At 52.3% G+C, this 57671-nt stretch carries 41 protein-coding genes and 1 riboswitch (1 of these 42 running past the window's edge); of the genes, 12 read left to right on the top strand and 29 right to left on the bottom strand.

Features of this window, described 5'->3' with window-relative positions:
- Window positions 1-475, bottom strand: the 5' portion of a protein-coding gene (locus tag F456_RS0116475) for a DUF47 domain-containing protein (protein ID WP_018978152.1). 140 nt of this gene lie to the left of the window's left edge; only the first 475 of its 615 coding nucleotides appear in the window; it begins with the start codon at window positions 473-475; its stop codon lies beyond the left edge, outside the window.
- Between the two features lie 581 nt (window positions 476-1056).
- Window positions 1057-1872, bottom strand: coding sequence for an alpha/beta hydrolase (locus F456_RS0116470; protein WP_018978151.1), 816 nt, complete (start codon window positions 1870-1872; stop codon window positions 1057-1059).
- A gap of 196 nt (window positions 1873-2068) precedes the next feature.
- Here F456_RS0116470 and F456_RS0116465 point away from each other — a divergent pair, with 196 nt between their 5' ends.
- Both F456_RS0116465 and F456_RS0116460 read left to right on the top strand, forming a co-directional pair.
- Complete coding sequence (locus tag F456_RS0116465) at window positions 2069-2716, top strand: YukJ family protein (RefSeq protein WP_018978150.1); 648 nt, start codon at window positions 2069-2071, stop codon at window positions 2714-2716.
- Window positions 2717-2766: 50 nt separating this feature from the next.
- Window positions 2767-3408, top strand: coding sequence for a DUF1129 family protein (locus F456_RS0116460; RefSeq protein ID WP_018978149.1), 642 nt, complete (start codon window positions 2767-2769; stop codon window positions 3406-3408).
- A gap of 416 nt (window positions 3409-3824) precedes the next feature.
- On the opposite strand, the gene F456_RS22860 is transcribed toward F456_RS0116460, so the two are convergent.
- The 3 genes from F456_RS22860 to F456_RS0116445 all read right to left on the bottom strand — a co-directional run bounded on the left by F456_RS22860 (window position 3825) and on the right by F456_RS0116445 (window position 9620).
- Window positions 3825-7292, bottom strand: coding sequence for a DUF5704 domain-containing protein (locus tag F456_RS22860; protein WP_018978148.1), 3468 nt, complete (start codon window positions 7290-7292; stop codon window positions 3825-3827).
- Window positions 7292-8506 (bottom strand): S-layer homology domain-containing protein, encoded by a 1215-nt coding sequence (locus tag F456_RS22855; protein WP_018978147.1) that lies wholly within the window; start codon window positions 8504-8506, stop codon window positions 7292-7294. Before F456_RS22855 ends, F456_RS22860 begins: the two co-directional genes overlap by 1 nt.
- Window positions 8507-8852: 346 nt before the next feature.
- Window positions 8853-9620 (bottom strand): DeoR/GlpR family DNA-binding transcription regulator, encoded by a 768-nt coding sequence (locus F456_RS0116445; protein ID WP_018978146.1) that lies wholly within the window; start codon window positions 9618-9620, stop codon window positions 8853-8855.
- A gap of 441 nt (window positions 9621-10061) precedes the next feature.
- Here F456_RS0116445 and F456_RS0116440 point away from each other — a divergent pair, with 441 nt between their 5' ends.
- The 4 genes from F456_RS0116440 (at window position 10062) to fucU (ending at window position 15610) form a co-directional block, all read left to right on the top strand.
- Window positions 10062-11840, top strand: a complete 1779-nt coding sequence (locus F456_RS0116440; protein WP_018978145.1) for an L-fucose isomerase — start codon at window positions 10062-10064, stop codon at window positions 11838-11840.
- A gap of 65 nt (window positions 11841-11905) precedes the next feature.
- Entirely contained in the window at window positions 11906-13894 is a 1989-nt protein-coding gene (locus tag F456_RS24890; protein ID WP_018978144.1) for a rhamnulokinase, read from the top strand.
- Between the two features lie 597 nt (window positions 13895-14491).
- A complete protein-coding gene (locus tag F456_RS0116430) occupies window positions 14492-15169 on the top strand; it encodes a class II aldolase/adducin family protein (RefSeq protein ID WP_018978143.1) in 678 nt (225 codons plus the stop codon).
- Window positions 15170-15187: 18 nt separating this feature from the next.
- Window positions 15188-15610, top strand: coding sequence for an L-fucose mutarotase (fucU, locus tag F456_RS0116425; RefSeq protein ID WP_018978142.1), 423 nt, complete (start codon window positions 15188-15190; stop codon window positions 15608-15610).
- Window positions 15611-15831: 221 nt separating this feature from the next.
- On the opposite strand, the gene F456_RS0116420 is transcribed toward fucU, so the two are convergent.
- Window positions 15832-16485: a histidine phosphatase family protein gene (locus F456_RS0116420; RefSeq protein WP_018978141.1), complete on the bottom strand. Its 654-nt coding sequence runs from the start codon at window positions 16483-16485 to the stop codon at window positions 15832-15834.
- Window positions 16486-16667: 182 nt separating this feature from the next.
- Window positions 16668-18734 (bottom strand): beta-galactosidase, encoded by a 2067-nt coding sequence (locus F456_RS0116410; protein ID WP_018978139.1) that lies wholly within the window; start codon window positions 18732-18734, stop codon window positions 16668-16670.
- A 587-nt stretch (window positions 18735-19321) separates the two neighbouring features.
- Between F456_RS0116410 and ppk1 the strand changes: the two genes are divergently transcribed.
- Window positions 19322-21424, top strand: coding sequence for a polyphosphate kinase 1 (gene ppk1, locus F456_RS0116405; protein ID WP_018978138.1), 2103 nt, complete (start codon window positions 19322-19324; stop codon window positions 21422-21424).
- 166 nt (window positions 21425-21590) lie between these two features.
- Here ppk1 and F456_RS0116400 read toward each other — a convergent pair whose 3' ends face one another.
- On the bottom strand, window positions 21591-23159 hold the full coding sequence (locus F456_RS0116400) for a Ppx/GppA phosphatase family protein (protein ID WP_018978137.1): 1569 nt from the start codon (window positions 23157-23159) through the stop codon (window positions 21591-21593).
- A 174-nt stretch (window positions 23160-23333) separates the two neighbouring features.
- Window positions 23334-24152 (bottom strand): glycerophosphodiester phosphodiesterase, encoded by an 819-nt coding sequence (locus F456_RS0116395; protein ID WP_018978136.1) that lies wholly within the window; start codon window positions 24150-24152, stop codon window positions 23334-23336.
- Between the two features lie 238 nt (window positions 24153-24390).
- On the opposite strand from F456_RS0116395, the gene F456_RS0116390 reads away from it, so the two are divergent.
- The 3 genes from F456_RS0116390 (at window position 24391) to F456_RS0116380 (ending at window position 27981) form a co-directional block, all read left to right on the top strand.
- Window positions 24391-25386: a carbohydrate ABC transporter permease gene (locus F456_RS0116390; protein WP_018978135.1), complete on the top strand. Its 996-nt coding sequence runs from the start codon at window positions 24391-24393 to the stop codon at window positions 25384-25386.
- A complete protein-coding gene (locus F456_RS0116385; RefSeq protein WP_018978134.1) occupies window positions 25383-26207 on the top strand; it encodes a carbohydrate ABC transporter permease in 825 nt (274 codons plus the stop codon). The genes F456_RS0116390 and F456_RS0116385 overlap by 4 nt, the downstream gene beginning before the upstream one ends.
- 358 nt (window positions 26208-26565) lie before the next feature.
- Window positions 26566-27981, top strand: a complete 1416-nt coding sequence (locus F456_RS0116380) for an ABC transporter substrate-binding protein (protein WP_018978133.1) — start codon at window positions 26566-26568, stop codon at window positions 27979-27981.
- Between the two features lie 571 nt (window positions 27982-28552).
- Here F456_RS0116380 and F456_RS0116375 read toward each other — a convergent pair.
- Entirely contained in the window at window positions 28553-29593 is a 1041-nt protein-coding gene (locus F456_RS0116375; RefSeq protein WP_026293934.1) for a S66 family peptidase, read from the bottom strand.
- Between the two features lie 357 nt (window positions 29594-29950).
- Here F456_RS0116375 and F456_RS0116370 point away from each other — a divergent pair, with 357 nt between their 5' ends.
- Window positions 29951-31159, top strand: coding sequence for a mechanosensitive ion channel family protein (locus F456_RS0116370; RefSeq protein ID WP_018978131.1), 1209 nt, complete (start codon window positions 29951-29953; stop codon window positions 31157-31159).
- Window positions 31160-31252: 93 nt separating this feature from the next.
- Here the strand turns inward: F456_RS0116370 and ilvA are convergent, their stop codons facing one another.
- Window positions 31253-32542 (bottom strand): threonine ammonia-lyase IlvA, encoded by a 1290-nt coding sequence (gene ilvA, locus F456_RS0116365; RefSeq protein WP_018978130.1) that lies wholly within the window; start codon window positions 32540-32542, stop codon window positions 31253-31255.
- Between the two features lie 306 nt (window positions 32543-32848).
- On the opposite strand from ilvA, the gene F456_RS0116360 reads away from it, so the two are divergent.
- Window positions 32849-33748 (top strand): AraC family transcriptional regulator, encoded by a 900-nt coding sequence (locus F456_RS0116360; RefSeq protein WP_018978129.1) that lies wholly within the window; start codon window positions 32849-32851, stop codon window positions 33746-33748.
- Between the two features lie 846 nt (window positions 33749-34594).
- Here the strand turns inward: F456_RS0116360 and purD are convergent.
- From purD to F456_RS24885, 18 genes are all read right to left on the bottom strand, one after another.
- The gene (gene purD / locus F456_RS0116355; protein WP_026293932.1) at window positions 34595-35866 is read right to left on the bottom strand and encodes a phosphoribosylamine--glycine ligase; all 1272 of its coding nucleotides are present in this window, start codon (window positions 35864-35866) and stop codon (window positions 34595-34597) included.
- Between the two features lie 362 nt (window positions 35867-36228).
- The gene (gene purH, locus F456_RS0116350) at window positions 36229-37776 is read right to left on the bottom strand and encodes a bifunctional phosphoribosylaminoimidazolecarboxamide formyltransferase/IMP cyclohydrolase (protein ID WP_018978127.1); all 1548 of its coding nucleotides are present in this window, start codon (window positions 37774-37776) and stop codon (window positions 36229-36231) included.
- A 198-nt stretch (window positions 37777-37974) separates the two neighbouring features.
- Complete coding sequence (gene purN / locus F456_RS0116345) at window positions 37975-38625, bottom strand: phosphoribosylglycinamide formyltransferase (protein ID WP_373290955.1); 651 nt, start codon at window positions 38623-38625, stop codon at window positions 37975-37977.
- Window positions 38626-39053: 428 nt separating this feature from the next.
- On the bottom strand, window positions 39054-40094 hold the full coding sequence (purM, locus tag F456_RS0116340; protein ID WP_018978125.1) for a phosphoribosylformylglycinamidine cyclo-ligase: 1041 nt from the start codon (window positions 40092-40094) through the stop codon (window positions 39054-39056).
- Between the two features lie 855 nt (window positions 40095-40949).
- Window positions 40950-42425 carry an amidophosphoribosyltransferase gene (gene purF / locus F456_RS0116330; protein ID WP_018978123.1) on the bottom strand — a complete coding sequence of 492 codons (1476 nt, stop codon included), beginning with the start codon at window positions 42423-42425 and terminating at the stop codon, window positions 40950-40952.
- A complete protein-coding gene (purL, locus tag F456_RS0116325; protein WP_018978122.1) occupies window positions 42410-44671 on the bottom strand; it encodes a phosphoribosylformylglycinamidine synthase subunit PurL in 2262 nt (753 codons plus the stop codon). The genes purF and purL overlap by 16 nt, the downstream gene beginning before the upstream one ends.
- Window positions 44649-45338, bottom strand: a complete 690-nt coding sequence (gene purQ / locus F456_RS0116320; RefSeq protein WP_018978121.1) for a phosphoribosylformylglycinamidine synthase subunit PurQ — start codon at window positions 45336-45338, stop codon at window positions 44649-44651. Before purQ ends, purL begins: the two co-directional genes overlap by 23 nt.
- A 4-nt stretch (window positions 45339-45342) precedes the next feature.
- Window positions 45343-45585: a phosphoribosylformylglycinamidine synthase subunit PurS gene (gene purS, locus F456_RS0116315; protein WP_018978120.1), complete on the bottom strand. Its 243-nt coding sequence runs from the start codon at window positions 45583-45585 to the stop codon at window positions 45343-45345.
- 226 nt (window positions 45586-45811) lie between these two features.
- The gene (locus F456_RS0116310) at window positions 45812-46717 is read right to left on the bottom strand and encodes a phosphoribosylaminoimidazolesuccinocarboxamide synthase (RefSeq protein WP_018978119.1); all 906 of its coding nucleotides are present in this window, start codon (window positions 46715-46717) and stop codon (window positions 45812-45814) included.
- A 145-nt stretch (window positions 46718-46862) separates the two neighbouring features.
- Window positions 46863-48161 (bottom strand): adenylosuccinate lyase, encoded by a 1299-nt coding sequence (gene purB, locus F456_RS0116305; protein ID WP_018978118.1) that lies wholly within the window; start codon window positions 48159-48161, stop codon window positions 46863-46865.
- A gap of 902 nt (window positions 48162-49063) precedes the next feature.
- Window positions 49064-50347 carry a 5-(carboxyamino)imidazole ribonucleotide synthase gene (gene purK / locus F456_RS0116300; protein WP_018978117.1) on the bottom strand — a complete coding sequence of 428 codons (1284 nt, stop codon included), beginning with the start codon at window positions 50345-50347 and terminating at the stop codon, window positions 49064-49066.
- Complete coding sequence (gene purE / locus F456_RS0116295; RefSeq protein WP_018978116.1) at window positions 50344-50826, bottom strand: 5-(carboxyamino)imidazole ribonucleotide mutase; 483 nt, start codon at window positions 50824-50826, stop codon at window positions 50344-50346. Before purE ends, purK begins: the two co-directional genes overlap by 4 nt.
- A gap of 270 nt (window positions 50827-51096) precedes the next feature.
- Window positions 51097-51198, bottom strand: a riboswitch (purine riboswitch).
- A gap of 359 nt (window positions 51199-51557) precedes the next feature.
- On the bottom strand, window positions 51558-51992 hold the full coding sequence (locus tag F456_RS0116290) for a universal stress protein (protein ID WP_026293929.1): 435 nt from the start codon (window positions 51990-51992) through the stop codon (window positions 51558-51560).
- A 154-nt stretch (window positions 51993-52146) separates the two neighbouring features.
- Window positions 52147-52443 carry a DUF1294 domain-containing protein gene (locus F456_RS0116285; protein WP_018978114.1) on the bottom strand — a complete coding sequence of 99 codons (297 nt, stop codon included), beginning with the start codon at window positions 52441-52443 and terminating at the stop codon, window positions 52147-52149.
- Window positions 52444-52929: 486 nt separating this feature from the next.
- Complete coding sequence (locus tag F456_RS0116280; RefSeq protein WP_018978113.1) at window positions 52930-54129, bottom strand: GNAT family N-acetyltransferase; 1200 nt, start codon at window positions 54127-54129, stop codon at window positions 52930-52932.
- A gap of 299 nt (window positions 54130-54428) precedes the next feature.
- The gene (gene clpP, locus F456_RS0116270) at window positions 54429-55022 is read right to left on the bottom strand and encodes an ATP-dependent Clp endopeptidase proteolytic subunit ClpP (RefSeq protein WP_018978112.1); all 594 of its coding nucleotides are present in this window, start codon (window positions 55020-55022) and stop codon (window positions 54429-54431) included.
- A gap of 48 nt (window positions 55023-55070) precedes the next feature.
- Window positions 55071-55898, bottom strand: coding sequence for an RNA polymerase sigma factor (locus F456_RS23730; protein ID WP_018978111.1), 828 nt, complete (start codon window positions 55896-55898; stop codon window positions 55071-55073).
- 343 nt (window positions 55899-56241) lie between these two features.
- A partial coding sequence (locus F456_RS24885) for a right-handed parallel beta-helix repeat-containing protein (RefSeq protein ID WP_244878760.1) occupies window positions 56242-57671 on the bottom strand: 1430 nt, incomplete at its 5' end.

Raw genomic sequence — 57671 nt, 5'->3', positions numbered from 1 at the left:
TGCAGATGCGCAGCAATTCGTCGCCCTGGTTCTCCAGATCGTTCAAACGGATCGTGTATTCGCGAATCGCCAGCAGTTTTTTCTGCGACAGCAGGTGGATTGCTTTCTGGATCTCGTAAGCCGATTCACGCAAGATTTCTCCGAACTGAATCATATATTCGTCCGGCTGACCCAAATTGTACATGTAGAAACGCGAAGCGGTGGCTTCAAGTCCGTCCAGTACGTCGTCCAGGGTGGTAGCCAGCTTCAGGATGTCGTCTCTTTCAAGCGGGGTGATGAACGTCTTATTAAGCTCGGTAATGATCGTATGCGTAAATTCATCACATTTGGATTCATAAACTTTCATTTCTTTGGCGAACTGTTCGACATCCTTCAGGTCAGCGACATGGATGGAGAAGTAGTCGGCAGCCTGTACAATGATGTCGGCCATATTTTCCAAGGTCTGAAAGAAAATGTCTTTCTTTTTTGCACGCATTTTAAAACCCCTTTTCAAATTTTCAAAACCGTGCACGCGAAATCCGCGCAAAGTTTTAAATCCGCTTCTGCGGCCTCAATCATTCTAGCACAATCATGTCAGGGATTAAAAGAAAAGTTCGCTCGTTTTTCACATTGTTTTTACAGAAAAATAGACTGTAATTAACAAAAGCAGGAAAATGACTGCTTTTTGATCTTTATTCGCGTTTATCGATTTCTTTCTCCCGCTTCCCACTTTACACAGCGTTTATTAAACGAACCTTAATCTGAGAGTTCTGAACAAAAGAAAACATAAAAAACCGAAAGCCCTCAGGCTTCCGGTTTAATGAAAAATGAAAGTTTCTTTCAATATTAATCGTCCAGTGCTGCCAGTGGGCTGCGCAATGTTGGACAACGTCAGATTGTCCAATGTTGCCAGTAAGCTGCGCAATGTTGGACAACATTAGATTGTCCAATGTTGCCAGTAGGCTGCGCAATGTTGGACAACATTAGATTGTCCAATGTTGCCAGTAGGCTGCGCAATGTTGGACGAACATTAAATCGTCCAGTGCTGCCAGTAGGCTGCGCAGCACTGGACGAACATTAAATCGTCCAGTGCTGCCAGTCGACCTCGCTCTTATGCCGATCCTGCAGCCAGCGCTTCGTAATGTCGAGCAGCTGTCGGCGATGCGGACCGGACGAGTACGTATGGTCCGCCTGGAAGATGATTTCTTTGTCACAGCGGGAATCTTCGCGCGTCCAGAACAATTTCTGGTACAGGAAAGCATAATCAACAGGAATCACATCATCCGACGTTCCGTGTACGACCAGTACGTCGCCGTAGAACTTGCTCGCTTCCTGAAAAGGCTGGAACGATCCGAGCGATTCGAAGAACACTGGCGTAAACGAATAGCCCAGATAATCGGTGCTGCCTGTGCGAACCGACTCGTCATATCTTTCGCGTCCGGTAATCTTGACGATGTCGTTGAAGGGATAACCGACGGAAGACCACATTGCCAGACTCTTGACCCGGCGGTCGCGAACAGCCGTCAACAGCGCCACTGCACCGCCTAGACTGTGCCCGATCAGCGTGACCCGACTCGGATCGATATCCGCGCAGGTCATCGCGTAATCAAGAACCGTACGCGTCTGAAGGATCATCGACTCCATCCCTTCCTCGCCGTATACGCCTCCGCTTTCCCCACAGCCGGCATAATCGAACCGAACGACCAACTGCCCTTCGGCAGCCAATTCCCGAGCCGTTACGACAAAGAGCCGGTCTACGCCAATCCGGCTGCCTACAAATCCATGGCAGATGACCGTCAGCGGAAGACGCCCTTCGCAGCCTCCCGAAGTCGGATAATGAATCGTAGCGGTCAAATCGTGCGTTTTGTGGCGGATCACAATTTGGCGTTCCATGGCAGCAGCCTCCTGTTTTTAATTCCTAGTTGTTTGGTGTGAATTACATCTATCTTAACGTTTTGACCCGGAAATTGTCAATTCGGAGTTTGTTCCGCTGTCCAGTGAGACTGTACAATTTGCGAAGGGGATTCCGTAGACCGCTAACCCCGATTGCGATATGCTTAGAGAGATAATCATTCGGGAGGGAACGCCAGTGAGCCGCTATCGTTACGGCGTGCTGAAAGCCAGAGCGCTGCGCTCGATTCACGGCTTTGGCAGTCAGCCTCATTTTCATATTTGTCTGCAGGATGATCGGAACGTTCTGTATCGTTCATCGATCAATATCAAGTCCAAAGCTTATCCATCCGAACTTCTATACTGGATTGGCCCGTGTATACCTTCCGAAACAGAGTCTCTTAAAAGCCTGCCGAGCGGCTTCACGCCGATCGAAAACGGACTTCCAATCCGCGGTCTGGATTTCGTCCGGAATCCCCTGTTCCACCGGGAGGATATGGTTCCGCTGCCGGCCAGCCTGCCGGGTCCGGATAATGATCTGAACGAGAAAATTGTTGCCCTGATCGACAAGGCAATACAAACGAAGGCCGAGCTGTACGTTTTCGGCGACAGCTGGGGTCCCGAACTCAAGACGCCGGATTATTACTTCGGGTTCCTGCCGGGACACGGTCTGCACAATATCCATATGAACCAGGGCAACGAGCGACCATGGCATGACGACAACGGTACTTTCCGAGACGGAGCAATTCTGATCCACGATACCGGTGAGGACCGATGGACCGGTCTATTCCTCGCGTTCCAGTCCCAATCTTGGCAAACAGACGAACAGGGACATGCGGCTGATTAGCATTTCCATCATTATTTCAAGATTTCAAGATTTCAAGGAGGCTTCCCCTTTTGAGCGTAAGAACGAACATACGCGAGATTAACACGATCCGCGATCAATTGAGCAAGAAAAACGCTGAATACTTCGATGAGGTGATCGTTCACATACGGTCCAGCCGAGTTCAAGAAAACAGCGGCGAAGAATGGCTGCTGGCGCGCGGGCAGGAACTGCTGTCCGCCCAAAAGCAGGGCAAATCCGCTTCCAAATTGTTTGGAGAAGATCCGGTTGCTTTTGCCTCCGAAGCGCTCCTGCACCTTCCGCAGCGCAAAGTATCCGGTCGTGCCCGTCTGTCGGTCTTGGTTCCTTGGACTGCACTGAGCTGGACTTTTCTGCTGCTTGGACTGACCGCTCTTATTGTTCCCGAGGCGGAAGAAACGAATACAGGCATGCTGCTGGTTGTCGTTATTGGGGCGTTTGCTCTGATTGAAGTGCTGATGCGTCTAACCCGTCGGGACCCTGAAGAAGGCATTCCGGCTCCGCCGAAATTTAACCTTCGCGGAATCGGCACTGTGCTGATTGCACTGGTCATTCTCGGAACCGCAAGCTTGATGCTTCTGCGCATTACCCCGGTCATTACGATTCCGTACTGGGTAAGTCTTATACTTGCCGGAGTTGGATTTGTAGGGCAGGTTCTGCTGTTCCGTCGGCGCTGAATCGGCAGCATGCACCGATAGGAGATTGAGCAGTGATATAAGATCGCAAGATCGGTACTGACATGAGATCGGCGAGACCAGATTTTCCATCCATAGGCTGTACCTGCTTCTTGCAGCCTTTTGCTTCTTGTATCCTTCTTCCTCAACAAAAGACCGCGACTCCCGAATTCCCTTCGGCAGCGCGGTCTTTTCGTCTATTTCTGCTTAGTTCTATCTTTCTCTCTATTAATATTAAAGGTCTCCTTGGGGCAGGACTTCTACGCTCGCCAATTCCCGTTTGGGATAAGCCGGTACGATATGTTCTTCTATCTTCCGACCGTTTACCTGAACTTCTTTCACTCCCGGCATATGCCGATTTCGCTGCGTACCTCAAGCTCGTACCAGCAACCGCTTGTGCTTACTTCGCTTGTGCTTACTTAATGAGGCACCTGCACTTGGAAGTCATCTTTGTATGACTTGTCTGCATGGAAAAAGACGATGTCTCCGTCCTGCAGCGAGAACGTATTCCCCCAAGAGTCCTGTACGCTTCGACGGAACCCTTCCAGATTCCACTGATTCATCAGCGGCGCATGGATGTACTGCAGATGCGGGCGATCCAGGTTCCCATTGCGAATACTCTCAATGTTGAAATTCAAGATGATATAGCCGTCCCGCAGGAAGATCGGGTCGCGCTTGGTCAGGCCGCGATGCGTTCGGCCGTACTCGGCCAGATCTGTTCCTTTGGCGACGACATACGGATCACCGGGCAAACTGTACTCCCCGTACCATTTCTGCTCCGCAGCGTTCGCTCGTTCGTAATCAACCGAAGCCGGCAGGCTGCTCTTCGGTCCGATTAAGGTGCGAATCTGTTCCGGCAGCAGAAGCTGATCATAGCCGCCCACCGGTGTCTTCATTTTAGTGAACCGATAGATATAGTCGTTGATAAACATCTCGCGGCTGACGTTCCCTACCTGCGAGAAGCCGTAATAATGGTTGTATTTGTACCGTGCCGTGTCCCTCAGTTCCTCTTCCGGTACATTGCGCAGCCGGTCGTTAAGAATGACATAGCGCGGTTCTGTATCTTCGGGCGAACCGACTTTAATAAACGTTCGGTGATCGTCGTGATAATACAGATCGACCGGCATTTTACTTTGGCCGTCTCGGCTGACAAAGGTAAAGCTCGGCGTGATGCGAATACCGTCCTGTTCGCCGAACATATTGCCTTTCGTCTTCAGATCAAACTTCACGTGATAGCCGGTCTTCACCGCAAGATTTTTCATGCCTTCCAGCGGATGGCTGCCTGGCAGAATTGGCAGGGTAAACGGCGGCGTGTTGCCTCGAGCGGCGCCGTCAATCCCATTAAGGCCGGTCCAATAGGTGTCTCCGGTATGAAGCGGCCTGCCTTCCTTTACCCGAAATACCTTTTCCCAGCTGTAGTCAACGATGTCCGTAATGTGGAAGTCGTATAGTCGGCCGATGACCTCGACATTAACGGTATCGGAAGCGACATGGTTAATCAAATCCAGATTGGCATCCCGCTCAGCAGGCTGCACATCCGGTGCATTCTCTGCGATATTCCGGAACTCGACACTATAGTCGCCTTCGTCTACCCAGACCGGCAGGAAGAACGTCGTGTCCAGTTGGCTGACCGGAATGTCGATCCACGTATTCTTCTCATAGAAGATCGACCGGTCCGCCGTGTACACGTCGAACGGGAAACGGACCTGCTTGGCGCGGAAATACTTGGCATAATCCCGATGCCCATAACCAACATAGTTAGCATGTTGTCCGCTGGTCGGTATTCTTACCGTAAACGGCCGGTCAAGAATGAATGCAGCTCGGCTGCCATTGGGCACGGTCTTCTGGTTGTGAGCTTGATCGTCGGTGGCGGAGGAATAGTTGACGACCGGAGTATGTACGGTGACTGAGTTGATGCTACCGATGGGGTAGGTATCCCCGGGATCAGCATTGTAATTTACGCTTAAAGGTTTATACGTAATGGCCCCCATCGAAGCCGCTGCGTACCGGTTTGTTTTGGTCATAGGAATCATATGATTTGCACTGTACAGAACATCACGTGTAATGGCTGTCGGTTCAGGTACACGCTGTGGATCCTGCGTTTTTCGCTCGACCACGTTGTCGTTCATAAGGACTTGACCGTTAAATGTTACTTTATCGTTATTGACCTTAATCTGATCGATTTTGTTTTCAGTTTCGCCTTCATACCGACCTAATTCATCGGGAACCGGTGGAGGCGACGTCCCGCCTAAGTCGATCGTTTCTGGGTCAGCCGTCCAGTTACCGGGGCCTGGATCAGCAACGGCCTTACCGTTTCGGGTAAGTGTCATATTGGGCGGCGTATAGCCGTTTGGCCTTATCGTGATTCGCTCGCCTTCAAACGCATAGTTTTGAAGAACGGCGTTGTCGATCTCGTAGGCGCCGAGTTTATCAACGATCCAGTGCGAGCCGTATCGTTCGATATGAAGCTCATATAACTTGGTTTCGCTGTCTTTTTCTTGGACACGTTCTGTTCCCCCCGGAGATCCGTCATCATTGATTATCGGAACGTCGGTGTACCAGATCAATTCGTAGGTCTTGCTTACGGTTATTTCGTAAACGCAAGTGGTGAGTTGTTCTTTGAATTTGAATTGATGTAGGTAATTATTGGCGATTACGTTCCCGTATAAACTTTCAGATGTCGGAATGCCTTGCAGCACATCGAACATTTCACGGTCACGTTGATCGGCTTTAATGACGGCACTGGCTTCGGGCGTCATTTTTTCACCTTCGATAACGCGTCCGTCTCGTACGGTACAACCGAAGATTGGTTCTTGAGGATCTTCAATTTCGGCATCTTCGGTATAGACCCAATACCGGTCTGGATACTGATACGTGACCGATGCGGCGGTGAAGTTATACGCCGCGTAGTAAAACGCCATAATTTGCGCGTTTTTCGGATTTCCGTTATACGGGCGCATGCTGCCATCTGCGTTTTTTTCAACGTAATAGCGATACGCGCCAATATCGGCATGCTCCTGGTCGAATGTAATTGTAGCGAAGTTTAAATCGCGAGTAGGACCCACCGTTGTTTGACCGGGTTCTAATCCGACTAACAGTGACACAATGGAAATTTGATTTTTAACAGGATAACCTGTAATTTGCAAATTCGCATTACTAACTTCTTTATCTTCATCAATTTCGATTTTGGCTCTATTAGCAGGAAGCTGTGGATTTTTTGACTGTACAATATTTGATCGATTATCGATTAAATACAGCGGGAAAGATAAATCGTTAAATGTGCTGGTCCCTTTAAATGGGTTGCTGATCGGATACTTAACGGTCAATCTAGTCTTCCGGCCGGGCGTTGTTTTATAGTTGCCTGTGTGAGGTGGGTCTTGGGTTGTGATATTGGTTTCAGTTTCGGGTGCAGATGACGACGGACCTTGATCTGATGCTGAATCACTCTGTCCGGCTACCCATCCGCTTAGAATCGTTCGGTTCCATGCGAACCATGAGCCGTTTGACCCGTTGTTCTCTGACGCCACTTCAATTGCTTCGCCTGTAAATGTTTCGGTTCCGGAATAGGTTTGAGAGTTAACCTCGATGGTTTTAACCGCTTCGGTTCCTTTGTAAAACACAATTTTTCGAATCTTTTTCCCGGTGCCTGCGTCTTCGCTGATCCGGGTTGTTGTTGCGGTTGGCGTTTTACCGAAAGCTACGGCGTTTCGATGGGGGTGAAGTCTTGGGGCGTCATCGCCGCCGGAATAGGTGATTACTTTTTTAATCGGCGCAGCGGCGATTTTTCCTTGGAGTGGAAAAAAAACACCCAGCACGCTACTCGCAATGAGTAGCGTGCTGAGTCCGACAAGCGTGAATCGTTTCTTTCGTTGTCGATTTTCTTTCATTACTTGATACCTCGAAGTCTGAGCAGGTCAACATTTTTGAACCAAGTACCGCTCGCTGGCGTTTGTAGAACGATACTAATATCGTTCATGCCTTGTACCGTGCCGCTTTTCGGTACGATAACGGCAGGCACATCACCCATCTGATTGCGATATACATACGCCGCTTTGTTCAATTTTCCTGCTGCGTATGCGTCACCATCTACGTTACCGAATCCAGTGACCTGAAATTGTGCAAACGTACGATTTACGTATCTGGTTCTATCTTTATTGAATACCTGTTTGCTCTTGAAGTAGATCACGTAAGTGTTGGTGTTACCTTTAATTGGGTTCTTCATCATTTGATTACCATTGAACCATTTTAGCGTGTTGATATCACCCAGCAAAGCGCGGTTCGGGTCATTCGGATCAGCCATGTCGATCGCGATCAGGGCGTCAAGCTTCGCTTGGTACAGCCCGTCTTTCGACGTGATCGTCATATTTTTCTCGTTCCACATGTCTTCAATGCCGGTCTTTCCTTTGTTTTTCCAGTCAGATTCCGGTGTGACAAACATTTCCGGCATCACCGTAAAGATGTTGGTACCGTGCCACATGATTTCCGCAGCGCCCGTTGCGTACAGATCGGAATCGAGATTGCCGCCGGCATTGCTTGTCAGAATACGCTCGATGATTACAACGGATTGGGCACGCGTGGTCAGACCTTTTGGAGCAAGCTGCGCTTTACCCATGCCTTTGATCAGACCCTCTTTGGTTGCGAGATACATCCATTTGTCGTTTTCCGATGTTTTCTCGCCGATCGCACGGGCCGCAACGCGGGCCATTTCTTCGCGGGTCATCGTTTTGTTCCAAGTGGCTTCGCTATTCGCGAAATCACTTGTCGCGTACAGTCCTTTGCTTGCCGCCGCATCCACATAAGGCACATACCATTTGCCCGAAGCTTCTTTCGTTTCAAGTTTCATCGCCGATACGACCATCTTCACGAACTCTGCCCGGGTCACACTTGCATCAGGCTTGAATGTACCATTGGTGTAGCCGTCGACATAGCCTTTGGATACCCCTTTTGCAATGGCGCTCTCGGCCCAATGCCCCGCTTTCACATCTGAAAATGCCGAACTGGCAGCCTGAACATCCGGTGCGTAACCCGTTCCCCATACGGCCCCCGCTGTCAGCACCGCCGCCAACGCCAATCCCGCTCGTTTCATCCAACTCTTTTTCATCACAATCCTCTCCCCCTCAATCTTGTCTATTGCAACATGCAGTTTTACTGCATGTTGCGGTCCTGTCGCATTATGCAGATCCCGACACCTTCCGCCAGGTCCATCTTTTCTATTGTCGCTTGGTTGCAGCAATTGGGAAAGTCCCATTTTCTGTTTTCAAAGAACCTCGAATTTTGTCGTCAACCTGCCTTGGTCTTCAACCCTTCTCAAATCGAATGCACGCAAAAAAGCGGACGCCTCTCTTCTAAAACCAGAAGAGAAAACGTCCGCGTGCTTCGCGCCGTTCAACGAATATAATGCTTACTGCCTTACTTTAAAACGATCGGAAAGAAAAATCAACCCTCAATCAATCTTCCCCATACACCAACGTCACTCCGCGTCTGTGCAGAAAATTCACCCATTCTTCCGCCGGCTGCCGGTCCGTTACAACAAAATCAATTTCTCCGAAATCGAACAATCGAATAAATGCCAAACGGTCAAATTTCGAATGGTCAGCGAGCAGAATTGTCTTGTTAGCCTGGCGCCGCATCAGCAGTTTCAGCTCGCTTTCCGCTTCATTGGAGTCGCAGATACCACCGTTCATGGACAGTGCTTTGCAGCCAAGAAGCGCCACATCGGCATTATAACGTTCGACAGTCCGCGCCGCATCGGGACCGACAAACGAACTGGTCGACGCGCCCAATGTTCCGCCGGTTCCAATCAGCCGATGTCCCGACTGCTGAAATGCGGATAAGGCAACGAGTGAATTGGTGATCAGCGTCAGATTGTCCCGCCGTTCGGTCAGCAGGCGCAGCACTTCAAACGCCGTCGAACTCGTATCTGCCATAATGCTGTCTTCGTCATGGATTAATCCCAGCGTATTTTCCGCAATGCGGCGCTTGGCTTCAAGATTGAGATCGTGTCGGCTCGCATACGAAGGATCACGGTTGATCGGAGCACTAAGCACCGCCCCTCCGTAATTTTTCTGTACGATGCCTTCCTTCTCCAACTTGTCCAGGTCGCGCCGCACGGTCTCTTCCGATACCCCAAACGTTTGCGCCAGCGCCGATACCTGTACCTTTTTGCTGCGATACAGTTCGTTGATAATCCAGTCTCTTCTTTGCTCCGCTTTCATTGCCTATCCGCTCCTGTCCCTCTACTCCTTTTACCGTATCATGAATATCACAAAACCACAATATCAATCACCATTAATCGAGAATAAACCCACAAAACAACAATATAAACCTATTTATATGTGGATTATGTGTTGACTTCTAAGTATCGGAAACTTAAGATAAGGAAGAAATCGGAAAAAGAACGGCTGTATATTCTAAAATGATAACGCTTTATTTTTGAAAGCTGCTCATTGGTATCCCGCTTGCTTGTGTCCCGCTTACTTGTGATGGTGGCTTAATAACGTCTTCAGTATGATCGCTTCACCAGCTCGGTAAGACTCCCTGTTCAATCCGCAAGATCGCCTACTCCATTAGGATGTCTGCCGAAAGCTTTCCGTTTGTCCGAGATTTATTCATCGAAGTTCAGCCTGCCACTCTACCTACATTTAAGGAGGAAGGTTATGTCAGCCAACACTTTACAGCAGTATCCGAAAATCGGAATTCGTCCTACCATCGACGGCAGAAGAAGAGGGGTTCGCGAATCGCTGGAAGAACAGACCATGGGCATGGCACGGCGGACAGCCGCTTTTTTGCAGGATAATCTACGTTACCCCGACGGCTCGCCTGTACAGTGTGTGATCGCGGATACGACAATCGGAGGCATTGCGGAAGCATCCGCGGCGGTCGCCAAGTTTAAAACCGAAAATGTAGGCGTATCGATTACGGTCACTCCCTGCTGGTGCTACGGTTCGGAAACGATGGACATGGACGCTTCGATCCCGCACGCGGTATGGGGCTTCAACGGTACGGAACGGCCCGGTGCAGTCTATCTGGCAGCAGTGCTGTCGGCTTACGCGCAAAAAGGCATTCCGGCATTCGGCATTTACGGTGAGGACGTGCAGGAATCGGACAGCGAAAACATTCCGGGCGATGTGCAGACCAAGCTGCTTCAGTTTGCAAAATCTGCCCTGGCTGCCGCGATCATAAAAGGCAAAGCATATTTATCTATGGGGTCCGTCTCAATGGGCATCGCCGGTTCGATCATCGACGAAGATCTTTTCCAACGTTACCTCGGTATGCGCAACGAATATGTGGATATGTCGGAGTTTGTTCGCCGCGTCGAGGAAGAAATTTACGACAAGGACGAGTACGAAAAAGCGCTCAAGTGGACCCGTGAAAACTGCAAGGTAGGCGCCAATAACAATCCGGAGCATCTGATCATCAGTGACGAAGAACAGGAGAAACAGTGGGAATTTGTCGTCAAAATGACGCTAATCGCGCGCGACCTCATGGTCGGCAATCCGCGTCTGGCGGAGCTTGGCTTCGAAGAAGAAGCGGGCGGACATTTTGCGATTGCGGGCGGATTCCAGGGACAGCGGCATTGGACGGATCATTTTCCGAATGCTGACTTTATGGAGACGATCCTCAATTCTTCGTTCGATTGGAACGGACGGCGGGTGCCCTACATCGTCGCTACCGAGAATGACAGTCTTAACGGTGTCGTGATGCTGTTCAACCATCTGCTAACGGGAACGGCGCAGATCTTTGCAGACGTGCGTACATTCTGGAGCCCGGCAGCGGTAGAACGTGTAACGGGACACAGACTGGAAGGACCGGCGGAAGGCGGACTGCTGCACTTGATCAATTCCGGTTCGGCGGCATTAGACGGAACCGGCGAGCAGCAGATTGACGGCAAACCCGCAATCAAGCCTTTTTGGGATGTGACGGACGAAGAAGCAGCGAAATGTCTGGAAAAAACACTCTTCCGCCCGGCTTCGCAGGAGTATTTCCGCGGCGGCGGTTTTTCGACGGATTATCTGACACGCGGCGGGATGCCGGTCACAATGGCTCGTCTTAATCTGGTCAAAGGACTCGGTCCCGTGCTGCAGCTGGCAGAAGGCTATACCGTCGATCTCCCGGAAGACGTGCATCGTACGCTCGACGAACGTACCGATCCAACATGGCCGACCACTTGGTTCGCGCCAACATTGACGGGCAGAGGATCATTCTCTTCCGTCTATGATGTCATGAATAACTGGGGCGCCAATCACGGGGCAATCAGCTACGGTCATATCGGCGCCGACCTGATTACGCTTGCCTCCATCCTCCGCATTCCGGTCAGCATGCACAACGTAGACGAAAAGCGAGTTTTCCGCCCGCGCGTCTGGTCGCTGTTCGGCACGGACAATCTGGAAGCGGCGGATTATGCGGCCTGCCGAAATTTCGGACCTCTATATTGAACGATAAGAAATCATATTCAGGCGAACGGCTGAGTGAAATCTTATCGGAAAGCAGAGGGCTGCCTATGAGTGAAAATATGTATTCAGAGTCGGAGCGACCGGAAGAACGGGATTCGCGAAACAAACGAGACTTGCGAAACGATCGGATGCAAATCCAGCAAAATGATTCCGAGGTTAGAAGCGTATTGGCCGTCGACCTTGGGGCCAGCTCCGGACGGGTCATGCTTGCACGTTACGACGGAATCAAGCTGGCGCTGCGCGAAATTCACCGTTTCGACAATGTACCGCTCGAGGAAGACGGCGGTCTATATTGGGATACTGACTCCCTGCTGACGGAGATCAAGACCGGTATACGTATCGCTGCCGACAGCATTGAGAGTATCAACAGTAGTATCAATATCGATAGCACCGACAGTGTCGACAATACAGGCACTGGCAATAGTTCCGACAGCACCGCTAACACTGACAATGTCGATAATACAGACAGGGGCAATAGTTCGGACAATCCGATAGTCATGCCGATCCTCAGTATCGGCGTTGATACCTGGGGCGTCGATTACGGTTGGATTGGACACGATGGTCATCTGCTGCGCGCACCGCATCATTATCGCGACACCCGCATGGCGCGGCACGCTTCGGAACTGGAGCGCCGACTGCCGCCAAGTGATCAGTTCCTTCTGACCGGCAATCAGCCGAGCACGATCAATACAGTGTACCAGCTCTTCGCCGATCTGGAAGAAGAGCCGGAGCTGCGCGGGAAAGCGGCGCACTTCCTCATGATGCCGGACTTGTTTCATTATCAGCTGTCAGGCATTATGGCTGCGGAGCGGACTATCCTCAGCACCGGAGGACTGCTGGCGGCTGGCAGCGGTGAGCCTTCGGCTCTTGTACTGGATCGGCTGAGCATTCCGTCTGGACTATTTGCGCCGATCATACCGGCCGGCACGGTGCTCGGCGAGCTGCGGTCGGAGCTGCAGGCCGAACTGTGCTGTGGTCCGCTGCGCGTCGTAGCCGGTGCCTCGCACGATACGGCTTCCGCCGTAGCGGCGGTGCCTTACAAGCGGAATCTAAGCCAAGCAGCAGCTGTGGATGCCCTAGGCCTATCCGCTGAAGGTGCTGCAGATCTGTCCGATGCCGATGCCCTGAGCCTATCCGCTGTGGATGCTGCAGATCTGTCCGCTGCCGATGCCCTGAGCCTATCCGCTGTGGATGCTGCAGATCTGTCCGCTGCCGATGCCCTGAGCCTATCCACTGTGGATGCTGCAGATCTGTCCACTGTAGATATCCTAGGCCTGGCCGCTATGGATGCTGCCAATTTGTCGGCTGTAGATCCCCCAGGCCTGTCCGCTGCGCTTAGAACGGATGACGGCAGTGCTCCCGCCGCAGCCTTCATCAGCTGCGGCACCTGGTCCATTGCGGGGATCGAAACCCCGCAGCCGGTCTTGACCGAGGCCGCTTTCGAACGCGGCCTTACCAATGAAGTGTGCTTCGGCGGAGGCAGCCGCCTGCTGAAGAACATTACCGGTCTGTGGCTGCTGCAGGAATGCCGCAGACACTGGAATGCCGCGGGCGAGGCTTTGAGCCACGCAGATCTGGCGGCGCTGGCCGAAGCTGCCGGCCCCGCCGCCGCGCGGATCGATCCTGACGATCCGCGCTTTGCCGCTCCGGGCAATATGCCGGAGCGGATCCGGCAGTACTGCCGGGATACCGGGCAGCCGATTCCCGGCAGCCCGGGCGAGATCGCGCGCGTCGTGCTCGAGAGCCTGGCCGATGCCTACGGCCGGGCCATCGACGAGCTGCAAGCGATCTCGGGCCGCGACATATCCGCGGTCCATCTCGTCGGAGGCGGCAGCCGCAATCGCCTGCTCTGCCGCCTGACGGCAGAGCGAACCGGCCGCGAAGTCATTGCCGGCCCGGTTGAAGCGAGCGCCGCGGGCAGCGCGCTGATTCAGCTCGCCGCACTTGGCGAACTGGATTTCGCCTGCCGGGCAGAGATTATCGAGCGCTCGTTTACGCTCGAACGCTATTTGCCCGTTGGATCGTCAGGATTATAACTTCTAACGAATCCTCATAACGTTAAAAGAGCCCAAAATGCCGGTTTCCATTTCTAACGAATCCTGAGAACGTTATTTCTCCTTATTCGTCCAAAACTGCTGTGGAAACACGAAATAGCGATATCCAGATTCGTTAGAATATCAAAACTTCAATATTCGGTCGAATAACGTTCTTAGGATTCGTTAGCTCACTGCTTACCGCTCAACTCAGCACACCTATCGGCGCCTATACCAATAGCGATAGCAATATTTATAACTTTACCGGCAACTTCGTTTCTACCTATAATTCAAATTTACAAATTACATTTTTACTTATATTTGTACCTGTGTACCTGCCCTTGCACCTACACTTATCCTTATCCTTATCCTTATCCTTGTCCTTGTCCTTTTCCTTCTGATTATGATTGTATCTATTACCTGCACCTCAATTTGCACCTCTATTTATACACCTACTCATATCTATATCTATATCTATTTCTATTTCTATATTCACGCCACGGTCGGTACTTGCACCTGTATCTGTTAGCCTGCAGCCGGAGGCCTACAACTTTACTCAAAAAGCCTCACCCATTCAATCGACCAAAAGGAGGCTCTTCTATGACCCAACTATATCAGACTGCCGATCTCATCGAACGCGAGCGGATGCTGCGCCTGCAAATCTGCGATATCGGCCGCAATCTGTTCAACAAAGACTTTATCGCCGCCAACGACGGCAATATCTCTGCCCGTTTGTCGGAAACAGAGATTCTGGCTTCCCCGACCGGTGTCAGCAAAGGCTATCTCGAACCGCATATGCTGGTCCGGGTTAATCTGGACGGCGAGATCGTCGAAGCTGCCGAAGGCTATCGCCCGTCTACCGAAGTGAAAATGCATCTGCGTGTATACCGCGAATGCCCGGAAATGAACGGCGTTGTCCATGCCCATCCTCCCTATGCGACCGCTTTTGCGATCAAGGGGGAAGCGCTCGACAAAATGATGATGCCGGAATCCGTAATCGCCATGGGCGATATTCCACTGGCTGTGTACGGCACCCCTTCGACCGAAGAAATTCCGGATTCGATCATGCCTTTCCTCGGCAAGAAAACGGCCGTTCTGCTTGAAAGCCACGGTGCGCTGACTTGGGGCAAAAGCGTAATGGACGCCTACATGAACATGGAGCGTCTGGAATATACAGCCAAGCTGACCTTCCTCACGCGTATGATCGACGGCGAACGCGAGCTGCCGAAGCACCGGATCGACGAGTTGGTCGCGCTGCGTTCATTTTACGGATTCTAGAACGGAGGAGATACAGACATGCTGAAAAAAATCCCTAAAATCCTCTCTCCCGACCTTCTTTACGCCTTGATGCGAATGGGACACGGTGACGAAATCGTTCTTGCGGATGCGAATTTCCCTGGACACTCCCTGCATGAACGTGTGATTCGCTGCGACGGTCTCGGTATCCCTCCGCTGCTTGATGCTATTCTGGAACTGCTGCCGCTTGATCCGTACGCCGACTATCAAGGTGCAATGATGAGCGTCGTACCCGGCGATCCGGTCGTACCGACCATTTGGGACACATACCGCGAAATTATCGCACGCTACGATGCTTCCGCACAGCTTTCGTTCGAGGATCGTTTTGCCTTTTACGAACGCGCCAAGCAAGCCTATGCAGTCGTCTTAACCGGCGAAGAGGCCCTATACGGGAATATTATTTTGAAAAAAGGCGTGATCTGAAAAACAGAACTCGAAGTCTAACCCCAGCTTTGCACTGTCATACAAGTCATCTACCAAAAGAGAGAGCCTTCTGGGCCTCTCTCCTTTTTGGTAGATGATCGAATTAAACGGCACCCAATCTGCGATCATTCGCTGTCCTACTTTCAGAATCCGGTTATCCCACTTCATTTACTTCATTTCATTTACTTCACTTCATTTTACTTCACTTACTTCACGTCACTTCACTGATTAAAACTGATCATTTTATACGCTTCATCCGAATACTCGATAATCGTCACGCTCGCATTGCGAATATCGATGGTAACGTCGATTCCTTCGCACAGCCGATTCACAATATTGCGGATCGTATTGCCGTGAGTGACAATCAGAATGTTCGCGCCGTCCTCGTAATCCAGCCCGACAACCGCATCCAGCCCCCCGCCGATACGCGTCCAGAGCTCGTCGAAGTTTTCCGCGTGGTGATACGGATCGGCCTTTTTGGTCATATCTGCCACTTCCGCTACCGTATACGTTTGGATCAGTTCACGGAAACTTCCTGCACCGTTCTCTTGAGCAATTTTGTTCCAGGCGACCGCCGAGATCTCTCCTTCAAAGCTCCCGAAAAAAGTTTCTCGAAAAGCTTTGGTGCGATGGATCATGGGGATATTGTGCCGGTTCTCTTTCAGCATAATCTCGGCCGTTTCGAGTGTCCTGCCGGAATCGCTCGTATACACATAGGCAAAGTGAACGTCCGACAGCCTTTTGCCGACCTCAACGGCTACAACCTTGCCTTCCTCCGTAAGCGGACTGTCCGCCCAGCCCTGCATTCTTCCGTAGCGATTCAGATACGTCTCGCCGTGCCTGACCATATAAAGATTGACCTTTTTCCCGTCCATACGATGCCTCCCTACCGAAATCTACACAGCTTCTGCTCTGCACATTCTTTCATTTTCACTTATTCAACACTTTAGCGTGCTGCAAATTTACTATATTCAACCTTTCTGCTTTAAACGGCGCCGCAAAAAAGTCTTTTCCCACTTCGGAGAATTCCATAAAATGCGGCGCAGCATTATCACGCTCAATCTCTTGCCGCACCTTCCTCCGTTGCCGCCGCCGAACAGGCTGCACTCTCGCGGTCCTCGACGATTGCAACGCCCCAGGCCGGCAGCCGCAGCAGTTGGCCGTGGCGCAGGTCGGTGCCGGACAGCAGCTCGCGACCGTCGCGGTAGCCATACTCAAACCCCACCGGTTCGCCGGAATAGTTCAGGAAATAACGCACGCGGCAGCCCGCCGCATTCACGCCAGATTTGACGATCAGTGGGAAAGAAAGCTTCTGATCCTGTCCCCATACTCCCGCTTCGCGCAGCACCCGCTTGAACACTCCCAGCAGCAGCCCTTCACTTGGGAAGAACCCGATATATGTCGCTCTGCCTTCGCCAAAGCGATTGGTTGTAATGGCCGCGTAGTCTTTCCACTGCGGATGCTCGTAGCGTGCCCATACTTCCGCCGTTGTCGGCGTCAGCAGCTCCATCCACGTTTCTACAATGCAATCTTCTTCAACTGTATCGAATAATTCGCCTGTAAGCTGAACGCGTACGTTTTTCGGTTCGACGAACAGCTGATAGTTTACGCCGCAGGAACGTTCGATAATTCCCGGCTGTACACTTGTGCGCACCTGTACATCGCTGTTCGCAAATCCGCTTTTGAACGTATACACGACGTGCCCGCCTTGTTTTGTAAAATCATTCAGCTTTTCCAGCAGTGTATCAGGCGCGCTGTACAGTGCAGGAACGACAATCAGATCGTATTCGGTCAGCACTTTATAATCCGTGTCCGGATAGATGAAATCACATCCGACATTGAGCTTGTACAGCGCATCATAGCAGCGGCGCACAATGTCGTTATAAAGTATGCCGCCCGGCAGCGGGAACCAGTCGATCGCACTGAGCGCTTCATTGCTTACGAACACTGCTGTCCGGTTGGTTTTGCGCAGACCGACCAATGATTCGTTCAAACGTGCAAAGTCGGCTCCAATTGTCTTTGCTTCGTTGTATACGGGATTTGGCTGCAGGTCATGGCTGAGCAGTCCTTTCCAATACGTCTCAAACGAATGATGAATGGAATGCCAATGCCAATACGCCACCATGCTCGCTCCCGAAGCCAGATGGCTGAACGCCAGCAGTCGAAGCTGTCCCGGATACGGTGTCCAATGCGGAAATGCCTGCGCCTGTGTCTCCAGTACAAGGTAATTCGACTGCTTGAGCGAACGCGTCAGATCGCCGCCAAACGAAATTTCTGCGCCTGTCAGTTCGCTTTGCGATGGGTGATAAATATCTACACCCGCAATATCGAAAGGCTTGGAAGCTTCAAAGTGGTTTACGTCCCGCTGCACGCCGTACGAATGGCCGCGCCAATCGAAATCGAAGTTGTGGGTCGTAAACTGTCCGGGCTTCTTGTATTCATTTACGATCCCGACCTGCCAGGCGAGGAAATCCGTCACCAACTGCCGCTGGAAGCGGGCAAATTCTGCGCCGAGACTGCCATTAATTGTACCCAGCACAGACGGAAAATCTTCCCAAGCGTCAATCCGATTGCTCCAATAAGCCAGGCCGAAACGGCGGTTAAGTTCGTTAAGGTCGCCGCCGAACTTTTCTCGCATCGCTTTGACGAAGCGCAGCTGCACGTTGGGGCCCGCAGTGCCGTAATGCTTGGTCTCGTTATCGATCTGGTAGCCGATTACCGCCGGATGACTGCACACGCGTCCGATCAGTTTGCGAATAATCCGCTCGGCATAGAACAGGTACGCCGGACTTGTAATATCCATGATCTGACGTGCACCGTATTTGCCAGGTCCCCTGCTCGTTTCGGCCAGTACTTCAGGATGTTCGCGCACCATCCAAGCTGGCACAGCATAAGTAGGCGTGCCGACGATCACGGAGATGCCCGCTGCATGCATGCCATCCAGCACGCGATCCACCGATCTGAAATCGAAGACCCCATTTTGCGGTTCGTGTGTGCTCCATGTCGATTCCGCGATGCGCACGACTGTAATTCCCGCTGCTTTCATCATTTTAATATCTTCGTCCAATCGATCATAAGGCATATATTCGTCATAATAAGCGACTCCGTAATGCAGACGTTCCATGTCGATTTCCACCCTTTCTTTTCGTGCCTGTCCGTACACCTTTCGCGTTTATCACCCGCATGTCCTGCAAACGCTTTATTTTAATTGCAATAGTTTAATCGTGGAAATTCTACTTTTTTATCGGGCAGTTGGATCTCGACTGTTTTGCTCTCCTTAAAACGAATAAGCATTAAGCTAATCTTGTCCATCATTTTACTTTCTGTTAATATTTTGTATCAGATTTAGTCTATAATTAGATGACAGATACAGGGAAAAGGGAATGATAACGCTTAATCCTTACAGCAGCTCATAGAATGGAATTAATATGGAAAAAGGGTTTTTTTACATTCACTTAACAAAAGAACGCTATACTAGTAGATAAGTGTCTGGAAGACGTTATCATGCTTAACCGGTCCGATTTGAGCTTAATCGATCGGGTAAATGAAAAGTACGAATGCCTTTTAATCTGCGTTCGTTATTACATTCAAATCGTTTCGTGCCCGCCGGAACAGCTTGACTAACGAGATAAGCAAGAACGAATTTATACGAAATACTCGGCGTGTGCGGTGCAATTGTATTCTGCCTACACGCTTTACTTTGGAGGAATTATGGATAACCAAACTGCTTACCGGGGAACTTCCCCGTATTACATTAATCGTGACCTCAGCTGGATCGAATTCAATTATCGCGTACTTGAAGAAGCACAGGACCCGGATACCCCCCTTCTGGAACGCGCCAAGTTTCTCGGGATTGTCTCACGCAACTTGGACGAATTCATGAGTGTCCGTGTAGCAGGAATCCGCAATCAGCTCAAAGCAGGCATTACCAAAAAAGACTTTTCCGGCTATACACCGCCCGTTCTCTACAAACGTCTCACCAAACGCATCGAAAAGATGGTGGCAGCGGAATATCGTACATACCGCGATTTAATTCGCTTGATGACGAAGGAAGGACTTGTGCTGAATCGCTATGATGATCTGAGCGCTGCCCAGCAAAAGTCGGCGGATGATTATTTTCATGATGTCATTTTCCCTGTCCTGACACCGATGGCGGTCGACCTGAGCCGTCCGTTCCCGCTCGTGCACAGCCAGAACGTCTATTTGGCCGTGCTGCTCGAGCGCGACAACACACCGGAAGATCTGCCTGACGAAGAACGGTATTATTTTGCTATCGTACAGGTACCTTCAATTCTGCCAAGACTGGTCTCCGTTTCGCAGCGCTCCCACAGCAAAAAGCAGAATTATGTTCTGATCGACGAGCTGATCTGCCATCATATCCAGACTCTGTTCAGCGGCTATACAGCGGTAACCGTACACAGTTTCCGTCTCACTCGAGACGCCGATCTGGAGATCAACGAGGAAGAAGCGGAAGATCTGCTCGAAGAAATTGAGAAGAAGCTTCGCAAGCGCCGCCGCGGCGCGCCAGTGCGGCTTGAAGTGCAGAAAGACTTTCACCCATACGCTCTGCAGCTGCTGCAGGAAGAATTCGAAATTCAGGATGCCGTTTACGAAATCGATGGGCCGATCGACCTCGGCTTCCTGACGTCGTTCAGCGGTTCTGTCAAAAATCGCGAGGCGCTCCGGTATCCGTCCAGATTGTCCATTTACCCTCCGGAGTTTGGCGATGGAGGAGATACCGACTACTTCAGCGTCTTGAAAGAGCGCGACGTACTGATGCACCATCCGTTCGAATCCTTCGATGCGGTCAGCGATTTTGTTGAACAGGCTGCCGAAGATCCGAATGTCATGGCGATCAAAATGACGCTCTACCGGGTCAGCAGCAAATCGGCGATTATTCGTTCGCTTGCCGCGGCTGCCGAAGCCGGCAAGCAGGTTACGGTGGTTGTCGAGCTGAAAGCCCGTTTCGACGAAGAACGCAATATCAGCTGGGCTCGTACATTGGAGCAGGCTGGCTGCCACGTTGTCTACGGACTTGTCGGTCTCAAAACGCATGCTAAAGCCATACTCGTCGTTCGCCGCGAAGAAGATGGACTGCGCCGCTATGTGCACGTCGGCACGGGTAACTACAACGATGCGACAGCCCGGTTGTACACGGATGTCGGTCTGTTGACATCCAACACTTCGATCGGAGAAGATGCTTCGGAGCTGTTTAATCACATCACCGGTTATTCCACTCACCCAGACTGGAAGGAAATTTCGGTTGCGCCGGATACGATGATGGGTACGTTCGTAACCAATATTCGCCGTGAAGCCGACCATGCCAAAGCTGACCGGCCTGCGCGCATTATCGCCAAATTCAATTCGCTGTCCAATCAGCAGATCATCGACGAACTGTACGAAGCGTCAAAAGCCGGCGTAAAAGTTGATCTGATCGTGCGCGGCGTCTGCTGCCTGCGTCCGGGAGTACCTGGCCTGAGCGAAAACATTACGGTTCGCAGTATTGTCGATCGCTATCTGGAACATTCCCGAATTTACTATTTCGAGAATGGCGGCGATTCCGAGATCTTTCTCTCCAGTGCCGACTGGATGACACGAAATTTGACACGCCGCGTCGAATTAATGTGTCCGATCCTCGATCCAGGCTGTCAGGATACACTGCTGAATATTTTGAAGCTGTATCTGAAAGACAATGTCAAAGCACGTATGCTGACGTCCAGCGGCGGCTATGAGTTTTTCAGGAACGGCGAAGAGCCTTTCCGCAGCCAGTTCCGTGCGGAAGATATCCGGGCATGGAAATCGACGCTGAGTTAATTAAGATGTCGGCACCATACTCGAGTGATAGTGAAAACAACACCAAAAGAAGCCTGTTTCTCCGAGTGTTCGGAGAAACAGGCTTCTTTCACATCCACCCTATCCTGCATTTCAACTGTGTTCGAAATGATCTAATTCTTAATGATCTGCTGGAACGCCGACAGCTTTATCCTGCCGACTTGATCCTCAGCTCGATCTTAACGTTCCATTCTTTCTCGAACTCTTTTGCCGCAACTTTAAGGTCGCGAATTTCCATAAACGCTTCCGTCCGGCAGGTCAGCTCCAACTCAAAGCGATCTCCGCTGCGTTTGGCCGACAATTCGGTGACCGCCTGCGTTTCGCTAGCGTCCAGTGCAGCCGCCATCTGCAGCACGGCTCCGAGACGACGGGTCCGTTCTTCATCTTTTGGCAGCAGAATGTCTTTGTAGGTCTGTGCCGTGACGCTTTTGCGCCATTTCACTTTGCCGGCAATGCCTGCGATCAGCGCAGTTAAGATGATCTCACGATGCGTAAGTCCCGCCAGCGGACGCTTGGTCAGCAGATACTGGGTATGTTCCTCGTAGTCGATGTAGCCGATCTCCGTCCCCGTCTGATAGGTCCAAGCTGCGACACGCAGCAGTTTACCGTTCCACTTGCTTTCTCCGCCTTCTTCCAGTGCTTCGTACAGCAGGCGCGCAAAATGTTCCGTATGACGAAGATGACGTTGGCGCTGCTTCGGCATCTTCGACAGGAGCGCCCGAAGCTCGAATTCCAACACATTTTCGTGCACCGCCTGCTCCGGATGAAGCAGTTCGAAAAACAACCCTTCCCGCAGACCGGTTCCGCTGACAATATAGCGCTCCGCCTTCATATGAAGAAACAGCGTTCGCAAAATAATCAGGCCCGGCACCATAATATCCGTCCGACTTTTCGACAATCCCGGAACCTGTTTGCGGCCGTTGTTGTCCATTCCCGGAAGCGAACGGTAGAAGTGATCTACGTCACCTGCCTGCATCACATAATTATGCGTGTAGGGCAGCGAATAATTGCGCCGCCTTTGATCCATCTTGCCAATTCCTCGAATTGTTCCTCCGAGTCCGACCAGATCAAGTCCCGGATGCTCCGAGATCCACGGATGCTTGCGCGCCTCAGCAAGAACGAAATCTTCCAATTCGCGTACGCGCTCTTCACTCCAGCTTCCGCTTCCGCCGAAGCGCACATTCATATTGACAGCGCCGAACGGGAAGGAAAAGCTTGAGACCCGGCGGCGTTTCTGAAACAATGTCACTTCCGTACTGCCGCCGCCGATATCGACAATAAACCCTTCGGCAATATCGATCTTGTTCACGACGCCGATAAATCCATAATGGCCTTCCATTTCGCCTGGCAAAGCTTCAATATTAAGTCCGGTCTCCCGGTTCAAAATCTCAATAATTTGACTGGAATTCGAAGCATTCCGAATCGCTGCCGTAGCGACAGCACGGACTTTGGTAGCTCCATAAGCTTCGCAAATTTCGATAAACTGCCTGAGGACCGGCACGACGGAATAAATAGCCGGAGAAGGCATAATTCCATCGGGTGTGACAAGTGCACTAAGCCGCGCGGCTTCACGCGATTCAGTTAATACACGGTATGAACCGCCGCTGTCGCTTTCGTATACAACGAGACGGATCGAGTTCGATCCGATATCGATAATGCCCGCTCTCAGGCTTGTCTGTTCCGCCTCGCGCGGAGTCGTTTCGGGTAGGGTGGTCATGAAAATGGACAGCTCCTTGTCCCCGGCGCTCACATAGGCTGCCGGATGTTGATTGAAGGCCGGTTTCTTTACCTCTTCATTAGCCTTAACCTTAGCAAACCAAACAGGACGACGCAATGCGCGTCGCCCTGTTTTTTTACATCATTTTTACTTTCATGTTTTCAATAGCGCTGCTTATCGGATCATTTCGTCGTTTGCGCGCCGTTCCGCAAGCAGCCGCACAACCCGATCCGGATGATCCGTAATAATTCCCGCCGCGCCCATCGCAATCAATTCGCGCAGACGCGATTCGTCGTTCACTGTGAAGGGGTGGTAATCCGTCCCCGCTTCCAGCGCCTCTTGAACCCATTCCGCTCGCACAGCCGGATCATAAGCGTGCAGGGCATCGGAACCGAGCGACTTTGCATAATCCCATGGTCGGTACAGCCCTTCTATATAGAGAATGCCTGTCCGAATTTCCGGCGCCAGCTTCTTGCACAGTACCAGCGAATAATGATTGAAGCTCGAAATGATCGTTTGATTCTCCACTCCATGCTCGCGCACAGCCGCAATCACTTTCTGCTCTAATCCCTCGTAAACCCGAACCGTATTTTTCAATTCCAGATTGACGACGATTCCCGTTTTCCGTACCAGCTGCAGCAGCTCGTCCAGATGCGGGATGCGCTCGCCCATAAATTCCGGATGGTACCAGCTCCCGGCATCAAGACTGCTCAGTTCCTCGTACGTCTTGTCGCCTACCCAACCGGACGCGCCGGCCGTACGGGACAGCGTCTCATCGTGGATCAGCACCGGTTCCCCGTCCACACTCAACTGCACATCGGTTTCGATCCCCGTCGCCCCGAGCTCTACCGCCCGTTGGAAGGCTGACATCGTATTTTCGGGACGTGATCCCGAAGCTCCTCTGTGTGCAAAAATGATCGGAGCCCCCGGTTTCCCGGCCGCTTTACGTTTTCCCTCGTGTGCCGCAGTCATGCCTTGAATCGTTTCGTTCATTTGAATCGCCTCTTCTCCAGGCCAGCCTTCGGCCGACCATGATTTATGTCGACAAGTCCCTCCCACTATACCAGCCTTTCGTAAACCCGATGTTAAACGAAAACCTTTACCGTAAAAACTAATTTTTACAAAAGAATGGGGTTTTATTTAACAAAGCGCTGTTAGGCTAAACATGTTTGGCCGGAACACCATCGGCATCCTGGATAGATGGATATACATAAGGAGGCACGGCATACGAATGGAAAACCGCATTGAGAATACCGACGAAACCGCTCCGGTTCCGCTTCAAAAGGGCACCTTGGATGCAAACGCGGAGTCCAGTTCCCGCACCAGCGGCAATTCGTCCCGCACGGCAAGCTTAGGACGGTTTCGCGAAGCGGCACTTGCGGCGATTTTTATTGCACCTGCCCTGCTGCTGTTCGGAATTTTCCTTTTTTATCCGTTGATTCAATCGGTATACCTGAGTCTGCATTCGACGAATCCGCGCGGACAAGTGGCGAATTTCGTAGGGCTTGCGAACTTCCGCAATTTGTTTAATTCGCCGGGATTCCCGAACAGCTTAATGGTTACATTGAAATTCATTCTGCTGACCGTTCCGGCCAGCCTGGCTTTCGCACTGGCTTTCGCAGCTGTCTGCCGAAGCCGCATCCGCGGCATGAAGATCTTCCGTTTCGTCTTTGCACTTCCGATCGCCGTATCGGTCAGCACGGGTTCGATCATGTGGATGGTTCTGTTTCATCCGACACTCGGCACCCTCAATTATTTTCTCGGCAAAATGGGCATAGCGCCCGTTCAGTGGCTGACTGATCCCAATATGGCGCTGCTGTCGATCTCGCTTATGACCGTCTGGATGAATATAGGCTTCCTCTTCATCCTGCTGCTCGGCGGCATGCAGAGTATTCCGGAAGAAATCTACGAAAGCGCCAAGATTGACGGCTCCGGACCGGTGCGCACCTTCTGGCGCCTGACACTGCCTCTCGTCTCCCCAACGCTGTTCTTTGCTTCCGTCACCTCGGTGATCGGCGCATTCCAGGCGTTCGGTCAGATCAACATTTTGACAAAAGGCGGTCCGGTGAACAGCACTAATGTGCTCGTGTTCAAATTGTATGAAGATGCGTTCGTGAATTTCCGTTTCGGCATCGGAAGCGCCCAGGCACTTGTCCTGTTCGCCATCGTATTGGTTATCACGGTGCTGCAATTCGTAGTCGCCGAAAGGAAGGTGCATTACCAGTGACATCGATTCGCCTATCCCGTACTCTGGCTTACCTGTTGTCTACAATCGCCGCAATATTTATCCTATTTCCATTCTGGATTACGCTTTCGAACGCTCTGATGACCGAAGCGGAATCGGCAGCATATCCGCCGAAGCTCTGGCCAACCGGGCTTCACTTGGACAACTTCTCGGGCGTGCTGGCTTCGATTCCGATTGTACGCTTCATTACGAACAGCTTCGTTGTCAGCAGCGCTATTACAATCGGCTGTCTGATCACATCATGCATGGCGGCTTATGCATTTGCATTCCTGCGTTTTCCCGCCAAAAAGATCATCTTCGCCCTGTTCTTGTCCACGATGATGATTCCTTGGGAAGTTGCGGTTATCCCGAATTACCTGACTGTACGCAGCTGGGGTTGGCTGGACACTTATGCGGGACTGACTATTCCTTTCCTGGCCACCGCTTTCGGCGTGTTCCTGATGCGTCAGTTCTTTCTCCAGCTTCCTAAGGAGTTAATGGAAGCTGCCCGGATCGACGGATGCGGTCATATTCGGATGTTCCTGCGTCTGGCCGTTCCTCTGTCCATGCCGGGTCTTGCCACCCTCGGCGTATATTCGTTCCTGAATCACTGGAATATGTACCTGTGGCCGCTGCTTGTCACAAGCAGCGAGAAGATGCGGACAGTACAGATTGGCGTCAGTATGCTTCAATTCTCTGAAATGACAGCTTGGAACCTTGTAATGGCAGGCCTTGTGCTCGTACTTCTGCCATCGCTGATCATGCTGGCGCTCGGTCTTGGGCGGCTCGTCGGAGGATTGACGGCCGGTGCGCTTAAAGGCTGAGATCTGATGTTAACCCGATATTAACCTGCCAACGGAAAAGGACGGCTTCGCCGATTCCGCTGCCGGAGCGAAGACACGGAGCATCCCGCCTCTTCGCTCCGGGATCGGAATCGGTGCCAGAACGGCTGATTCCTCCAATTGAAACGGTCCGCATGGTGCCTTGTGCAGCTTGCGGTTCTCGTGGAATCCGGCTCGCGCCCCGGCATCCCCCTACCTTGTGCGGTGCGCATCGGATCTCCGGATAACCCGGACGGACACGCGGAGATATCTGCGGCTTCGCCTTCCGCCGGGTTCTTTTTACAGCTTCAATGCTTCAACCTATACAAATACTTATTCAGAAGAGGGAGTGGAAAGTTTCATGCAAACGAGCCGAAAGTGGATGTTCGCCTGCCTGTGCATGTTGATGGTGGTCTTGACCGCCTGTGGAGGAGGAACCGGCGGACAGTCGGCAAGCGGTAATGGTACGGCGGATGCTGCCCCTACAGCTGCCGCAGCAGGCACTGAAGGAAGCAGCGATACACAGACAAGCGGCGAACCTGTCAAAGTTGTCTGGTGGCATGCTATGAGCGGCGAGCTGGGAACGGTTGTCGACGGACTGGTTAAGCAGTTTAACGAATCCCAGGACGAGGTAGAAGTTGAAGCTGTCTTCCAAGGTACATACGATGAGAGTCTGAACAAGCTGAAAACGGCAATGGGCTCCGGCACGGGTCCGACAATGATTCAGACCTATGAGATCGGCAGCCGATTCATGATCGATTCCGGCGCGATTACGCCGATGCAGCAGTTCATCGATGCCGAAAGCTATGACGTCTCGAATCTTGAAGAAAACATTCTCGGTTACTATACGTTCGACGACCGCCTGTATTCGATGCCTTTCAACACGTCGAACCCAATTCTCTACTATAACAAAGATGCCTTCAAAGCGGCTGGACTTGATCCAGAGAACCCGCCGAAGACTTACGAAGAAGTGGCAGAAGCCGCCAAGACACTGACCAAAGACGGCATGACCGGCGGATCGTTTGCGATCTACGGATGGTTCATGGAGCAGCTTACTGCCAATCAGGGCGCGGAACTGCTGAACCACAGCAACGGCCGCGACGGTATGGCTGACGAAGCACTGCTGGGACAACCGGCAATCGTTAACACGCTAGAATGGTGGAAAAAGATGGTCGACGATGGCGTCATGCTGAACCTCGGCCGTAAAACGGACGATACGAAAAAAGCTTTCGCTGCAGGTCAGATCGCGATGACGCTCGACAGCACCGCTTCCCTGCGCGGGATTGTAAAAGCAGCCGAAGGCAAGTTCGAAGTCGGCACTGCTCCACTGCCTAAACCGACAGAAGCCGATGCCGGAAAAGGCGGCGTAGTTGTAGGCGGCGCAAGTCTCTGGATTCTGAACGACCGTCCGGAAGAAGAGCAGCAGGCCGCTTGGAAATTCATCAAGTACCTGGCTGAGCCGGCTACACAAGCTCAATGGCACGTTAACACAGGATACTTCCCGATCACGAAAGAAGCTTATAATGAAGATCTGGTCAAAGAAAACCTGGAGAAGTATCCGCAGTTCCAGACTGCAATCGATCAGCTGCACAATTCCGAACTGACGCCTGCTACTAAAGGTGCCGTAATGGGCGTGTTCCCGGAAGCTCGTCAGCTGACGGAAACCGCGATCGAAGAAGCACTGACCGGAACCGCTTCTCCGCAGGAAGCGCTGGATCGCGCCTCTGCAGAAATTACGCAGAAGATCCAGGATTACAACAGCACAGTCGCTCAATAAAAACTATAAAGGCGATCAACATTTAAAAGCAATCAACACTTAAAGGCGATCAAGAACCCAGATTTTGCAGGATCTTATATTCCGGATCCGCACAGCAAGCCAAAGCCCAGCCGATGATATCGGCTGGGCTTTTTGTTGAGCATCTTTTTGATGGCAGAAATACAAGTCCTCCATACAGGTATTGCCTAGGTTATAAGCAGCGATCAAATCAATAAATATGTATTAATAAGTGCGTCTGTACAATTATTTTAGTCTTTTTTTCCGTCTTTTACGAAATAGGTGCGCCTATACAACTAAATAACCCTTTTTGCTTCTGCATCTTGTTTTTTTATATAAATAGATGTATCTCAGCACTTATTTCAAAAAACCATGGCTAAAGTCGTTATTTAGTTGCATTCTAGCATCTATTTTGTACTCCTTAAAGCAAATCGAGTTTTTGAACAGTTCGAAAAGACCGATCGATCAGAGCCGTCGGCCTTTAGTTGGGTTTGGGTTTGGGTTTGGGTTTGGGTTTGACGTGCAGGCTTATCGCCTCATCTTTTCTCCGATACACAGATCTATTTCCTTAAATTTATACAAGCTGCTGCCTTACCACAGCTTTTCCTTTTTCCGCGGAAAACTCCACCTGCGCCAGCGCTCCGTTAATGAGCGTCAGCTGGGGCGGCATATGGCCGCAGTCGATATCGTACAACACTGGCACCCTAAGCTCTCCGGCTATATCCCGATACACGTCCTCAGCCGTATATCCGCTAACGGCTGTATTTGCGGCACTCCGGCCGAATAGGAGACCCGAACAGTTTTCAAACCAGCCGGCCAGCTTCATCTGTACAAGCGAACGACGCAGGTCTGCCGCATTCAGTTCGCAGTTTTCAAGAAACCACAGCACTGGCTCATCCGGTATATGAGTTTTCCGAAACCTCTGCACATCGCCGTACGGCGTGCCGATCAGATGCCGAATGACATCAATACAGCCGCCGAGCAGCCTACCTTTAAGCCCGACATCGTTACCCGAGACACTTTTCCAGACGGTCGGTTCTGTCAGGTTAAACACTCTATTGTCCAACTCAGCCTGCTGATCCTCCTCCAACTCATGCTTCCACCGCGTCTGATAACGTACGGATGAGTACTGCTCTACTACCCCACCGGCCGGCGTCGTTAGAGCATCACGCCATTTGACAGTCGTTTCATCGATTGTGCCGCTTCGCAGATCGACCAGATTAGTGCCGTGAGCTGTTGCCAATCCGGTCTTCAGGGTAACAGCCAGCAGCAGCAGGCTAATATCTGAGTAACCGAGTATCCATTTTTCGCCGATCCCGCCGTAATCGATATGTTCCAGCACTTCGATCAACAGTTCGCCGCCCCAGGGCGGCAGAATCATTCCGATATGGTCATCCTGCAGCATACGGTTCAGCTCCTCGGCACGATGGTCGGCGGGCGCAGACTTGGCTTTGTGCTGCATCCAGACGGTATCACCGCAGGACACTTCAAAGCCTTCCTCTTCCATTCGGCGGATTGCCTGCTTAAGCAGTTCGTGCAGCTCAGGCTCCAGTCCGGAGGAAGGAGCCGTAACGCCGATCGTCGTACCTTCCTGCAGCAGTGGATAACGAATCATGAACAGCGCTCCTTTCGAAAATTGGGGCTTGAAGAATCCTTTGTTGAGACCTTTGTTGAGACCTTTGTTGAGACCTTTGTTGAGACCTTTGTTGATACGGTCTTCTATATCTGATCTTCGAAATCCTGCTTCTTTTCCGAACCTTGCCTTTATCTCGAATCCTGCCTCTGCTCCGATAACTAACTGCTGTACCTCCTTCTTTTCTCCTTCTTTTCTTTCTTCTTCTCCTCCCCTTCCTGTTTCCTTCATGAAGCCTCACCGAACTCCTCCGTTTTTCGAAAGAGCCGCTTCGGGTATGTAAGAAGTAGAGTTTTATTTTCTGACAGCTTTCCTACAACATGCACTGGAGGATAACGAATGCCGATGATCAACAGCTTGACGTTATGGTTTCAACAATTCCGATGGATCGACGCCCTGATTTCTCTGGGAATTTTTCTGCTTTTTCTGATCTTCCGCAGGTTGTTTATCCGCTATCTGTATGCTTATCTTCTTCGCAGATTCAACAATTTCAACGGAATCGTCACTACGCTTGAAGCGTTTAACAAACCGCTGCGCTTATTGTTTGTACTCTTGGGAGCTTATATTGCAATTCGTTATTTTGTCGGCGACACCTGGACCAATCACCATTGGACACTTCCGTTTCTGCGGAGCTTTGCCATTATCCTGGTAGGCTGGGCTTTATACAATCTAACAGCTTCCTCCTCGTTCCTGCTCGCACGTGTGGGCAAACATTTCGGGCAGGACAGCACCAGCATGCTGATTCCATTTCTGTCACGCTTGCTTCGCATTGTAGTCGTACTTTTTGCTGCTGCCGCTCTTCTGTCGGAATGGGGATTCAATGTTAACGGGATCGTCGCCGGTATGGGCCTCGGCAGTCTCGCTGTCGCCTTGGCGGCGCAAAATACATTGAGCAACATTTTCGGCGGAGTTGTGCTGATTTTGGAGAAGCCTTTCGTACGCGGCGATTGGATTCAGTCACCGGAAACACAAGGCATAGTCGAAGACATCACATTCCGAAGCACAAAAATCCGGACATTTGACGATTCTCTGGTCATTATTCCAAACTCCAAAATTGCCGATCAATCGATCACCAACTGGAGCCAAATGGGACATCGCCGAATCAATTTCACACTCGCTGTCGCTTCCGACGCCGATCCCGTAAGACTGCGCCGAGCGATCAAGCGGATGCAGCAGGAAGTCGAAAATAACGAAGGAGTCGAAGAAGATACGGTGCAGGTCAAGTTCAATTCATTCTCGAAAGACTCGCTCGGCATCCTGTTCAACTGTTTCGCCCGAACGACCGTATGGGGAGAATATCTGGTCACTCTGCAGGAAGTCAATCTGATGATTCTGCAGGTTCTCAAAGACGAGGAAATCGCACTGGCCTTCCCGGCAAGACGTATTAGAGTTAGCAGCGAGGACGGCCAAGCGTCGTTCTTCGATGGTTCTCTCCAACCGGAATCCCAGGCGGACAAAACAAACCTATCCAAGCCCCGCGGCATCAATCCAGCGGAACCGGCCGCCCCACCCACTCCTTCCGTCAACTTGTACAAACAGAGAGATTGATCCGCTCACTGCGGTCGATTTCAAAAAAAGGCATGCGTCTCGGAGTTTACTCCGCTGCGCATGCCTTTTTGCTTTTTATTTCTACTCTCTTTTTTAGATCAACAAACTAAACAGACTCGGATCACGGTTCAGCTCGGTATAGTTAATGCCGTGCGCGTCCATGCGGGCGATCAGCGGCTCGTAATCTTCCCTCGCTGTGAGTTCGATTCCGACCAATGCCGGACCGTTCTCTTTATCGCTCTTCTTCGTATATTCGAAACGCGCGATATCGTCGTCGGGACCGAGCGTTTTCTCCAGAAATTCGCGCAGTGCTCCTGCTCTCTGCGGGAAGTTGATCAGGAAGTAATGCTTCAGCCCTTCGAAAATAAGCGAGCGTTCCTTGATCTCCTGCATTCGGTCGATATCGTTGTTGCCGCCGCTGATGATGCAGACGACCGTTTTGCCTTTAATCTCATCGCGGTACAGATCAAGCGAAGCGACCGAAATCGCTCCGGCCGGTTCGGCCACGATCGCATTTTCGTTGTACAGATCAAGAATCGTTGTGCAGACTTTGCCTTCCGGCACTTTGACCACTTCGTCGAGCATCTTTTTGCAAATCTCATAGGTCTGCTGCCCGACTCTCTTCACGGCTGCGCCATCTACAAATTTATCGATTGTATCAAGCGTCACCACGCCGCCGCGCGCCATCGCCTCGCTCATCGAAGCGGCGCCAAGAGGTTCGACTCCGATCAGACGTGTGGACGGACTCATCGTTTTGATATACTGGGCCACTCCGGCCGCCAGGCCCCCTCCGCCAATTGTCACAAATACATAATCGGCCGGCTGTTCCAGGCTTTCCATGATCTCCATGCCGACGGTGCCGTTACCCGCAATAATCATCGGATCGTCAAAAGGATGAATAAATGTCAGTCCCTGCTCCGTGCACACTTTCATTGCTTCTTCGTAGGCATCGTCGAAGGTATCACCAATCAAAATGACTTCAACACTCTGACCGCCGAATTTGCGCACCATCTTCACTTTTTGGTTCGGTGTCGTACTCGGCATATAGATTTTCCCGTGAATGCCGAGCGCATGACAGGAAAAAGCTACGCCTTGAGCATGATTGCCTGCGCTGGCGCAGACGATGCCGCGTTCGCACTGCTCTGCGCTAAGACTGCGAATCTTGTTATAAGAGCCGCGAATCTTGAACGAGCGGACTACTTGTTGATCTTCGCGCTTCAGATACACATCACAATCATATTTGGCCGATAGAGTCGCATCACGATGCAGCGGCGTACGCACAATCGCTTCGCGCAGCCGGTGATGAGCCCGTACGATGTCTTCCATTGTTACAATACCGCTGTTATTCATATCGTCCACTTGTGCAGTAGGTTCGGTTTTCATGTCGTTCTCCTCGCTCCTGATTTCGTCTTATCTATATAACGGCTATATTTGAATTAAACTTAAAGGTAACGCGATTTCGGATAAAATTCAAGCATTGCGCCGAAAAGAAGCGTCCTCCCACTGCCGGTTCTCCAACGTTCACCTATCGATGCAGGGCACCAAATCCATCTGCGTTCATGTGTCCGGCAAGCGATGATCTCAGTCTCTATTGGAGTGTCCCAAGATCTATCGAAAACCGCAAAAACGGACAAGCGTTCGCTTTTTCGTTCTGTTAAGATGAAATCACCGATCGGGAGGGAACAAAACATGGACTATACGACCTGCATCCAGCGCACGCTGGACCATATCGAGGATCATCTCAAAGAGCCGTTGACGGCCGAGGAACTGGCTGCGCTGGCCGGTTTTTCGCTGTATCACTTCTACAAAGTATTCCAGTCTCGAACTGGGCTGCCCGTTATGGACTACATTCGCCGGCGCCGACTTGCCTACGCGGCAGCGGATCTGACCAGCGGCCGCACCCTGTTGGATATTGCCCTCGATTATGGTTTTGAAACGCATGCGGGCTTTACCAAGGCTTTTCGAAAAACATACGGGCTGACTCCCGAGCAGTATCGCATCCATGCCACCGGCCGTGTTCCCGAGCGGGTGGACCTTGCAAAGCTCTCCAACTATAACATGACCGGAGGAATGATGATGAGACCGACGATTGTAATCAGACCCGAATTCAAGCTGGTAGGCTATGCCCTGGAAACCCGAATGCATGGCGAAAATTTCACGGAAATCCCCGCTTTCTGGAACCGTTACATCGAAGAGCAGTGGGGACGGAAGCTGTATGAGCAGGTCAAACCCCTCCACAACGCAGAGTACGGCGCCTGCATTATGCTTCCTGATAAGCCTGATCATTTCCTGTACGTGATCGGCTTCGAAGTCGAAACCTTTGATAACGTTCCTGAAGGCGTACACCAAGCGATTATTCCAGCTTCGACCTACGCCGTATTTACCTCGCCCAAAGCCGACCGAGCGGAGGGGGCTTTCAGCAGCGCAATCCAAGGTATGACCACTTACGTCTATAATGAGTGGTTCCCGAGTTCGGGCTACGCCTATTCCACAGGCGGCGTGGACTTCGAGCTGTATGACGAACGCAGCAGCGGAGATAGGGATTTGCAGATGGATCTGTACGTTCCGATAGAGAAGAAAGCGGAATAAAAGACAGTAGTGAGTCCAGCAGCGAGCAGCTGCCTACTCAGGCACAAGAGCAAGCTGTGTGACATGAAAGCTGTGAGATGCTCTTATGCAAGAGCAAGCTGTGTAACATTCAGGGCCACGGCATGCTGTCTCGCATGAACCAACTGCGTAAAACGTTGGTTCTGAAGCGTCAGCCGTAGGCTGTGCAAGCATCAGCCAAGAATCGACATTATGCCGCCGAGTTACAGCGAAGCCCGGACCTTTATCGGTCCGGGCTTCGCTGTTATATGCAATCCATAGCCTATAAAAGACTGTTTAAACCCGAATCAAGCCAAAAGCACCGTGTACGTGTATTCTTATAAACCGTACAGATCCGCCTCAACTGTACGCTCGCTGCCTGTCCCGAACATTCTAACGAATCCTTATCACGCTAATCAGTTCATTTTGTCTGTTTTGAAAATCTAACGAATCACCACAACGCTATTCTTAGATTTCTTCTCTAAAATCGCACGGAATCATCAAATAACGTTCTCATGATTCGTTAGAGCAAGAAAATCGACTAAATCAGCTAAATAGAGTGACTGAGGTTCGTTAGAGCTGTCGGTGCTGTTAGTGCTGTTAGTGCTGTTAGTGCTGTTAGTGCTGTTAGTGCTGTTAGTGCTGTTAGTGCTGTCACTATCATCGATATTGTTGATACTGTCAGCGCTAGAGAGTAGAGCGGCAGCAGGTGGCGATGCCGACTTGCAAAGTGCTGCGCCAACTAAGTCACATTCCGAGCTTTATCAACGCTGTATCTGCCTACCTGCGCGGCCTCAATGCCATCTGCGTTACGTCATGCCCCACCCGCGCTACATTATATTATCCGCGCTAAGTCAACGCCTTCGCCGCAATATCGCTGCGCATATGCGCGCCTTCGAACGCAATGAGTTCTGCCGCCGCATAGGCGGCATCTCGAGCTTCGGCAATGCCGGTACCGCGTCCGACAACGCCGAGTACACGGCCTCCTGCCGTCACCAGCTCGCCGGCGTCATTACGTGCTGTTCCCGCATGGAACACCAGACCGCCGCCTTCTTCGGCTTCCGCGATGCCGGTAATGACCCGGCCTTTCGGATACGAAGCCGGGTATCCTTCGGAAGCGAGTACAACGCAGACAGCCGCCTCGTCACTCCATTCAATTTCCACATCTGCCAGCGTGCCGTTCACAGCGGCGAGGAAGATCTCCAGCAGATCGCTCTTCAGACGCGGCAGTACGACCTGCGTCTCCGGATCGCCGAAGCGTGCGTTGAACTCGACCGTGCGCGGCGTGCCGTCGTCTTCGATCATCAGACCGGCGAACAGAACGCCTGTAAACGGCCGGCCCTCGCTGACCATCGCGCGCGCCGTCGGCTTAACGATCTCCTCAACTGCACGCTCGATAATCGCGGGATCGATATGCGGCAGCGGCGAATACGTGCCCATGCCGCCGGTGTTTGGTCCTCTGTCGCCGTCGTAGACTGGCTTATGATCCTGTGCCGCAGGCATTGCACGTACCGTCTCGCCGTCCACGAATGCCAGAATCGACATCTCCTGTCCCATCATGAACTCTTCGATCACGACTGTGCTCCCTGCCGTACCGAACGTACCGCCGATCATGGCGTCGTGCAGTGCCTTTTCCGCTTCTTCGAGCGTCTGGGCGACCGTTACGCCTTTGCCTGCGGCCAGTCCATCGGTCTTGACCACAATCGGCGCTCCCTGTGTCCGCAGGTAAGCCAGCGCCGTTTCGTAGTCGTCGAACGTCTCGTAGGCGGCTGTCGGGATGTCATACTTTTTGAGCAGATCTTTCATAAAGGCTTTGCTGCCTTCAATCTCTGCCGCATTTTTGCGCGGGCCAAAAACCGGAATGCCTTTTGCTTCGAACGCATCCACGATGCCTCCGGCCAATGGGTCATCCGGGCCGATTACGGCTAGGCCGACCCCTTTCTCCAGCGCAAACGCGGTCAGCGCATCAAAGTCGAATACGCCGATATCCACGCACTCCGCTACATTTGCGATGCCCGCATTGCCCGGCGCACAGTAAATTTTCCCGGCTCGCTGCGACTGCGACAGCGATTGGCAGATTGCATGCTCGCGGCCGCCGCCTCCCACAACCAGAATATCCATCAGAACTGCCCCTTTCACTCTCTTGTGTGTTCCTTTTTCCAACACTGATATGTCTCTTTCCCCAATACCGATCGATTCACATGAAAAAGAAAACGCGCGCCGCTCCGGGAACGGTCCGCCTATCCGCAGAATCCGTTTCTCCGGCGCGCCGCGCGTCGATTCGATTGCTGTTATTGCCTGCCCATGACGAGTTCTTTCTATTAGAAACAGGCCAGCGAGTAGAAGCAAACCAACTAGAAACAGACCAACCAGAAACAGACCCAGCGATGACAGAAATGAAGATTTCGTACTCAGCCTGCACTTCGTTCTGTCCTGCTTCTTGCGTTCCCATTTGCTTCTCGTGTGCTCGCTCTGTTGGACTCTTAGTGCTTAAAGTGGCGCACGCCGGTGAAGATCATCGCGATACCCGCTTCGTCGGCCGCTTTGATCGACTCTTCGTCCTTGATCGAGCCGCCCGGTTGGATGATCGCCGTAATGCCGTGGCTTGCCGCCAGCTCAACCGTGTCTCCCATCGGGAAGAACGCATCGGATGCGAGGATAGAGCCTTTCGCTTTGTCGCCGGCCTGCTCGATCGCAATTTTGGCCGAACCAACCCGGTTCATCTGGCCCGCGCCAACGCCTACCGTCATGTTGTCCGCCGCCAATACGATCGCGTTCGACTTCACATGCTTCACAACTTTCCATCCGAACAGCAGCTGCTTCATTTCGTCTTCCGTCGGCTGACGCTTGGTTACGACTTTCAGGTCGCTTTCGCCAAGAGAATGAACGTCGCTGTCCTGTACGACCATGCCGCCTTCAATCGACGTCACGACATGGACGGACGAACGATCTTTCGACGAAGTCAGCTCGCCCATTTTGAGCAGGCGGATATTCTTTTTCTTCGTCAGAATCTCGAGCGCTTCCGGCGTAAAGTCCGGAGCCAGCACGATTTCCAGGAAGATCTCGCTCAGCGGCTGTGCCGTCTCAGCGTCAATCGTACGGTTCGCCGCAACAATACCGCCAAAGATGGACACCGGATCAGCGTTATAGGCTTTGTTGTAAGCTTCCGCGATTGCTGCGCCTACGCCTACGCCGCAAGGATTCATATGCTTGACCGCTACAACAGCCGGCTCTTCGAATTCCTTGACGATCTGCAGTGCCGCGTTGGCATCGTTGATATTGTTATAGGACAGCTCTTTGCCGTGCAGCTGTTCCGCAGTCGTCAGTGTACCGTTCGGCGCCAGCGGCGCACGGTAAAAAGCAGCGCTCTGATGCGGATTTTCTCCATAGCGGAGGTCCTGAATTTTCTCGTAAGTGACTGTGTAACGCTCTGGCAGCGGGTCGCCTGTCTGCTTGGCCAGGTAATCGGCGATCAGCGCGTCGTAAGATGCAGTGTGGCGGAAGACTTTGGCTGCAAGCTTTTTACGGGTATCGAGTGTGGTGTCTCCGTCTGCGCGAACTTCCTCGATGACTTTGCCGTAATCCGCCGCGTCGACCACTACGCTCACGAACGCATGGTTTTTCGCAGCGGAACGCAGCATGGTCGGACCACCGATATCAATGTTTTCGATCGCATCTTCATAAGCTACGTCCGGTTTGGCGATCGTTTCCTGGAACGGGTACAGGTTTACGACGACTAGATCGATGTAGCCGAGGCCCAGCTCTTCCATCTGCTTTTGATGCTCTTCGCTATCGCGTACGGCGAGCAGACCGCTATGTACGGCGGGATGCAGCGTTTTGACACGTCCGTCCAAAATTTCCGGGAAACCTGTAACGTCGGAGATCCCGATCACCGGTACGCCTTCCTGCGCCAGCAGGTTTTTCGTTCCGCCTGTCGATACAATCTCTACACCAAGCTGTGATAGCTCACGGCAGAAGTCTACGATGCCTGTTTTGTCCGATACGCTGACCAGCGCTCTTTTGATACTCACGATGAAAAGTCCTCCTTAGAATGGTGGAATAGGATGATCACTCGATACATTCATTCGGTATATTCATTCATTGCGTGCATTCAATGCGTTTATTCGATATGTTCGTTCAATACGTTCTTCGTTCAATACGTTCATTCAATAGGTTCATTCGCTATGCTCGCTCGGCAACATGAAGCGTCCGAAAGCAGCTTTCCAATATCAAAAAAGGATAACCCTGCGTCCTTCCAGCTTCACCCGGCCAGCCGCAAACCAAGAGACGACTTCCGGATACAGCAACCGCTCCATGTCCTGAATACGCGCCTGCAGTTCGATCGCCGTGTCTTCTTGCATAACTTCAACTGCACGCTGGGCGATAATAGGACCTGTATCCATGCCTCCATCGACAAAATGCACCGTTACACCGCTAACCCGTACACCATGTTCGATAGCTTGGAGAGGCGCATCTTTGCCGGGAAAAGCCGGAAGCAGTGAAGGATGAATATTGATCATTCGGCCTTCGTAAGGTTCGACAAGTACGCTCGTAATCAAACGCATATAGCCGGCCAGCACGATCAGATCGATCTTCGCACGTTCCAGTTCGCTAAGAATAATGCGTTCGTAAGCTTCTCGCGAGTCGTACTCTTTCGGCGTGAAAGCGAAAACCGGCACACCCGCAGCCTTGGCTCGCTCTACGGCTTTCGCCTGCGGCTTGTCGCAGACGAGCAGCGCAATCTGGGCACCAAGTCTGCCGGCACGCGAAGCATCCAGCAGCGCTTGGAAATTGCTGCCCGTGCCAGAGGCGAATACTGCAATGCGATAGGGACGATCCGGGCCTTCACCTTCCGGGAGCGCCTCTTCCAGACCGAGCAGCTGCGCGGCAGGATCATCTTCCAGCTCCAGCAGGTCGCCGGAGTCGGTTCCTCCGACATCGACACGGCCTACGGAAAGACCGCCGTCCGGCTCGGTAACGAGCGGCTGCGGTACAGGCTCCGTGTTCGGGGTCACCGGCTGCGGCTCGGCAGGAGGAGCTGTCGGGACAACCGGAGCCGGTTCGTCCGGCAGCGAAGGCATTGGCCCCGGCTTCTGCGGCACCTGCTCGTCAGAAGCATCCGGAGAGGAACTTCCGACAAAACTCATCGACTCAGTGACAGCTGCGTCTTCTGCTGCACGATCCGTCGGCTCTGTGTTTTCCTCTATATGGTCCAACGATTCGATGACAACTCCGTCCTCTTCCGCATGATTCATCGGTTCAATGACAGTCCTGTCTTTTCCCGTATGAATTTCTTCTCCGCCCCGACTCATTGCGCATTTCCTTTAAACGTCACGACTTTCTCGCCTTCCGTTACAGTGCCGATCAGATAAGCTTCTTCGCCGGCTTCTTTCAGTTGGCGCAGCGTTTCTTCCTTATCGGCCTCGGCTACAACGAGTACAAGCCCAATGCCCATGTTGAATGTCGTGTACATGTCGCTGTCCGAGATGCTGCCTTTGGACTGCATCAGCTTGAAGATCGGCAGCACCGGCCATGTACCGTGCTCAATTTCCACGTTCACGCCTTCCGGCAGCATCCGCGGAATGTTCTCGATAAAGCCGCCGCCCGTAATGTGCGCCATGCCTTTGACTTCGACCGACTTCAGCAGCTGCAGCAGCGGCTTCACATAGATCTTGGTCGGTTCCAGCAGTGTCGCGCCCAGCGTTCCACCAAGCTCCTCCACTTCGTCCGTCAGCTTGTAGCTGTGCTGCTCCAACAGCAGTTTCCGCACGAGCGAGAAGCCGTTGCTGTGCACGCCGCTCGAAGCGAGACCGATCACCGCGTCACCTGCCGAGATCGACTGACCGCTGATAATCTTCTTTTTGTCGACTACGCCGACCGTGAAGCCCGCGATGTCGTATTCGCCTTCGCTGTACATATCCGGCATCTCCGCCGTTTCGCCGCCGATCAGTGCGCATCCAGCCTGCAGACAGCCGTCCGCGATGCCTGCGACGATATCTTCGATCTTCTCTGGCACGACTTTGCCCGTCGCCAGATAGTCAAGGAAAAACAGCGGCTCCGCGCCCTGTACGATAATATCGTTTACACACATGGCAACCGCATCGATGCCGATCGTGTCGTGCTTGTCCATCGCGAACGCGATTTTGAGCTTCGTGCCGACGCCGTCCGTTCCGGAGACGAGCACCGGCTCTTCATAAGCATCTTTGTTCAGTCCGAACAAGGCACCGAACCCGCCCAGATCCGTCATGACTTCCTTACGGAACGTTTTCTTGACGTGCTTCTTCATCCGTTCGACCGCTTCGTTGCCTGCCGCGATATCGACTCCGGCGTTTTTGTAGGCTTCAGACACAACCGACACATCCTTTATATTAAAATGGTTTCTTCTAAAATAATGAAAGCAGCACAGCGGCGTAGTTGAGGGCTACGGCAATAGGAGCTGTAACTGCTGTGAAAGCGGGTGAAGCGGGTGAAGCGGGTGAAGCGGGTGAAGCGGGTGAAGCGGGTGAAGCGGGTGAAGCGGGTGAAGCGGGTGAAGCTGCAGATTTTACAACATATTGAGCCGATCTAACAAGGATTACGAGCAAATACTGCAAGAAATACAACATAAATGCTGCATCCCCGCTTAATTCAGCCTGTTCCCACTAAAATTGTTGTATAAAATACACTTTCATCGCTTCAATCTGCCTTTTGCACACGAAAATATTGCAGAAACTGCAGCATACATACCCCGCCGATATCCGCTAATATCCTCGAATACCTGCTGCCTGAACACCAGCCCTATTTCAAACCTCCCGGCTTCGGCATGGCAAGGCCAAGCCCATCTCTTCCAGCCCTTAACCGGCTTCGGCAAAGCTGAGCCATGCTCTTCGCCTTACCTGCTCCTAACCCGGCTTCGGCAAAGCTGAGCTCAAACTCTTCACCTTACCCGCTTTTTCCCAAAGGAGAAAAAGCAGTCCTACTCTCTACCCAAAATTGGGGGCGGGAACGGTTGAAGGTGCGCCGCAGTAAGCGGAGGGTGGAGAGAGCCGGAGAAGCTAAAAGCTTTCCTTAGGAAAGCTGCATCGGAAGCATACGCTACAGTTCGCCTTTGAAATCCGATTCCCACCTCTGAAATGTTTTACTTCAATAAAAGGAATCGGATTGAAACAGCGATCGAAGGCCCCTCCACCCGAAGCGCTTCAAGCACGTAGCAGCAACAGACTCCTTAGCAGCCGCAGCCGAATTTCTCTTCCCCACCAAAATCCACCTGCGTCGGATAATCGTTGTCGAAGCAGGCCATACACATGCCGCCCTTGTAGGAATCCCGATCGTCTCCGTCCACCGCTTCGATCAATCCTTCGTAGCTGAGGAACGCCAGCGAGTCCGCTCCAATCTCTTCACGAATCTCTTCGACCGTACGGGAAGACGCGATCAGTTCGCGGCTGTCCGGTGTATCGATACCGTAGAAGCACGGGTTTTTAAAAGGCGGCGACGTAATGCATACATGCACTTCCGTCGCTCCCGCTTCGCGCAGCAGGTTAACGATTCGCCGGGATGTGGTCCCGCGTACAATCGAATCGTCGATCATGACGACACGCTTGCCGTCGACAACGCGGCGAACCGCGCTGAGCTTCATCTTAACGCCCTGCTCGCGCAGTTCCTGGCTCGGCTGGATAAACGTCCGGCCGGTATACTTGTTCTTGATCAATCCGAGTTCGTACGGAATTCCCGTCTGCTCGGCATAGCCAATCGCAGCCGAGATACTGGAATCCGGCACGCCGGTGATGATATCGGCATCGACGAACTGCTCCCGTGCCAGCACACTGCCCATCCGCTTGCGGGCGGAGTGCAGGTTCGAGCCGTTCATATCGCTGTCTGGGCGTGCGAAGTAAATATACTCCATCGCACAGAGCGCCTTGCGCTGCACTTCCGCGAAGCGGTCTTCGCGCAGGCCGTCTTGATCCAGAACGAGCATTTCTCCGGGACGAACATCGCGGACAATTTCTGCGCCGATGACTTCGAGCGCACACGTCTCCGAAGTGAAAATATACGCGTCGCCGAGACGGCCCATCGTCAGCGGACGCAGACCGTTCGGATCGCAGGCAACAAGAAGTTTGTCGTGAGTCAGCAGCATAAATGCATAGCCGCCGACCATCCGGTTCATCGCGTCTTTTGCCGCTTCGACAAAGTCTTTCTCCGAACGGGCGATCAGATGCGCGACGACTTCCGTGTCGCTCGTCGTCTGGAAGATCGAACCGCTCATCTCCAGCTCACGCCGGATCTGCGGCGCGTTGACGATATTGCCGTTTGTTGCGACGGCGAGATCGCCGCCCTTGTATTTGAACACAAGCGGCTGAGCGTTGGTCAGACCGCCGCCTCCGCTCGTCGAATAACGTACATGCCCAATGGAATGGCTTCCTTGAAGTCCGGCGAGCGTATCTTTGTCGAATACTTCCTTAACAAGACCCAAACCGCGATGATAATTGAAGTTTACCGTGTTGCTGACACAAATCCCCGCGCTTTCCTCTCCCCGGTGCTGAAGTGCATGCAGGCCGTAGTAGGACAGGGACGCAGCGTCCGGATGTCCATAGACTCCGAATACGCCGCATTCTTCGCGCAGGGTGTCGAACGGGTCAATATGACCCGCTCCCTCGTTGTAGTAGTCCCCGGTCCACAACGGCTGCTTTACTTCATCAGACATGGAATCGCATCCTCCCAGACCTGTTTGAGTGTGTGTACTTCTTCGCTCATAACTTCCTTGCCATCTACCGTAATATGCAGCTGCAGTCCGGACACGCGTCCGATCTTCACCGCAGGTACACCATGCGCCTTCAGTCCGCTCAGCAGCGCGTCCGCATTTTCAGGCGTCGCCGACAGCAGAATACGCGACTGGCTTTCGCTGAACAGTGCAAAGTCTGGACGCAGTCCTTCTTCGCCGATCTCGCCCGTGTGCAGGCTTACCTGCGCGCCGAACCCGCCGCCGATGCAGCTTTCCGCCAATGCAACTGCCAGACCACCGTCGGACAGATCGTGCGCCGAACGTACGAGTCCGCTCTGGATGGCTTCAAGCACGCCGCTCAGCAGCTTCTTCTCCACCGCCAGATCAAGCTGCGGAGGACGTCCTTCCGTTACGCCGTGTACCACCTGCTGAAACTCGGAACCGCCCAGCTCAGCTTTGGTCACGCCCGTCAGGATCAGAATATCGCCTTCGCCTTTAAAGTGCTGCGTCGTAATATGATCCACATCATGCACCAGACCGACCATGCCGACAACAGGCGTCGGGTAGATCGAACCTTTGGCGTTTTCGTTGTATAGGCTGACGTTGCCTCCGATAACCGGTGTATCCAGCTCGCGGCACGCTTCCGCCATGCCATCGACCGCTTTTTCCATCTGCCAGAAGATTTCCGGCTTCTCCGGGCTGCCGAAGTTCAGGTTGTCCGTAATCGCCAGCGGCTCCGCGCCGGAGCAGACGATATTGCGCGCCGCTTCGCTGACCGCGATGCGTCCGCCTACTTCAGGATCGAGGTAGACGAAGCGTCCGCTGCAATCCGTTGTCATCGCCAGCGCTTTGCGCGTACCGTCAATCGTTACGACTGCCGCATCCGAACCCGGACGCACCGCCGTGTTTGTACGTACCATGTAATCATACTGCTCGTAGACCCATGCTTTGCTTGCCACACTTGGAGAACCGAGAACCTTTTTCAGAGCACCGCCCAGATCCGTCACTTCGTTGTAAGCTGTCGTATCAACTGCAGCGTTCTTCTCGTAATAAGATGGTACGCTCGATGGCTTGTTGTAGATCGGGCATTCGTCGACCAGTGCGTGCACCGGCATATCGCCGACGATTTCGCCGTGATGCAGCAGCTGCAGGCGTCCGGTATCCGTTACTTTACCAACCTTCGCGCAGATCACGCCCCAGCGTTCGAAGATTTCCATCGCCTGCGCTTCATCCTTTGGTTCGACGACGAACAGCATGCGCTCCTGGGATTCCGACAGCATCATTTCGTACGCCGTCATTCCTTCTTCGCGCTGCGGCACTTGGTCGAGATACAGCTCCAGGCCGTTGCCCGCTTTGCTCGCCATTTCCGCACTGGAGCAGGTCAGACCCGCTGCGCCCATGTCCTGAATACCAATGACGATGCCGCTGTTGATCAGCTCCAGGCACGATTCCATGACCAGCTTTTCCATGAACGGATCGCCGACCTGAACCGCCGTTTTGCGCTCCTGCGAATCTTCCGTCAGTTCTTCCGATGCGAATGTCGCCCCGTGAATGCCGTCGCGTCCCGTCGGAGGGCCAACGTAGAACACCGGGTTGCCGATGCCTTTTGCTACGCCGCGCTGAATCTTGTCGTGATCGATCAGGCCGACGCACATCGCGTTAACGAGCGGGTTACCTTCGTAGCTTTCATCGAAGACCACTTCGCCGCCTACCGTCGGGATACCGATGCAGTTGCCGTATCCAGCGATGCCGCTGACCACGTGCTCGAACAGATATTTGACGCGGTCGCTTTCAAGACGCCCAAAGCGCAGCGAGTTCAGTGTTGCAATCGGGCGTGCGCCCATCGAGAAAATGTCGCGGATGATGCCGCCCACACCGGTTGCCGCGCCCTGGAAAGGCTCGACTGCCGAAGGGTGGTTATGGCTCTCGATCTTGAATACGACCGCTTGGTTGTCACCGATATCGACGATGCCCGCGCCTTCGCCCGGTCCCATCAGGACGCGAGGTCCGGTTACCGGGAATTTTCTCAGCAGCGGCTTCGAGTTTTTGTACGCACAGTGCTCCGACCACATGACGCTAAAAACGCCGATTTCCGTGTAGTTCGGTTTACGGCCGAGAAAACCGCAGATGAGCTCGAACTCGCTGTCCGATACACCCATCTGTTTGTAAATTTGCTGATCCGCGATTTGCTCCGCCGTCGGTTCCTTAACGGACATTTGCTGCGTCATGTTGTTCCCTCCAAGCGTTTATAATCGATGTGAACATCTTCTTGCCGTCTACTGTACCGAGAATCTCATTTACAGCGCGTTCCGGGTGAGGCATCATGCCGAGTACGTTGCCCTGTTTGTTCGTAACGCCTGCGATATCGTCGACCGAACCGTTCGGATTGCTCTTATAGCGGAACGCGATCTGACCATTGGCCCGCAGTTCTTCAAGCGTCTCTTCGTCGCAGTAATAGTTGCCTTCGCCGTGCGCGATCGGAATGATGATCTCTTCGCCAGCTTCGTAATCGCGGGTGAACGGCGTCTGGTTGTTCTCCACCTTCAATACCGTATCGCGGCAGGCAAACTTCATGGACATATTGCGGCGCAGCGCGCCAGGGAGCAGTCCGGCTTCGGTCAGGATCTGGAAACCGTTGCAGATGCCGAGAACGAACTTGCCTTCTTCAGCCGCTTTTGCCACCTCGTTCATGACGGGAGCAAAACGCGAGATCGCGCCGCAGCGCAGATAATCGCCATACGAGAATCCACCAGGTACGAGAATGCAGTCGTAAGGGGACAGGTCGGTTGCGGTATGCCACACGTAATCGACAGGTTCGCCGAGCACGCTTTCCACCGCTTTATAGCAGTCGATGTCGCAGTTGGAACCGGGAAACACGAGAACTGCAAATTTCATGCGATTAACCCTCCAGTTCGTAGCGGTAGTCTTCAACGACAGTGTTTGCGAGCAGCTTTTCACACATCGATTTTACGCGTCCTTCGGCCTCTTCCTTGTTCACGTCGCCCAGCTCGAGCTCCATATATTTGCCGATACGCAGGCTTTCCACTTCATTGAAACCGAGCGAGTGCAGTGCGCCTTGAACGGCAACCCCCTGCGGATCGAGTACGCTTTGCTTGATGGTGACGTAGACTTTGGCTTTCATGGATATCCTCCTGAATGAGGCCCTCCCGACTCTCTTTCTTCCTTATAAAAGGCTAGTGGAGGCGGGGAGTTGGCCGTTTTTATAGTGGTGAGTTAGACGGCGAGCCGCTTTCGTCCCATACGGGACACGCTTGAACGATAGTGCAGGGATTAATTTGCCGACACTGACGAGTGATGCGGGACGCCTACCTGAAAGAACGAATATGTCTCTCGGGCGGCTTCAGCTTTTAAAGACCCATCAGGCTTTCGCCGGTCAGCCGCTCGTAAATGCTGAGATAGCGTTTGGACGTTTCTTCAACGACATGTGCAGGAAGCGGGTCCGGTGCACTGTTCTTGTCCCAATCCGTGCTGGACAAGTAATGGCGAACCGGCTCTTTGTCCATACTGTCGATCTCGATATCGAGCGCATACTTGTCTTCTGCCCAGAAGCGGGAAGAATCCGGCGTGAAAATCTCGTCGATCAGAATGATTTTGCCGTCGACTCTACCGAACTCGAATTTGCAGTCGGCGAGAATGATACCTTTTTCGGCGCAGCGTTTAAGGGCGAAATCATAAAGCGCAAGGCTTTTGTCCCGCAGCTCGGCAGCCAAGTCGGCTCCAACAAGTTCTTCCATCTTGGCAAAAGAAATGTCTTCGTCGTGACCGACATCATTTTTGGCCGCAGGAGTGAACAGAGGTTCCGGGAATGCTGCATTCTTGCGCAGACCTTCCGGCAGCGGAATGCCATTGATACTGCCATCCGACTGATACTGCCGCCAGCCGCCGCCGGTAATATACCCGCGCACGACGCATTCGATATCGATCCGTGCCGCTTTGCGTGTCACCATAATGCGGTTCTTAAGCAGTTTGGGGTCTTTAATGATCGCTCCAAGCTTCAGGACATCGGTATGAACCACATGGTTTTCCAGCAGATCGGCTGTTTGTTCGAACCAATAAGCACTCAGGCTGTTCAGTACATCGCCTTTGAACGGAATAGCGGGATCAAGCACATAATCAAATGCGGAAATACGGTCGGTCACGACGATCAGATAATGCTCGCCGAGATCGTACAGCTCGCGTACTTTTCCTTTATACAGCAGCGGCGCGTCCACCAAATGTTCGGCAGTGGACAGAGCCTGCGAAGATACGAACATAATTCTCCCCCTTTACAATGAAATGCTAGCGATGATTCTGCGGCTGCCGAAGCCTGCGGTTATCCGCACGGCTCGCATCCTCTCCGGCGTTTTGAAGTGCCGCATCGAAGAGGAGCGCGCACGGTCCGTTCACAGGGTTTTCGGACTACTCGTTCAGACCCAGTTTTGCGAAGATCGTATCCACATGCTTCAGATGCCAAGCCGGGTTGAACGCGTCTTCGATCTCTTCCGCACTCAGCACATCGGTAATTGCAGGGCTATCCAGCACAATCTCTTTGAAGCTGCGCTGTTCTTCCCACGCCTGCATCGCTCTCGGCTGCACAGTATCATAGGCCTGCTCGCGGCTCATGCCGGAGTCGATCAGCTTGGTCATAATGCGGCCGGAGAACGGCACGCCGTAAGTGCGTTCCATGTTGCGCTTCATATTTTCCGGGAACACGGTCAGATTCTTGATGATATTGCCGAACCGGTTCAGCATATAGTTGAGCAGCATTGTCGCATCCGGCAGAATCACGCGTTCTGCGGAGGAGTGCGAAATATCGCGTTCATGCCAAAGCCCTACATTCTCGTATGCCGTCAGCATATGACCGCGGATTACGCGGGACAAGCCGGAGATGTTCTCGCTGCCGATCGGATTGCGTTTGTGCGGCATAGCCGACGAACCTTTTTGACCTTTCGCAAACGCTTCTTCCACTTCACGGAATTCGCTCTTCTGAAGGGCGCGCACTTCTGTTGCGAACTTGTCGAGCGATGTCGCGATCAATGCGAGCGAAGCCATGTACTCCGCATGACGGTCGCGCTGCAGCGTTTGGGTCGAGATCGGCGCCGCTTTCGTGCCAAGCTTCGCGCAGACAATCTCTTCGACGCGGGGATCGATATTGGCATATGTGCCGACCGCGCCGGACATTTTGCCGTACTGTACGCCGTCTGCCGCATGGCGGAAACGCTCCAGGTTGCGCTTCATCTCTTCGTGCCACAGTGCCATTTTCAGACCGAATGTAGTCGGCTCCGCGTGTACGCCGTGAGTACGGCCCATCATTGGAGTGCTCTTGTAGGCGATCGCTTTATCTTTCAAAATTTCGATAAAATTCAGGATATCCTGTTCAAGAATCTGGTTAGCCTGCAGCAGCAGGTAACCGAGCGCCGTATCGACAACGTCCGTCGAAGTCAGGCCGTAATGCACCCATTTGCGCTCGTCGCCAAGGCTTTCGGATACCGCACGGGTAAACGCGATCACGTCGTGACGCGTTTCCTGCTCGATCTCGTAGATTCGGTCGATATCGAAAGTCGCTTTTTCGCGGATCAATTTGACGTCTTCCTGCGGGATTACGCCGAGTTCAACCCAGGCTTCGCAAGCGCAAATTTCGACTTCCAACCATGCTTTGAATTTGTTTTCTTCGCTCCAAATACTGCGCATTTCCGGTCTGCTGTAACGTTCGATCATAAGGGGTATGGCCTCCAAGGGTAAAGTTTGAGGTCCGCCGCTGGGCGAGCCTTCTTTCATTATATAGGGAATGCGGGCTAGACGGGACTGACTCCAATAGTCACGTGGTGTGGCGAGCGGCAGCGGCGTGGCACAGGCACATGGTTCAACTAACCGCATGGCGCGTGGTTCAGCTAACACCATCGCACGTGGCTCAGCTAACTGCATGGCACACGGCTCAGCTAACTGCATGGCACGTGGCTCAGCTAACTGCATGGCACGTGGCTCAGCTAACTGCATGGCACGTGGCTCAGCAAACTGCATGGCACACGGTTCCGCTAACTGCATGGCACATGGCTCCGCTAACTGCATGGCACATGGCTCAGCTAACTGCATGGCACGTGGCTCAGCTAACTGCATGGCACGTGGCTCAGCTAACTGCATGGCACACGGTTCCGCTAACTGCATGGCACATGGTTCCGCTAACTGCATGGCACATGGCTCAGCTAACTGCATGGCCAGGCGCTTAATCCATATCAAGCCAAGTTGCAAAAACTGCAACATTTTGACCAAAAACAGGTCTTATCTTGGCCGAAGTTGTACTTTTTACAACATTACGGCTGAAAAAGCATGAATTCTGCCGAAGCCAAGTCAAAATGTTGTATATTCTACAACTTTGCCTTTTCAATCTCCGCCTAACTCTCATTATTGTTGTAAAAAGTGCAGCTTACGCATATCATCCGCCTGATGAATACAACAGATAGCTGCCGGCGGCTGATGCTAATACTTTGCGGTCAATGTCTTCAACGCCGACACCGGCACTTCATGCCCACCCGCTCCTGACTTCGGTCACGGTCGAGCGACTCTCGCTTCGGTCACGACGCCGACACTTTCGTCACAGCTAACCACAGCACCAAAAATCGTTACTCCACCGGCCAGAGGCCTGTACGGTCGATCCAAGCCAGCGCATCCGCCGTATCGCCGCAGAGCAGATTGATATGCCCCATCTTGCGCCCGGTCTTGGCTTCGTCTTTGCCGTACAGATGGAACTTCGGCCGAATCGCGGCAGCCGTTTCGGTCGGTTCGACTCCCACGCTGTCTGGAGACAGCATTAGCTTTGTTACACCATCCAGATGTTCACCCAGCACGTTGACCATAACGACCGGTGTCCGCAGCTCGGGACTGCCGAGCGGCAGACCGCAGATTGCCCGCACATGCTGCTCGAACTGCGAAGTTGCACAAGCTTCCATCGTATAGTGCCCCGAATTGTGCGGTCTCGGCGCTACTTCGTTCACATACAACCGACCGTCTTCGCCGTAGAACATTTCGACGGCAAGCAGCCCGACTGCGCCAAACGACTCGGCAATTCTCGCTGCCAGCCGCTCCGCTTCGGCAAGCACATCCGCAGGAACACGGGCTGGAACGATCGAAGCGTGCAGGATGCCGCCGCGATGAATATTTTCTGCCGGCGGGAATGTGCTTGTCTCGCCCATCGAGCTGCGTGCCGCGATTACCGAAATTTCGCACCGGAACGATATGAACTGTTCCAGCACCAATTCCGCTCCAGTTACAGACAGTTCCGCATAAGCCAATGCCACTTCGCTGCCGTTACGGATGACGAACTGGCCTTTGCCATCGTAGCCTCCGGTCGCCGTTTTCAGTACGCACGGTGTGCCCAGACGCTTTACAGCCTCATCCAGCTCCGCTTCGCTCCCAATGGCCGCATAAGGAGCGACCGTCGCTCCCGCCGCTTCCAGTGCCGCCTTCTCGCGCAGCCGATGCTGCGTCGTGTACAGCAGCCGGCTGCCCTGCGGCACGTACGACCGCTCCTCGAGCAGAGCGGCCACTTCCGCATCCACATTCTCGAACTCGTATGTGATCACATCCGTCCGCTCAGCCAGTTCCGCTGCCGCGTCCTTGTCACTATAGGCGGCAACAATCTGCGCCGCCACCTGACCGCAGGGCGCTTCAGGCGCCGGGTCCAGCGCCACGAAGCGGTAACCGAGCGGCGCTCCGGCCAGCGCCATCATGCGGCCCAATTGGCCGCCTCCAAGCACGCCGATCGATGCGCCCGGCGCGATGATACGCGCCTTCCGGCCTGCGTTCACCGTTTGTCCGGCCGGTATGTCTCCGGCTTTCGAGTGTTCCGCGTTCCCGTTTGTCCGCATCGTTTCCTCCGCCGCCATTCCGCTTTTGTCTCCCGTCATGGAAGCTCCGCCTCCAGCACTTCGCGCTCAATTCTCGCCCGGCGGGCTGCAACGCGGTCCAACACCGCATCGTCAGAAACACCGACAATCTGCGCCGCCAGAAGGCCGGCGTTAACTGCGCCGGCTTTACCGATTGCAACTGTTGCCACCGGAATGCCTCCCGGCATCTGTACAATCGAGAGCAGCGAATCCAACCCGTTGAGCGCAGCCGATTGAACCGGCACGCCGATCACCGGAAGCGGCGTCTTGGCTGCGACCATACCTGGCAGGTGGGCTGCGCCTCCTGCACCCGCAATAATGACCTTGAAGCCGCGCTCACGCGCTTTCTCTGCGTATTCGAACATCAAATCAGGCGTACGATGAGCCGAAACGACCTTCTTCTCATACGGAATTTCGAGTTCTTCGAGAATCTGACAAGCATGCTGCATCGTTTCCCAGTCGGATGTGCTGCCCATAATGACCGCTACCTGCAAAGACATGATCCACCCTCCATTGATCTTTTTATATAAAAAAAGTCCGGTATTCCGCAAAATCTTTACGATCTTTCGGGAATCCGAACTCGGAAAAACGGGGCACCCTCACTATTCCCACAACCTGCCGGAGCAGGCGTGCAAAGACGAAAATACGCATCTGCCCGGCACAAGCCGGCGAAGAATGGATTCTCGTTCGAGAAAGCAGGGCAGAACCGGACTGCCGACCAAGTCGGCGCCGGAACTCTCGAGATGCCGGCTTCACAGCCGACTACCGCGATGGCCCGTCGTTTATTCCGTAGTCCGGAATTTTACGGTTCCCGGGTAGATACTGCCGGGCCCTATCCCCGGCTTTATACGGCTCACTATTCAATTCGTCTTCGGGACACGGTTTACACGCGCCCGACTTCAGTTCCAGTTTAACAATTCCGTACACGTCATGTCAAATTAAAACCGAACATTTCAAAAATGTAAAATCTAAATGTTCGTTTTTAAACGGCAGGCAAGCGAGAAGCTGAGAAATGTGTCCGATCTTCGGTCAAATCGGTGTATGTTCATCAAATATTGGGAATTGCTTCTTTTTCCTTTTTCTACAAAAAAGGCCCGAAAAACGCAGTGCGTTTTCCGAACCTTTTCTCTTGTTTTCCCTGCTGATTTTCTCTTATCCGTTCTTTTCTGACTCTTTTCTTCTATTATTATCACTTTACTACTATTACTTTATTGCTTTTAACCTGTAGCTCTTACTTCACAACCAGCACAGGAATTTGAGCCTGCTGTACCACGTTGTGACTGACGCTGCCGAGCACGAATTCGCGAATTGCACCAAGTCCGCGGCTGCCAATGATAATTAGATCGACACCCAGCTCCTTTGCATACTCCAAGATTAATACAGCCGGAGCACCCTGCCGCATTTCAATCCGTGCGTTGATGCCTGCCTCATTGACGCGGCGGCGTGCTTCTTCCACCGTCTGTTCGGCCAAGTCAAAGAACTCCTTGTTCACACTGCCCGGTACAGGTGCAATTCCGTCACCCACGAAGAAACGCGGGTAATCGTAAATATGCAGCACTTCCAGCTGGGCATCCGGCGAAGCTTTCGTCAGCGCGATTGCCCGATCAAGCGCCTTGTTGGACGCTTTGGAACCGTCATAGGCTACGAGAATTTTGGAAAACAGCATCATCAAGCACCTCTTTCTTCTTTTCGAATTCGGACTCCATCCGGTTCCTTGCGCATTCAAATCTGAAGCCGGATATCCGTTTACATTCCTTATTACCCTTTCGAAAAGGAGAATCAAACTTCCTTGCTTGCTTTTCCTTCTTTAGTAAAGATTTCTAACGGTTGATTAAATAAAATAAACCGCTATATATGGCGATATTGAACAGCAGCAGCGCAGGAACACCGAAGCGGAATGAAGCATGCTGCGTCTTGTGACGCTTTTTCCGCATCGCCGCCCAGATTCCAAGCGCGCCGCCCACGAATGCCCAGGTGAACAGCGTACGCTCCGGCACTCTGCGTCTGCCCTTTTTCGTCCGCCGCTTGTCCGACGCCATAACTATGTAAGCAGCAATATTCAGTACAATCAGAAATCCCGCCAATACGAGATCGATCATCGGAATTGTAACCGTCATTCTTATCCCCCATATCCGAAATCCGCTGTGGAACAAATGTTCAAGCTGCAGCGATACTATTTCACCTCGCAGCAGAGCCGATCTCCCGCTATTATAATACGAATCATACCGCTCCGCCTATATCGTCAAGTCCGCTTTCTTAGGACCTGAACTAAGGTCAGTCTTCAAATGTTTTGCACTAATCCGGATACACCCTTCAATTTCGATTCCAGTCTGCTATACAGTATGTGTCTGCTGCGCTCGTTCCGGGTTTGTAAGTCTAAGATAGTCCACTACTTGACTTTTCAGTGTGTTCGGCGACAGGCACTTACGCGTAATCCGAATCTTTAAGGCTGTTTCTGTGCATTAACAATTGGACTGATCAGAGATAGCAAAAAACCGCAGAGAACAGGCTGCGGTTTGCTTGGTTTTTAAGTTATGCACATGTGGGTAACTTTTGAAATTGCGTTTTTTTCACGAGTTATCCCTTATATGTGAGTAAGCTGTTCAGAAGTAGTCGGGCAGGTAAGGTGTACGGGTCGGAATAAGCGCATCCAGCTGTTCTGCGAGTACTTCGGAAGTATTCAGCAGACCAAAGCGCTGAAGATCGGAAGGTCGGCGGTAGCCAAGCAGCATCGAGGTCAGGATTCCGATTGGCACAGAGATCTCTTGATCACCGAGCTGCTCTATCCCTTCCGAATTTGATTCATCATTTTGCTTCACGGCTTCCAGTTTCCCTTCCCCTTCCGGAGAAACGGTCCAGATCCATGTTCCTTCATTCCATGGAGCATCACGGTCTTCAATTCGCAGAGCGAAACGGGAAGAAGATCCGATTTGGGCAAATGGATAAGCTTTGATAAATTCTGCTGCATCTACGATCCGGCCCATAAAATACGGTTCGATCTCCTGCTTGACCATCGGATTGGAAAGAAGAAGCGGCATTGGATCATCGACTGGCAGTTTGAGCTGTACTTCTTTGAGCTTGGAATCGTGGTTAATAATAAAATCCCATAGACCCTGCCGGGCCGTCTCATTCAGCCAAAAGATTTCTTCGGTGATCCATAGTCGGTTTTCGATTTCATACAGGACATAAGCTTCCGCTTCACCAGCTTCGTTATAATAAACGGCTGTATACGAAATGTCGTTCATGATTCGATTCTTCCACCAACTGCCGCTTCGCGCCATTGCTCCGTTATAACGCACAACGGCACGGTCGTAGATGGACTTTAGCACGTCGATGTCGCGAACTTCACGTACAACGCGTCCCGGTACGTTTTTACGGGCGGGAAGCTTATCGACGGGAATCGAAATGTTTTTGTTTTCAGTAAACAATTCCCAACCGTATTTACGGTAAAAGGCAACGGAAAACGGATGCAGATACGAGAGCAGCTGTCCCTGTTCCTTCATCTCTTCAAGCGCGCGGCGAAGAAGCCGGGATACCATGCCCTGCCGCCTCTTCTCCGGCCAAGTAGAAACTCCGGCGATTCCGCCCATCTTAATCTGCTGTCCGTGTATGTAGACTTCAAGAGGAAGCAGTGCCAACTTTGCACACAGCTCGCCATTCTCGAATACGCCCCAAACCGGTTCGTCGGCAAATCGGGTTCGCCGCTCCTCTTTTTGCTCCGCGCTCAATTTGTATAAAAACGCGTATTCCGCCAACTCAATATTCGCATCAAAGTCCTGATCGGTCAGCCGCTTGATTTCCATTGGCTTTCTTGCCTCCTTCGGTCATTGGGTTCATCTGATGCTTCTCCACCGAAGAGCCGAATTCCTGCGAGAGACTGTACTTCTTTCCGCAAAAAAAGATCCCCCTACCATATGGCGGATCTTTAGAATATTTCTATTATCGATTCTATCGCTGCTTCTATGATACTTCTATTGATACTTTCATAGTCGTTCCTTGGTAACAAGTTGTTCCCAGTGTCGTTGTCTTCGTCGCTTTTACTTCTATTTCTTTCTATTTTCATTTCTAGTTCTTTCCGTTTTTGCGTTTCTGCTTTCTTCCTTCAAAGACGTTTGGAGTGGTCGATGATCCGGTCCACTACACCGTAGTTCAAAGCTTCCTCCGCAGACATGAAGTAATCCCGATCCATATCTTTTGCAATCCGCTCGATAGGCTGTCCCGTATGCGCGGCGGCAATTTCGTTCAAGCGTTCTCGAGTTCGAATGATCCGTTTGGCACTGATCGCAATGTCACTGGCCTGACCTTGTGCGCCGCCATGCGGCTGATGGATCATAATCTCGCTATTTGGCAGCGCGCAGCGCTTGCCCGGAGCTCCGGCCAGCAGCAGAATCGCTGCAAAAGATGCCGCCATACCCGTGCAGATTGTATGCACATCCGGCTTAACGTGACGCATAGCGTCGTAAATCGCAAAGCCTGCCGTAGTGACTCCACCAGGACTGTTAATATAAAAGTGAATGTCTTTCTCAGGATCCTCGGCTTCCAGCAGCAGCAGCTGCGCGGTAATGCTGTTGGCAATCTGGTCATCGATCGCAGAGCCCAGAAAAACAATCCGGTCCTTCAGCAATCTGGAGTAAATATCGTAAGATCTTTCGCCGCGGCCGGTTTGCTCCACGACATAAGGAATAAATGTGCTCATCCGCTGTCCCTCCTTGGAAAGATTGAATCCGCGACATCACGACCGTTGTCAGGCCGCCTGGCGGAGACGTATCTGAGAGAAGCATGTTCGGCTGCTGCGGTACAAGTCCGGCTTGAGCAAAGATTGTACCGACCGATCAGGCTGGGCTGTCGATGTGCAGCGGATTGCAAGAGCCGCCTCTTCACCGCTGCCTCCATTTCGAAGGATAAGCAGTGCCCGTACATCTTGAAGACGGATCGCCTCCATATAAGCGAAGATCGTTTGCTCGTCTTCGATCCGATTCTTTTCCATACTGCTCGGCCCTTCATTTTCCGCTTTCCGGTATCTGTCGAGCTTTCTTCTGGCTCGGTGCAGGGAAGCCTTGACTCCGCCCTCCGTTGTACCCAGCAGCTCTGACGTTTCCGCTGCAGTAAACCGCAAGTATTCCATCAGGAGATATATGGTGCGCTGCTCTGGTGTTAGAACATTCACCAAACGTTCCGCCGCAGACCATAATTTCAGCGGATCGCATGAGTCGGCAGCAGCCTTTTCAATTCCGTTATCGCCTTCGCTATCGAATCCAATGTTGAGCCTGGTTCTCTCCCGTCCTTTTCGTATCCGATCAATCCAGGCATGATACGCTATGTTCCGTAAATAGGTACGATTCCATGTATGACCGTCTTTGCAGAACGCGGACCATGCTTTGAGCCAGGTTTCCTGCAGCAGATCTTCTCCATCTTCTCTGAAACCAGTCAGAAAGCGACAGTATTTACTCAATGCTTCATTATGTTCTCCAATCAATTTCATAAACTTACTGCGGCTCTCTATAAGATACGCATTACCGTCGGTTGATTGTTCCTCTATGCCAAATTCCCGCTCGCCAAGCTTCATCTTCATTTATTCGTCTCCTCCTTTCTGTCGGATTCATCAGCTTAAACGGATTAGCGGATTCAAACGATACTCTGTTATACTATATTTAAAACTTTTTAACTTATTCTTTGTTTTTTTAAAAGTTGTGTTTCACTCCTCTGTTATGAGGTTATAACTATACATAGAGATTTTAAACAAACAAATGTTGATCCGCAATGGCGCAGCATATAACCTTGAATAACGGGATATCGGCATAAAAAAACAGGAACCAGTTGCGAGCTGGTTCCTGCGAAATCGAATCTTTGTGAGAGAAGATTGGATGATGATCGATAGACTTCAGATTAATGAGGATAACTCATTTGAAGATCTATTAAAAGCCGATGTTATCGATGAGTTTGATGATCCCGTTTTTGAAGGTTGTTGCTGCGCCATTTGTGTTGACCAAAGTGTTACGCTCAAAGGTAACATTTTTGATTGTGGCGTCGCCCCATACTCCGATACCACGATGCGCACCATCCGTAATGACGTTTCCGTAGAACACGACATTGTCGATCGTACCCTGCGAAGCGTAAACGAGCACGTTCGGGTGGTTTTGTGGTGATTGAATGCCTGTGTGATGAATCGTATTATTGTTGACGTTAATGCGGTCTACGTTCAATGTGTTGTACGAACCTTCGACTGAAATATAGATACCGGCCATCATCGTATCGGCTATCTTATTATTTTCAATCAAAACGTCCATACCGCCTACTACCGAAATTCCGCGAGCTTTGGAGAAGTTTCCAATGTCGTTGCCGCGAATAACAATGTTGTTGACAGGTGTCGGGCTTGTTCCGTAGCTGACTACTGCGACACCATCGTCGCCTACACCCATCACTGTATTGTTTTCAACTGAAATGTGATGACTTTGAGTCGTCATATGAATGCCGTCTGCTCCTGTGTTTTCAACCAAGTTGTTGGTAACGACCCCATTATTCGAACCGTATGCCATCATAATACCTGCTGTGCTGGACTTGCTGACATGAATATTATCGATTACGAAGTTGCTTGCACTGCGTACCGTAATGCTGTTTTTCTCATGAGCGCCGTTACCTCTAGGTACGGTCGTTTGGTATTGGTGTTTAAAGTTTCGAATTTCAACCTTGTCGCCTTTAAGATCGATTGAACCTTTTTCCGGATTTGTAGACATCAGTACGGTCGACGACCTGCCTGCGCCCACTACCTTGATGCTGTCGATAACAAAAATGCTGCTCAATGTGAACTCGCCTTCTGGAATTGTCAGCGTCTTGCCTTGGGATTTCGCTGCTTTAGCTGCTGCCTGGAAAGCGCTCAAATCATCTTGGCCATCATTTGCCACAGCGCCGAAGCTGGTGACCGAAAGTGCATTCGCATCTGGTACCGGTGCTGGCGTTGGTTCCGGTGTTGGTGCTGGTGCTGGTGTCGGTGCTGGTTCCGGCGTTGGTGCTGGTTCCGGTGTTGGTGCTGGTTCCGGTGCTGGTGTCGGTTCCGGCGTTGGTGCTGGTTCCGGTGTTGGTGCTGGTTCCGGCGTTGGTGCTGGTTCCGGTGTTGGTGCTGGTTCCGGCGTTGGTGTTGGTTCCGGCGTTGGTGCTGGTTCCGGTGTTGGTGCTGGTTCCGGCGTTGGTGTTGGTGTTGGTTCCGGCGTTGGTGCTGGTTCCGGTGTTGGTGCTGGTTCCGGCGTTGGTGTTGGTTCCGGTGTTGGCGTGATGCTAGCGGCAGTAAAAGTCACTGTCGGATTCCACAACGTTTGGTCGGATACGGTATCACCTTTTTTATTTAAAA

It is taken from the genome of Saccharibacillus kuerlensis DSM 22868 (assembly GCF_000378145.1).
Lineage (GTDB): Bacteria > Bacillota > Bacilli > Paenibacillales > Paenibacillaceae > Saccharibacillus > Saccharibacillus kuerlensis.
This window is presented reverse-complemented; position numbering and strand designations above follow the sequence as displayed.

Coding starts and splice junctions, on each gene's coding strand:
- F456_RS0116440 (WP_018978145.1), top strand. CDS start 10,062: ATGTCAGCCAACACTTTACAGCAGTATCCGAAAATCGGAATTCGTCCT.
- F456_RS0116470 (WP_018978151.1), bottom strand. CDS start 1,872: ATGGAACGCCAAATTGTGATCCGCCACAAAACGCACGATTTGACCGCT.
- F456_RS0116290 (WP_026293929.1), bottom strand. CDS start 51,992: ATGCTGTTTTCCAAAATTCTCGTAGCCTATGACGGTTCCAAAGCGTCC.
- F456_RS0116420 (WP_018978141.1), bottom strand. CDS start 16,485: ATGGACGGGAAAAAGGTCAATCTTTATATGGTCAGGCACGGCGAGACG.
- ilvA (WP_018978130.1), bottom strand. CDS start 32,542: ATGAAAACCGAACCTACTGCACAAGTGGACGATATGAATAACAGCGGT.
- F456_RS0116395 (WP_018978136.1), bottom strand. CDS start 24,152: ATGAACGAAACGATTCAAGGCATGACTGCGGCACACGAGGGAAAACGT.
- F456_RS0116375 (WP_026293934.1), bottom strand. CDS start 29,593: ATGATTCGTTATCCACTGCTGCAGGAAGGTACGACGATCGGCGTTACG.
- F456_RS24890 (WP_018978144.1), top strand. CDS start 11,906: ATGAGTGAAAATATGTATTCAGAGTCGGAGCGACCGGAAGAACGGGAT.
- F456_RS0116410 (WP_018978139.1), bottom strand. CDS start 18,734: ATGGAACGTCTGCATTACGGAGTCGCTTATTATGACGAATATATGCCT.
- F456_RS0116370 (WP_018978131.1), top strand. CDS start 29,951: ATGCCGATGATCAACAGCTTGACGTTATGGTTTCAACAATTCCGATGG.
- ppk1 (WP_018978138.1), top strand. CDS start 19,322: ATGGATAACCAAACTGCTTACCGGGGAACTTCCCCGTATTACATTAAT.
- F456_RS0116380 (WP_018978133.1), top strand. CDS start 26,566: ATGCAAACGAGCCGAAAGTGGATGTTCGCCTGCCTGTGCATGTTGATG.
- clpP (WP_018978112.1), bottom strand. CDS start 55,022: ATGAGCACATTTATTCCTTATGTCGTGGAGCAAACCGGCCGCGGCGAA.
- F456_RS23730 (WP_018978111.1), bottom strand. CDS start 55,898: ATGAAGATGAAGCTTGGCGAGCGGGAATTTGGCATAGAGGAACAATCA.
- purB (WP_018978118.1), bottom strand. CDS start 48,161: ATGATCGAACGTTACAGCAGACCGGAAATGCGCAGTATTTGGAGCGAA.
- purE (WP_018978116.1), bottom strand. CDS start 50,826: ATGTCTTTGCAGGTAGCGGTCATTATGGGCAGCACATCCGACTGGGAA.
- purQ (WP_018978121.1), bottom strand. CDS start 45,338: ATGAAATTTGCAGTTCTCGTGTTTCCCGGTTCCAACTGCGACATCGAC.
- purL (WP_018978122.1), bottom strand. CDS start 44,671: ATGACGCAGCAAATGTCCGTTAAGGAACCGACGGCGGAGCAAATCGCG.
- purF (WP_018978123.1), bottom strand. CDS start 42,425: ATGTCTGATGAAGTAAAGCAGCCGTTGTGGACCGGGGACTACTACAAC.
- F456_RS0116310 (WP_018978119.1), bottom strand. CDS start 46,717: ATGTTCGTATCTTCGCAGGCTCTGTCCACTGCCGAACATTTGGTGGAC.
- F456_RS0116360 (WP_018978129.1), top strand. CDS start 32,849: ATGGACTATACGACCTGCATCCAGCGCACGCTGGACCATATCGAGGAT.
- F456_RS22860 (WP_018978148.1), bottom strand. CDS start 7,292: ATGAAAGAAAATCGACAACGAAAGAAACGATTCACGCTTGTCGGACTC.
- F456_RS0116445 (WP_018978146.1), bottom strand. CDS start 9,620: ATGAAAGCGGAGCAAAGAAGAGACTGGATTATCAACGAACTGTATCGC.
- F456_RS0116400 (WP_018978137.1), bottom strand. CDS start 23,159: ATGACCACCCTACCCGAAACGACTCCGCGCGAGGCGGAACAGACAAGC.
- F456_RS0116430 (WP_018978143.1), top strand. CDS start 14,492: ATGACCCAACTATATCAGACTGCCGATCTCATCGAACGCGAGCGGATG.
- purD (WP_026293932.1), bottom strand. CDS start 35,866: ATGGATATTCTGGTTGTGGGAGGCGGCGGCCGCGAGCATGCAATCTGC.
- F456_RS0116390 (WP_018978135.1), top strand. CDS start 24,391: ATGGAAAACCGCATTGAGAATACCGACGAAACCGCTCCGGTTCCGCTT.
- F456_RS22855 (WP_018978147.1), bottom strand. CDS start 8,506: ATGAAAAAGAGTTGGATGAAACGAGCGGGATTGGCGTTGGCGGCGGTG.
- F456_RS0116280 (WP_018978113.1), bottom strand. CDS start 54,129: ATGGAAATCAAGCGGCTGACCGATCAGGACTTTGATGCGAATATTGAG.
- purS (WP_018978120.1), bottom strand. CDS start 45,585: ATGAAAGCCAAAGTCTACGTCACCATCAAGCAAAGCGTACTCGATCCG.
- purK (WP_018978117.1), bottom strand. CDS start 50,347: ATGACGGGAGACAAAAGCGGAATGGCGGCGGAGGAAACGATGCGGACA.
- F456_RS0116285 (WP_018978114.1), bottom strand. CDS start 52,443: ATGACGGTTACAATTCCGATGATCGATCTCGTATTGGCGGGATTTCTG.
- fucU (WP_018978142.1), top strand. CDS start 15,188: ATGCTGAAAAAAATCCCTAAAATCCTCTCTCCCGACCTTCTTTACGCC.